This window comes from Luteimonas sp. gir (assembly GCF_037198055.1).
GTDB lineage: Bacteria > Pseudomonadota > Gammaproteobacteria > Xanthomonadales > Xanthomonadaceae > Luteimonas > Luteimonas citri_A.
This window is the reverse complement of the sequence record NZ_JBBAXQ010000008.1, coordinates 57,137-114,039: the sequence shown is the minus strand read 5'-3', so window position 1 is coordinate 114,039 and position 56,903 is coordinate 57,137. Positions and strand designations below refer to the sequence as shown.

General features: G+C 66.8%; 51 protein-coding genes and 2 tRNA genes (2 of these 53 running past the window's edge). 25 read left to right on the top strand and 28 right to left on the bottom strand.

The window, feature by feature from the left end; genetic code table 11:
* Positions 1-1,241, top strand: partial view of an EAL domain-containing protein gene (locus WAF18_RS11675; RefSeq protein WP_337245242.1) — the final stretch only. It extends 1,504 nt beyond the left edge of the window; the window shows 1,241 of its 2,745 coding nt (coding positions 1,505-2,745); its start codon lies beyond the left edge, outside the window; its stop codon occupies positions 1,239-1,241.
* Positions 1,242-1,753: 512 nt separating this feature from the next.
* Here WAF18_RS11675 and WAF18_RS11670 read toward each other — a convergent pair.
* From WAF18_RS11670 to WAF18_RS11650, 5 genes are all read right to left on the bottom strand, one after another.
* Positions 1,754-1,948, bottom strand: a complete 195-nt coding sequence (locus tag WAF18_RS11670) for a hypothetical protein (RefSeq protein ID WP_337245241.1) — start codon at positions 1,946-1,948, stop codon at positions 1,754-1,756.
* Positions 1,949-2,009: 61 nt separating this feature from the next.
* Positions 2,010-3,203, bottom strand: coding sequence for a methyl-accepting chemotaxis protein (locus tag WAF18_RS11665; protein WP_337245240.1), 1,194 nt, complete (start codon positions 3,201-3,203; stop codon positions 2,010-2,012).
* A 104-nt stretch (positions 3,204-3,307) separates the two neighbouring features.
* Positions 3,308-3,919, bottom strand: a complete 612-nt coding sequence (hflD, locus tag WAF18_RS11660) for a high frequency lysogenization protein HflD (protein WP_337245239.1) — start codon at positions 3,917-3,919, stop codon at positions 3,308-3,310.
* Entirely contained in the window at positions 3,916-5,079 is a 1,164-nt protein-coding gene (gene mnmA, locus WAF18_RS11655; protein WP_337245238.1) for a tRNA 2-thiouridine(34) synthase MnmA, read from the bottom strand. The genes hflD and mnmA overlap by 4 nt, the downstream gene beginning before the upstream one ends.
* Positions 5,076-5,546, bottom strand: coding sequence for an NUDIX hydrolase (locus WAF18_RS11650; protein ID WP_337245237.1), 471 nt, complete (start codon positions 5,544-5,546; stop codon positions 5,076-5,078). Before WAF18_RS11650 ends, mnmA begins: the two co-directional genes overlap by 4 nt.
* 198 nt (positions 5,547-5,744) lie before the next feature.
* On the opposite strand from WAF18_RS11650, the gene clpS reads away from it, so the two are divergent.
* Together clpS and clpA are read left to right on the top strand one after the other, a co-directional pair.
* Positions 5,745-6,065: an ATP-dependent Clp protease adapter ClpS gene (clpS, locus tag WAF18_RS11645; RefSeq protein WP_183426927.1), complete on the top strand. Its 321-nt coding sequence runs from the start codon at positions 5,745-5,747 to the stop codon at positions 6,063-6,065.
* A 90-nt stretch (positions 6,066-6,155) separates the two neighbouring features.
* Positions 6,156-8,435, top strand: coding sequence for an ATP-dependent Clp protease ATP-binding subunit ClpA (clpA, locus tag WAF18_RS11640; RefSeq protein ID WP_337245236.1), 2,280 nt, complete (start codon positions 6,156-6,158; stop codon positions 8,433-8,435).
* Positions 8,436-8,542: 107 nt separating this feature from the next.
* Here clpA and infA read toward each other — a convergent pair whose 3' ends face one another.
* The 5 genes from infA to trxB form a co-directional block, all read right to left on the bottom strand.
* Entirely contained in the window at positions 8,543-8,761 is a 219-nt protein-coding gene (infA, locus tag WAF18_RS11635; RefSeq protein ID WP_047138142.1) for a translation initiation factor IF-1, read from the bottom strand.
* Positions 8,762-9,120: 359 nt separating this feature from the next.
* On the bottom strand, positions 9,121-9,855 hold the full coding sequence (aat, locus tag WAF18_RS11630) for a leucyl/phenylalanyl-tRNA--protein transferase (RefSeq protein ID WP_337245284.1): 735 nt from the start codon (positions 9,853-9,855) through the stop codon (positions 9,121-9,123).
* On the bottom strand, positions 9,852-10,985 hold the full coding sequence (locus WAF18_RS11625) for a GNAT family N-acetyltransferase (protein ID WP_337245235.1): 1,134 nt from the start codon (positions 10,983-10,985) through the stop codon (positions 9,852-9,854). Before WAF18_RS11625 ends, aat begins: the two co-directional genes overlap by 4 nt.
* Complete coding sequence (locus tag WAF18_RS11620) at positions 10,982-12,235, bottom strand: DUF2254 domain-containing protein (protein WP_337245234.1); 1,254 nt, start codon at positions 12,233-12,235, stop codon at positions 10,982-10,984. Before WAF18_RS11620 ends, WAF18_RS11625 begins: the two co-directional genes overlap by 4 nt.
* A gap of 51 nt (positions 12,236-12,286) precedes the next feature.
* Positions 12,287-13,249 (bottom strand): thioredoxin-disulfide reductase, encoded by a 963-nt coding sequence (gene trxB, locus WAF18_RS11615; protein WP_183426931.1) that lies wholly within the window; start codon positions 13,247-13,249, stop codon positions 12,287-12,289.
* 254 nt (positions 13,250-13,503) lie between these two features.
* Here trxB and WAF18_RS11610 point away from each other — a divergent pair, with 254 nt between their 5' ends.
* From WAF18_RS11610 to WAF18_RS11585, 6 genes are all read left to right on the top strand, one after another.
* Positions 13,504-15,882, top strand: a complete 2,379-nt coding sequence (locus WAF18_RS11610; protein ID WP_337245233.1) for a DNA translocase FtsK — start codon at positions 13,504-13,506, stop codon at positions 15,880-15,882.
* A 110-nt stretch (positions 15,883-15,992) separates the two neighbouring features.
* Positions 15,993-16,637, top strand: coding sequence for an outer membrane lipoprotein chaperone LolA (gene lolA / locus WAF18_RS11605; RefSeq protein WP_337245232.1), 645 nt, complete (start codon positions 15,993-15,995; stop codon positions 16,635-16,637).
* 164 nt (positions 16,638-16,801) lie between these two features.
* A complete protein-coding gene (locus tag WAF18_RS11600; protein WP_337245283.1) occupies positions 16,802-18,097 on the top strand; it encodes a replication-associated recombination protein A in 1,296 nt (431 codons plus the stop codon).
* A 135-nt stretch (positions 18,098-18,232) separates the two neighbouring features.
* Positions 18,233-18,637: a DUF4124 domain-containing protein gene (locus tag WAF18_RS11595; RefSeq protein ID WP_337245231.1), complete on the top strand. Its 405-nt coding sequence runs from the start codon at positions 18,233-18,235 to the stop codon at positions 18,635-18,637.
* A 241-nt stretch (positions 18,638-18,878) separates the two neighbouring features.
* Entirely contained in the window at positions 18,879-19,790 is a 912-nt protein-coding gene (locus WAF18_RS11590; protein WP_337245230.1) for a GNAT family N-acetyltransferase, read from the top strand.
* 204 nt (positions 19,791-19,994) lie between these two features.
* Complete coding sequence (locus WAF18_RS11585) at positions 19,995-21,092, top strand: hypothetical protein (protein ID WP_337245229.1); 1,098 nt, start codon at positions 19,995-19,997, stop codon at positions 21,090-21,092.
* 66 nt (positions 21,093-21,158) lie between these two features.
* Here WAF18_RS11585 and WAF18_RS11580 read toward each other — a convergent pair whose 3' ends face one another.
* The 5 genes from WAF18_RS11580 to WAF18_RS11560 all read right to left on the bottom strand — a co-directional run bounded on the left by WAF18_RS11580 (position 21,159) and on the right by WAF18_RS11560 (position 25,628).
* Positions 21,159-21,461: a hypothetical protein gene (locus WAF18_RS11580; RefSeq protein ID WP_337245228.1), complete on the bottom strand. Its 303-nt coding sequence runs from the start codon at positions 21,459-21,461 to the stop codon at positions 21,159-21,161.
* Positions 21,458-21,826 (bottom strand): H-NS histone family protein, encoded by a 369-nt coding sequence (locus WAF18_RS11575; protein ID WP_337245282.1) that lies wholly within the window; start codon positions 21,824-21,826, stop codon positions 21,458-21,460. The genes WAF18_RS11580 and WAF18_RS11575 overlap by 4 nt, the downstream gene beginning before the upstream one ends.
* 303 nt (positions 21,827-22,129) lie before the next feature.
* Positions 22,130-23,293: an ATP-binding protein gene (locus WAF18_RS11570; protein ID WP_337245227.1), complete on the bottom strand. Its 1,164-nt coding sequence runs from the start codon at positions 23,291-23,293 to the stop codon at positions 22,130-22,132.
* Between the two features lie 12 nt (positions 23,294-23,305).
* Positions 23,306-24,052: a hypothetical protein gene (locus tag WAF18_RS11565; protein ID WP_337245226.1), complete on the bottom strand. Its 747-nt coding sequence runs from the start codon at positions 24,050-24,052 to the stop codon at positions 23,306-23,308.
* A gap of 109 nt (positions 24,053-24,161) precedes the next feature.
* Positions 24,162-25,628 (bottom strand): AAA family ATPase, encoded by a 1,467-nt coding sequence (locus tag WAF18_RS11560; RefSeq protein WP_337245225.1) that lies wholly within the window; start codon positions 25,626-25,628, stop codon positions 24,162-24,164.
* 451 nt (positions 25,629-26,079) lie between these two features.
* On the opposite strand from WAF18_RS11560, the gene WAF18_RS11555 reads away from it, so the two are divergent.
* Entirely contained in the window at positions 26,080-27,096 is a 1,017-nt protein-coding gene (locus tag WAF18_RS11555) for an IS30 family transposase (RefSeq protein WP_337245224.1), read from the top strand.
* 182 nt (positions 27,097-27,278) lie between these two features.
* On the opposite strand, the gene WAF18_RS11550 is transcribed toward WAF18_RS11555, so the two are convergent.
* The 5 genes from WAF18_RS11550 to WAF18_RS11530 form a co-directional block, all read right to left on the bottom strand.
* Positions 27,279-27,896 carry a copper resistance protein B gene (locus WAF18_RS11550; RefSeq protein WP_337245223.1) on the bottom strand — a complete coding sequence of 206 codons (618 nt, stop codon included), beginning with the start codon at positions 27,894-27,896 and terminating at the stop codon, positions 27,279-27,281.
* A 581-nt stretch (positions 27,897-28,477) separates the two neighbouring features.
* Positions 28,478-30,292 (bottom strand): copper resistance system multicopper oxidase, encoded by a 1,815-nt coding sequence (locus tag WAF18_RS11545; protein WP_337245222.1) that lies wholly within the window; start codon positions 30,290-30,292, stop codon positions 28,478-28,480.
* Positions 30,293-30,370: 78 nt separating this feature from the next.
* Entirely contained in the window at positions 30,371-30,754 is a 384-nt protein-coding gene (locus tag WAF18_RS11540; RefSeq protein WP_337245221.1) for a CopL family metal-binding regulatory protein, read from the bottom strand.
* Between the two features lie 9 nt (positions 30,755-30,763).
* Complete coding sequence (locus WAF18_RS11535) at positions 30,764-32,599, bottom strand: GGDEF and EAL domain-containing protein (RefSeq protein ID WP_337245220.1); 1,836 nt, start codon at positions 32,597-32,599, stop codon at positions 30,764-30,766.
* Positions 32,600-33,277: 678 nt separating this feature from the next.
* Positions 33,278-33,541: an ogr/Delta-like zinc finger family protein gene (locus WAF18_RS11530; protein ID WP_337245219.1), complete on the bottom strand. Its 264-nt coding sequence runs from the start codon at positions 33,539-33,541 to the stop codon at positions 33,278-33,280.
* A 330-nt stretch (positions 33,542-33,871) separates the two neighbouring features.
* Here WAF18_RS11530 and WAF18_RS11525 point away from each other — a divergent pair, with 330 nt between their 5' ends.
* From WAF18_RS11525 to WAF18_RS11505, 5 genes are all read left to right on the top strand, one after another.
* A complete protein-coding gene (locus WAF18_RS11525; RefSeq protein WP_337245218.1) occupies positions 33,872-34,300 on the top strand; it encodes a helix-turn-helix transcriptional regulator in 429 nt (142 codons plus the stop codon).
* A gap of 162 nt (positions 34,301-34,462) precedes the next feature.
* A complete protein-coding gene (locus tag WAF18_RS11520; protein ID WP_337245217.1) occupies positions 34,463-35,119 on the top strand; it encodes a hypothetical protein in 657 nt (218 codons plus the stop codon).
* Positions 35,120-35,152: 33 nt separating this feature from the next.
* Positions 35,153-35,593 (top strand): hypothetical protein, encoded by a 441-nt coding sequence (locus WAF18_RS11515; RefSeq protein ID WP_337245216.1) that lies wholly within the window; start codon positions 35,153-35,155, stop codon positions 35,591-35,593.
* Positions 35,593-36,273 carry a hypothetical protein gene (locus WAF18_RS11510; RefSeq protein WP_337245215.1) on the top strand — a complete coding sequence of 227 codons (681 nt, stop codon included), beginning with the start codon at positions 35,593-35,595 and terminating at the stop codon, positions 36,271-36,273. Before WAF18_RS11515 ends, WAF18_RS11510 begins: the two co-directional genes overlap by 1 nt.
* Positions 36,274-36,499: 226 nt before the next feature.
* Positions 36,500-37,030: a hypothetical protein gene (locus tag WAF18_RS11505; RefSeq protein ID WP_337245214.1), complete on the top strand. Its 531-nt coding sequence runs from the start codon at positions 36,500-36,502 to the stop codon at positions 37,028-37,030.
* Here WAF18_RS11505 and WAF18_RS11500 read toward each other — a convergent pair.
* Positions 37,004-37,243 carry a hypothetical protein gene (locus tag WAF18_RS11500; protein ID WP_337245213.1) on the bottom strand — a complete coding sequence of 80 codons (240 nt, stop codon included), beginning with the start codon at positions 37,241-37,243 and terminating at the stop codon, positions 37,004-37,006. The genes WAF18_RS11505 and WAF18_RS11500 overlap by 27 nt on opposite strands.
* A gap of 34 nt (positions 37,244-37,277) precedes the next feature.
* Here WAF18_RS11500 and WAF18_RS11495 point away from each other — a divergent pair, with 34 nt between their 5' ends.
* Positions 37,278-37,592, top strand: a complete 315-nt coding sequence (locus WAF18_RS11495; RefSeq protein ID WP_337245212.1) for a hypothetical protein — start codon at positions 37,278-37,280, stop codon at positions 37,590-37,592.
* Positions 37,593-38,072: 480 nt separating this feature from the next.
* Here WAF18_RS11495 and WAF18_RS11490 read toward each other — a convergent pair.
* From WAF18_RS11490 to WAF18_RS11475, 4 genes are all read right to left on the bottom strand, one after another.
* Positions 38,073-38,148, bottom strand: a tRNA-Glu gene (locus tag WAF18_RS11490).
* A 52-nt stretch (positions 38,149-38,200) separates the two neighbouring features.
* Positions 38,201-38,276: transfer RNA gene (locus tag WAF18_RS11485), tRNA-Ala, on the bottom strand.
* 99 nt (positions 38,277-38,375) lie between these two features.
* Positions 38,376-38,882: a DUF1249 domain-containing protein gene (locus tag WAF18_RS11480; RefSeq protein ID WP_337245211.1), complete on the bottom strand. Its 507-nt coding sequence runs from the start codon at positions 38,880-38,882 to the stop codon at positions 38,376-38,378.
* A 63-nt stretch (positions 38,883-38,945) separates the two neighbouring features.
* A complete protein-coding gene (locus tag WAF18_RS11475; RefSeq protein WP_183426966.1) occupies positions 38,946-39,767 on the bottom strand; it encodes a pyruvate, water dikinase regulatory protein in 822 nt (273 codons plus the stop codon).
* Between the two features lie 113 nt (positions 39,768-39,880).
* Here WAF18_RS11475 and ppsA point away from each other — a divergent pair, with 113 nt between their 5' ends.
* A complete protein-coding gene (gene ppsA / locus WAF18_RS11470; protein ID WP_337245210.1) occupies positions 39,881-42,259 on the top strand; it encodes a phosphoenolpyruvate synthase in 2,379 nt (792 codons plus the stop codon).
* A 641-nt stretch (positions 42,260-42,900) separates the two neighbouring features.
* Here ppsA and orn read toward each other — a convergent pair.
* From orn to WAF18_RS11455, 3 genes are all read right to left on the bottom strand, one after another.
* The gene (gene orn, locus WAF18_RS11465; protein ID WP_241946213.1) at positions 42,901-43,464 is read right to left on the bottom strand and encodes an oligoribonuclease; all 564 of its coding nucleotides are present in this window, start codon (positions 43,462-43,464) and stop codon (positions 42,901-42,903) included.
* Between the two features lie 64 nt (positions 43,465-43,528).
* Positions 43,529-44,035, bottom strand: a complete 507-nt coding sequence (gene tadA, locus WAF18_RS11460; protein WP_337245209.1) for a tRNA adenosine(34) deaminase TadA — start codon at positions 44,033-44,035, stop codon at positions 43,529-43,531.
* 76 nt (positions 44,036-44,111) lie between these two features.
* A complete protein-coding gene (locus WAF18_RS11455; RefSeq protein WP_337245208.1) occupies positions 44,112-44,747 on the bottom strand; it encodes an XRE family transcriptional regulator in 636 nt (211 codons plus the stop codon).
* Between the two features lie 400 nt (positions 44,748-45,147).
* Between WAF18_RS11455 and WAF18_RS11450 the strand changes: the two genes are divergently transcribed.
* The 8 genes from WAF18_RS11450 to bla form a co-directional block, all read left to right on the top strand.
* Entirely contained in the window at positions 45,148-47,028 is a 1,881-nt protein-coding gene (locus WAF18_RS11450) for a serine hydrolase domain-containing protein (RefSeq protein ID WP_337245207.1), read from the top strand.
* A 30-nt stretch (positions 47,029-47,058) separates the two neighbouring features.
* The gene (locus WAF18_RS11445) at positions 47,059-48,057 is read left to right on the top strand and encodes a dipeptide epimerase (RefSeq protein ID WP_337245206.1); all 999 of its coding nucleotides are present in this window, start codon (positions 47,059-47,061) and stop codon (positions 48,055-48,057) included.
* Positions 48,054-50,072: a serine hydrolase domain-containing protein gene (locus WAF18_RS11440; RefSeq protein ID WP_337245205.1), complete on the top strand. Its 2,019-nt coding sequence runs from the start codon at positions 48,054-48,056 to the stop codon at positions 50,070-50,072. The genes WAF18_RS11445 and WAF18_RS11440 overlap by 4 nt, the downstream gene beginning before the upstream one ends.
* Positions 50,073-50,084: 12 nt before the next feature.
* Positions 50,085-51,380 (top strand): peptide MFS transporter, encoded by a 1,296-nt coding sequence (locus WAF18_RS11435; RefSeq protein ID WP_337245204.1) that lies wholly within the window; start codon positions 50,085-50,087, stop codon positions 51,378-51,380.
* A 215-nt stretch (positions 51,381-51,595) separates the two neighbouring features.
* Entirely contained in the window at positions 51,596-52,774 is a 1,179-nt protein-coding gene (locus WAF18_RS11430; protein WP_337245203.1) for a membrane dipeptidase, read from the top strand.
* A 23-nt stretch (positions 52,775-52,797) separates the two neighbouring features.
* Positions 52,798-55,008 (top strand): TonB-dependent receptor, encoded by a 2,211-nt coding sequence (locus WAF18_RS11425; protein ID WP_337245202.1) that lies wholly within the window; start codon positions 52,798-52,800, stop codon positions 55,006-55,008.
* A 118-nt stretch (positions 55,009-55,126) separates the two neighbouring features.
* Positions 55,127-56,170 (top strand): DUF1611 domain-containing protein, encoded by a 1,044-nt coding sequence (locus WAF18_RS11420; RefSeq protein ID WP_337245201.1) that lies wholly within the window; start codon positions 55,127-55,129, stop codon positions 56,168-56,170.
* Positions 56,167-56,903: the 5' portion of a class A beta-lactamase gene (gene bla, locus WAF18_RS11415; RefSeq protein WP_337245200.1), read on the top strand. It continues 265 nt past the right edge of the window; the window shows 737 of its 1,002 coding nt (coding positions 1-737); the start codon lies at positions 56,167-56,169; the stop codon falls past the right edge of the window. The genes WAF18_RS11420 and bla overlap by 4 nt, the downstream gene beginning before the upstream one ends.

Below are 56,903 nucleotides of genomic sequence, written 5' to 3'. Positions count from 1 at the left end.
CGGCGCTGGTCGCCAACGCGGCCGCCTACCAGGCGCTGCTGCTGCTCGATGTCGCCGGCTTCGGCGGCATCAACGAGGCCCACGGCCATGCTGCGGGCGATGTCGTGCTCAAGGCCATCGCCACCCGGCTGCATATGCTGGTCGACGCCGGCGACCTGTTCGGGCGCGTGGGCGCCGACGAGTTCGTGGTGCTGCTGCAGCAGGGCGAGAGCCGGCACGATGTCGCCAGCAGTGCGCAGCGGATCGTCGCCGGGCTCTCGGATCCGGTGCCGGTCGGCGGCGAGATCCTGCGCTTCGGGATCAGTGCCGGCATCGCCGTGCGGCCTGCCGGGGTGGGGTTCGACGAGCTGCTGCGTGCCGCTGGCGTCGCACTGCACGGCGCGCGCCAGGGCGGACGCAACCGGGTCGAGTTCTACAGCCCCGATGCCTGGCGGCTTGCCCGACGGCGGCTGGATGTCGAACACGCGCTGCGCGGCGCGCTCGAGCACGAGGAATTCACGCTCGCCTACCAGCCACTGGTCGACATCTCCCGGCGCAGTGTCTCAGGCGTTGAAGCGCTGTTGCGCTGGCAGCACCCCGAGCTCGGGGTCTGTCCGCCGGACGAGTTCATTGGCATCGCAGAGGCGACCGGCGACATCGCCGCGATCGGCGATTGGGTGCTGCGCGAGGCCTGCCGCCAGGCGGCGGCGTGGGAAGCGGCCGGCATCGCGTTCGGCCGGATGTCGATCAACGTCTCGGCCGTGCAGTTGCGCGATACCGCGTTCGCCAGCCGGGTGCTGGCCGCCTGCGCCGAAGCCGGCTGGCCGCCGGCGCGGCTCGAGCTCGAGTTGACCGAATCGGCGCTGTTGCACGACACCGAGGCCTTGCGGGCGTGCTTCGACATGCTGGTCGGCGCCGGTGTGGCGCTGGCCATCGACGACTTCGGGACCGGGTTCTCGAGCCTGAGCTATCTGAGTCGTTTTCCGGTGGGGCGGCTCAAGATCGACCGCAGCTTCATTTCCGAGCTCGGCGGCTCGCGGCGTGCGGTCGAGGTTGCGCGCGCGATCATCCATCTGGGCAAGGCGCTGCGCATGCAGGTGCTGGCCGAGGGCGTGGAATCGATGGAGGACGAGCGGTTGCTGCTCGAATACGGCTGCGACGAAGTGCAGGGCTACCTGTACTCACGCCCGCTGCCGCCGCGCGAGATGGCACGCTGGTTGCTCGCGCATCACCAGGCCGTCGACGGCGCCACGGCCCGCTGACCACACGCGGGCTAAGGATCAAAACCGGGGTCAGAGTGCAATTTCGCGAGGCGTAATTGCACTCTGACCCCGGTTTGGAGGGGCGAAGCCCGCTCGCAGTCGTGCGTCCGAAGGGGCATGGCCCCTTCGACGCGCGGCGGGGCAGGGCGCTCTTCCCTCCGCGCGTGGCGCGGTCGGCTGCCCCTGCTGATCGAACGGTCGGAAATGCTGCGCCGCCCGTGCGCAGGAAAGGGCGCGGCCGCGGATGCCAGGCAGTTCCTCACGACCGAATCTCTCCCCCCCCCCCGGCGCGGAGGGGAGGTCGAGCCGCAAGTGTCGGCTGGGCGCGCGCGCCTGGCGCGGAAGGCGCCCCCACCCCAACCCTCCCCCGCTTTGCGGGGGAGGGTGCCAAGCGAGTCCGTCCTTATCGAACGACTGGAACTGCTGCGCCTCCTCCGCGTGCGGGGGAGGTCGACGCCGCAGGCGTCGGGTGGGGGCACGGGCCTTCCCCGGGGACCACCCACTCGCGTCCCTCAGAAGCCGGCGGCGAGGTCCCAGGCGATGCTCGCCTCGATCGGATCGGGCGGTGGCGTCTGGGACGGCGGCACGCGCGCAGCGTCGAGCAGCGCCTGCAGTTCCTCGTCGGCCGCGGCCTCGAGGCGCTGCAACAGGTCGGCCGGGATCCGGCTGACGGTGGCATCGGCTGGCGCGCTCGTGCGTGGCAGCACGCAGGCCCCGGTCGGAGCCGGGGCCTGCGGGGATGTGCTGCTGGCAGAGCGCGGGTCCAACTCAGAACAGCTCGACGGTTCCTGCGCCCATGCTTTCCTGCGCGACCGGCTTGTGCGGTGGCTTTTCCCAGGTCGAGCGCGACTCGCGCAGGCGCTGTCCGATCCGCTGCAGCGCCCGCATCATTTCGTCGTCGAGTGCGCCGCCATTGCGATGCAGGATCTCCTGCAGGTCGATCGCTTCGCGGTTGATCGCGCTCAACCGTTCGAGGTGGGCATGGACGCCGCCCAGGGCCTGGGTCGCGATGTCCTCGAACTGCAAGGCCCGCACGGCGTCGCCGACGCTCGAATCGATCGCGCGCCCGCACTCTGAGATCTCGCGCATGCCGTCGCCGAGCGAACGGTTGATCGCGGCCACCTGGGTCAGCATGCCCGCCGCCTCGGCGCGCGCGTCGCGCGAGCGGTCCAGGTCGCGCGAGGCCATGTTGGAGACCGTGTCGCGGACCTTGGCGATGGATTCCTTGGACGAATGCGCCAGTTTGCGGATCTGTTCGTTGAACGCGGTCGAGCGTTCGGACAGGTTGCGGACCTCGTCGGCAACCACCGCGAAACCGCGGCCGGCTTCGCCGGCGCGGGCGGCTTCGATCGCGGCGTTGAGCGCGAGCAGGTTGGTCTGGTCGGCGATCGACTTGACGTCCTCGAGCAGCGCGAAGATGCCGTCCAGGTGCCCGGCCATCTCGTCGATATGCGACACGGTGGTCACGCTCTGGCCGCTGACCTGCTCCAGGGCTTCGACCAACTGTTCCATACGCTGGCTGGCATGCTGGGCGAAGCGGGCGACATCGGCCCCACCCATACCGTCCTGGTCGCCGGTGTGGTCGAGCAGCCGCCCCATGGCCTGCGCCTGCTGGCGGGACTTGCGGTTCATCGCATCGAAACTACTGCCCAGCGCGCTGACCGCCTGGCGGATCAACTCGCGCGCCCGTTCGATCTCGACGCGCGAGCCTTCGATCTCCGCGCCGACGAACTGGCGCAGCTCGGTCAGCAGCTGGTCCTGCTCTTTGAGCACGCGCACCTGTTCGGGCGAACGCCGGGTTTCGCGGCGCAGCAGCCACAGGCCCACGGCCAGCCAGCTGGCGGTGAGGGTCAGCAGGATCGCCCATCGCGCAGGCGCCGCCCAACCGAGCGCGAACGCCAGCGGCAGGAGCAGGGTCAGCGACAACGGCGCGGCGAGGCGGATCAGGATGCGTGCGTACATGGCGCTCTCAGGGAGGTTCTCACGCTCCCGGTATCGGCACCCGGTGGCAGGCCTTTAGCCAACTGCCGACACCGCATGCGCATCGGCGCATGCGGAACTCGAGGTCAGGGCACGCGCCGTGCGATCGATTCGAGCATGCGACCGCGCGAGAACAGCAGATCCCACTGGGTGCCGCCGAGCTGGCGCCAGAGCACCGTCGCGCGCACCGCCGCCAGCAAGAGGGCGCGGATCTCGGCGACCACGCTGGCCTGGCCCAGGTAGTGCGGTGCACCCTGGACCATGACCCGCGGCCGCAACTGGCTGATCGTGTCGGCGTACAGCGCGCCCAGCGCGAGCAGCACGTCGGGATGGGCGGCGCCCAGCGACTCGGCCTGCGGCGCGATCCGGCGCAGGCCGGCGCTCACAGCGTCGATGACGTCGGACTCGGCCGAGAACCGCCGTTCGAGCCGCATCACCGACATCGCGAGCTTGGGCACGCCCTCGTCGTGGGGCTGGCGGCTGAGGATGTCGCGCAGCAGGCGCAGCCCGGGCTGCAGCCGCGGCACACCACCATAGACGTCGGCCACCGAGTCGGCATCGATGCGAAAGACGCTGTCGATGACGGTCTGCGCCGCGTCGCCGCGCGACTGGCCGGACTCGGCGGTGGTACGGACTTGCTGGAGGGCCTGGGCGAGCGCGGCGAGCGCGAGCACCCGATCGTCGAAAGAATCGCTCATCGGACAAGTCTAGCGTCTGTGGCGCGATCCGGCCCGCTGGCCGCGGCCTCGACGGCGCTCGTCGGGGCGTCGGTCGCCTCGATGACCGCGCCGCCCAGGCAGCACTCGCCGTCGTAGAGTACCAGCGACTGCCCGGGTGTGACCGCGCGTTGCGGCTGCGCGAAGTGCACCGCCAGCGTGCCGTCATCGCGCACCTCGACCTCACAGGGTTCGTCGGGCTGACGGTAACGGGTCTGCGCGCTGGCCACGAAACGGGCAGCCGGCGGCGCACCCGCGATCCAGTGCGCCTGCGCAGTCCAGGTCGTGCGCGACATCAGCCAGGGGCTGTCGCGCTGCTGGTCGACCACCAGCACGTTGTCGTGGACGCGCTTGTCAACGACGTACCAGGGCGCGGCGGCGAAGCCGCGCACGCCGCCCAGTTGCAGGCCCTCGCGCTGGCCGAGGGTGAAGAAGAACACCCCCGGATGCCGGCCGACCACCCGGCCATCGGGCGTCTGGATCTCGCCCTCGCGGGCGGGCACATAGCGCGCGAGAAAGCTGCGGAAGTCGCGTTCGCCGATGAAGCAGATGCCGGTCGAGTCCTTCTTCTCGGCCGTCGCCAGGCCATGGGCACGGGCGATCTCGCGGACCTGCGACTTGGGCAGGTCGCCGAGCGGGAACAGTGTCGCGGCCAACTGTGCCTGACCGAGCTGGTGCAGGAAGTAGGTCTGGTCCTTGCTGCGGTCATGGGCGCGCAGCAACTGCCAGCCGCTGCCGTCACGTCCCACGCGGGCGTAGTGCCCGGTCGCGATCCGGCTTGCGCCCAGCGCGTGCGCGGCATCGAGGAAATGCCGGAACTTGATCTCGCGGTTGCACAGCACGTCGGGATTGGGCGTGCGCCCGGCCGCGTACTCGGCAATGAAGTGGGCGAACACACCGTCCCAGTATTCGCGCGAAAAGTCGCGGAAATGGATCGGCAGACCAAGACGACCGGCCACGGCGACCGCATCGCGGCGATCGTCCTCGGCGCGACAACCGCCGCTGCCGTCCTGGGTGTCGTCGTCGGCCCAGTTCTGCATGAACAGACCGGCGACCGGCGTGCCGGCATCGCGCAGCAGCAGCGCGGCGACCGACGAATCGACCCCGCCCGACAGCCCGACGACGACGTCCGGCGCGCTCATCGCAGCTGGCGCAGCAGCGACAGCGGGTGGCGCTGTCCGGCCAGGCAATCGGCGACGACCTGCCAGACCAGCGGGCTGCGGTGGCGCGCGGCCTCGGCGCGCAGCGCCTCGGGCGTGAGCCACAGTGCCTGGACGATGCCGTCGTCGAGCGTGCGGTCCGGGTCGTGGGCCAGCGGCCTGGCGACCACGGCCACGCGGATGAAGTGGCGGCCGTCGGCCTCGCCCGGGCGCGGCGGGGATTTCCACTGGTACAGGCCGATCAGCGCGGTCGGCTCGACGGTCCAGCCCGACTCCTCGAGCGTCTCGCGTACCGCCGCATCGACCAGCGCCTCGTCGGGCTCGAGATGGCCCGCGGGCTGGTTGAGCACCAGCCGCCCGTCGACCCGCTCCTCCACGCACAGCACCCGGCCGGCATCGAACACGACGCTGGCCACGGTCACGTCGGGCTGCCAGAAGCGCCCGCTCACCACACCGCCCCGACGACGGGTCGCGTCGCGGCCGCACGCGGTCGGCAACGGGCCACGAGCTCGCCGGGCGCAACACGGACAGGGGCGGGGAACGGGCGGGGAGGGAAGCGAAGGCGCATGGGGATCGGGGCGGGGGACTGGCGGCATTGTCCCCCCGGCGCTCCCGACGCGTCCATCGCCGGCGCTTATAATTGCGCCATGAGCCGCAGACACCAGCACGAGCACGACCACGGCACCATCGTGGAGACCAGCAGGCCGGAAGTGGCGCCACCGCCGCTGTATTCGGTGCTGCTGCTCAACGACGACTACACGCCGATGGATTTCGTCGTCGAGATCCTGACCCGGTTCTTCGCCCTCGACATCGAGCGCGCCACCCAGGTCATGCTGCACGTCCATACCCGTGGCCGCGGGGTGTGCGGGGTCTACAGCCGCGAAGTCGCCGAGTCGAAGGTCGCGCAGGTGAACGAATACGCACGACTGAACCTTCATCCCTTGCTGTGCACGATGGAGAAGGCCTAATAAGAGCCGGCTGACAGGACCGGGGCAGGGATGGAAAAGCCGGGTCCGGGCCCCCACTCAGGGTTGCAGTGATTCCGGAGGCTCCGCCCCATGTTCAGCAAAGATCTCGAGTTCACGATCGGCCAGTGCTACAAGCGCGCCCGCGAGGCCCGCGACGAGTACATGACGGTCGAACACCTGCTGCTGTCCCTGCTCGAGAACCCGTCGGCAGAGTCGGTGCTCAAGGCCACCGGTGCCGACTTCGCCCGCCTGCGCGGCGATCTGGAACAGGCCATTCTGACCTCGGTGACCAAGCTCGCCGATGAGGACACCCGCGACACCCAGCCCACGCTGGGCTTCCAGCGGGTCCTCCAGCGCGCCGTCTACCATGTCCAGTCCTCGGGCAAGAAGGAGGTCACCGGCGCCAATGTGCTGGTGGCGATCTTCGGCGAGAAGGACTCGCACGCGGTCTATTACCTCAACCAGCAGGACGTGACCCGGCTGGATGTCGTCAATTATCTGTCGCACGGCATTGCCAAGACCGGCGGCGAGGAGCCCGAGAGCGCGCACGAGGACGGCGCCGCAGGCGCAGGCGGCGAGGGCGAGGCCAAGGGCGACGCGCTCGCTGAGTTTGCCAGCGACCTCAACGCCGCCGCGCGCGAGGGACGCATCGATCCGCTGGTGGGCCGGGCCGAGGAGGTCGAGCGCACGATCCAGGTGCTGTGCCGCCGTCGCAAGAACAACCCGCTCTACGTTGGCGAGGCCGGTGTCGGCAAGACCGCGATCGCCGAAGGTCTGGCCAAGCGCATCGTCGACGGCGAGGTGCCCGAGGTGCTGAGCGAGGCGACGATCTATTCGCTCGACCTCGGCGCGCTGGTCGCCGGCACCAAGTACCGCGGCGACTTCGAGAAGCGCCTGAAGGCCGTGCTGTCGGCGATCAAGAAGCATCCCGGCGCGATTCTGTTCATTGACGAGATCCACACCATCATTGGCGCGGGCTCTGCGTCGGGTGGCACGATGGACGCTTCGAACCTGATCAAGCCGGCGCTGTCGTCGGGCGATCTGCGCTGCATCGGCTCGACGACGTTCCAGGAATACCGCGGCATCTTCGAAAAGGACCGCGCGCTCGCCCGGCGCTTCCAGAAGATCGACATCGTCGAGCCGACGGTCGGCGAGGCCTACCAGATCCTGCTGGGGCTCAAGCCCAAGTACGAGGCGCACCACGACGTGACCTACGCCGACGACGCCTTGCAGGCGGCGGTCGACCTGTCGGTCAAGCACATCGCCGACCGGCTGCTGCCCGACAAGGCGATCGACGTGATCGACGAGGCCGGTGCGCGCCAGCGCCTGCTGCCCGAAGGCGTGCGCAAGGCGCTGATCGATGTCGAGGAGGTCGAGACGATCGTCGCCAAGATGGCGCGCATCCCGGCCAAGCAGGTCAGCGCGACCGACAAGGACGTGCTCGAGCACCTCGAGCGCAACTTGAAGATGGTGATCTTCGGCCAGGATCCGGCGATCGAGACTCTGACGTCTGCGATCAAACTCGCCCGTTCGGGCCTGGGCGATCCCGACAAGCCGATCGGCAACTTCCTGTTCGCCGGCCCCACCGGCGTCGGCAAGACCGAAGTCACGCGGCAGCTGGCGCTGCAGCTGGGCATCGAACTGGTGCGCTTCGACATGTCCGAGTACATGGAGGCGCATTCGATCAGCCGCCTGATCGGCGCGCCTCCGGGCTACGTCGGCTTCGACCAGGGTGGGCTGCTGACCGAGAAGATCGTCAAGACGCCGCACTGCGTGTTGTTGCTCGACGAGGTCGAGAAGGCGCATCCGGACATCTTCAACATCCTGTTGCAGGTCATGGACCGTGGCGTGCTGACCGACACCAACGGCCGCGAGGCGAATTTCCGCAATGTGATCGTGGTGATGACGACCAATGCCGGCGCCACCCAGGCCTCGCGCCGGTCGATCGGCTTCATGCGCCAGGACCACAGCAGCGATGCGATGGAAGTGATCCGCAAGAGCTTCTCGCCGGAGTTCCGCAACCGGCTCGATGCGATCGTGCAGTTCCAGTCGTTGGGCCTGGACCACATCCTGCGCGTGGTCGACAAGTTCATGATCGAACTCGAGAGCCAGCTGCACGAGAAGGACGTCACGCTCAGCGCCACGCCGGCCGCGCGCGACTGGCTGGCCCAGCACGGGTTCGATCCGCAGATGGGCGCGCGGCCGATGTCGCGGGTGATCCAGGACAAGATCAAGCGCCGCCTGGCCGACGAATTGCTGTTCGGCAAGCTGATGGGTGGTGGCCGCGTGGTGGTGGATGTCGAGGACGGCGAGCTGACGGTGCAGACCTTCGCCGAGCCCGAGCGCCTGCTCACCGCGACCGTGGAGTGAGTCGCGCGTCACCCCGGTTCGCCGGCGGTGCGCGCAACGCGAAAAGGCAGCCCTTGGCTGCCTTTTCGTCATTGAGCGACGCAACGCGTCGCTTGGGAGCGCATCGCTTACTTCATGCGGTAGGTGATGCGACCCTTGGTGAGGTCGTAGGGCGTCATCTCGACCTTGACCCGGTCGCCGGTCAGGATGCGGATGTAGTTCTTGCGCATGCGTCCGGAGATATGCGCAATGATTTCGTGGCCGTTCTCAAGCTTGACGCGGAACATGGTGTTCGGGAGCGTCTCGGAGACCGAGCCTTCGAATTCGATGACGTCGTCTTTCGCCATTCGTGTTGGGTACTCGTCGTTAGGGAGCCGCGCTGAAGCCGCGCCGGCAAAGTCGGGTATTGTGGCACGGCCGGCGCGCTGATGCAAAAAGCCGCGTTTCCGTTCGGAATCTTCTTGCTGCTTGATCGAAGCACTCGGCTTCGGACACTGCATCGCGCCGGCCGGGGACTGCTTACCGGCTCGGTCAGCCATCCTGGCTGACTCGCCGTCGCGGGCCATCCTTGGCCCGCTATCGCAGTCCCCGACCAGCACGACGCACGGAAGGCTGCAGGATCGTGACTTCTTTGTGCCAGCGCTTCGCTTTTCCGGGAAAGCTTCTGAAGGCCGCCGGGCCCGTTGGCGGCCGTGCCCTCGTCAAGTCAGGCGAACGTCGCGGCAGGCTGGACGCCGAACGCCTGCGTCCAGGCCCCGGCGACCGGTAGCGGCTGCTCGACCAAGGCGGCGATGGCCTCGGCGAATCGGGGTCTGGGCCATTGGGTGGCGCCCAGCGCCTCGAGGTGCGGATTGCCGACCTGGGCGTCGATCAGTGGCATCTGCCAGTGATGGAGCTGTCGGGCGAGGGCGCCGAGGGCGAGCTTGGAGCCGCCGGAAACCTCGCTGAACATGCTCTCGCCGAAGAACATCCGGCCGATCGCGACCCCGTAGATGCCGCCGACCAGCCGGTCGCCCGCAAAGACCTCGACGCTGTGGGCCAGGCCCACGCGATGCAGCGCGGCGTAGGCAGCCTGCATGGCGTCGGTGATCCAGGTCCCGTCCTGGCCGGGGCGCGGGGCGGACGCGCAGGCTGCGACGACGGCTTCGAACGCGGTGTCGGCCCGCACCTGCCAGTCGCAGCGGCGCAGCTGGCGCACGAAGCGCCGCGGCAGGGCGAACGTCGCGGTCTCGAACACCGTGCGCGGGTCGGGCGACCACCACAGGATCGGCTGGCCCTGGGAGTACCACGGAAAGATGCCCTGTCGGTAGGCATTGGCCAGCCGTGCCACCGACAGGTCGCCGCCGAACGCCAGCAGACCGTCCGGGCGGCGCAGGGCCGAGGCCACCGGGGGAAACGGCGCCAGCGGGTCGTCGTCCAGCTGTGGCAGGTGCAGGCTCAGCGCAGCGCGTCCGCGCGGAAGGGGCCAGTCGCACCCAGCGAGGCAGCGTAGCCGCGGATCGCCTCGGCTTCCTGCGCGCACCAATCGCGCAGCGCCTCGCGGAAGCGCGGGTCGGCGATCCAGTGGCGGCTGTGCACGACCGTCGGCAGGAAGCCGCGCGCGAGCTTGTGCTCACCCTGCGCGCCGGGCTCGAAGCGGGCCAGGCCCTCGCGCAGGCAGTAGGCGATGCCCTGGTAGTAACAGGTCTCGAAGTGCAGGCCGGGCAGGGCGATGCTCGCCCCCCAGTAGCGGCCGTACAGCGTGTCGCCGCCGCGCAGACACAGCGCGCCAGCGACCGGCACGCCGGCCAGGTCCGCGAACACCAGCACCAGTTGCCGCGGCATCGTGCGCGCCAGGTGGCGCAGGAAGCCCAGTGTCAGCGCCGGCGAGTTGCCGTACTCGGCGAAGGTCTGCAGGTAGAACCCGTGCATCGTCGCCAGGTCGTCATCACTGGCCTCATCGCCGTGCAGCACCCGGAAGGTGACGCCGGCGCGCGCGACCTTGGCGCGTTCCTGGCGAACGTTCTTGCGGTGCTTGTGGTCCATCGCGCCAAGATAATCGTCGAACGTCGCCCAATCGCCAGGATTGCGCCAGTGATACTGCACGTCGATCCGCGGCAGCCAGTCATCGTCGAAGATGCTGACCTCGGCATCGGTATGGAAGTTCACGTGCGCCGACGACAGTTGCGCGGCGTCGACCTGGTCGCGCATCGCGGCGAGCAGCGCGGCCTTCACCGCAGGGGTGCGCGCCAGCAACCGGGGCCCGGTCACCGGCGAGTAGGGCACCGCGCACAGCAGCTTGGGAAAGTAGTCCAGGCCGTGGCGGGCATAGGCGTGCGCCCAGGCGTGGTCGAAGACGAACTCACCATGGGAGTTGGCCTTCAGATAGGCCGGCGCCGCTGCGACGAGCCGGCCGCCGTCCCACAGGGTCAGGTGATGCGGGGTCCAGCCCCAGTCCTCGCGCAGGCAGCCTTCCGATTCCAGGCCCGCGAGGAAGGCATGCGAGACGAAGGGATTGCCGTCGTCCGACAGCGCGTCCCAGTCCTCTGCGGCGATCGCATCGAGGCCGTGAACGATGCGCAGCGTGCTCACGCGCCCCAGACCTTCGCCGCCGCGTCCCGTAGCGCCGCGCGGTCGCCCTCGAAAGCCATCGCATCGAGGGCGCGGGCGAGTGCCTGCGCCGCCTGCCGGCGTGCCGCGGTGGCGAACGCCGGGTTGCCGGTCGCCGCGATCGCCGCCAGGCCTTTCTGCAGGCGGATGCCGACTTCCAATAGGCCCGCGCCATCACGAGCCAGCAGCGGAAACACATCCTCGAAGACATCGTCGATCGCGATCGATGGCACGAACACGCGCGCATGGTGCAGGCCGTCGCCGGCCGTGTCAGCGGTGGCCCATTCGCAAAGCAGCCGGGTTGCCGTGCCGACGACGTCGATCGCGGTGCCGCTGTCGTTGGTCGCGGGCGACAGGGCCCGGCTGCCGATCTCGGTCAGCACCACCAGGCCATAGCGCGGATCTTGGTCGAAGTTGCGCTCATCGCCGATCGTGAACGCGTCGCGCAGGGCCTCAAGCGTCTCCTCGTCCGGCCGCGCGCCCTCGACGACCAGCAGCGGCCGGCCGGGCGCGGCGAATGCGCCAGAGCGCGACAGCACGTGTACCACACACGTCCGATCGGCCGCGATCTGCGCCAGCCGCGCCACGTCGACGTGCTCCACATAGCCGACCCGGTCGGCCTCCACCGGATGGCCGACATCAGGCGCGCCCATGCCGGGCGCACCACCCAGGTGAGGCGCGCGCAGATGCGCCTGGATCGCGCGGCGTGTCGCGGCCTCGACCAAGTTGATCGTCGCGCCCAGCCGTCCGAAACTCGATAACTGCTCGATCCAACGCAGCAGGGTCAGCGTGATCAGCACGATCACCAGCACTGTCGCTGCGAACAGCACCACGCGACCGCTGTCGCCGTAGAGGCCGGTGCTCAGCGCGATCAGGCCGACCACCGAGAACAGGAAGGCGCCGATGAATGTCGCCAGCGCACTCTGCGCCGCGCTGTCAGCGATCAGCAGGCGGGTCGCGCGCGGGGTCGCGCCAGTCGAGGCCGAGCTGTAGGCCGAGACCATCGTCGACAGCGAGAACGTGGTGACCGCGAGCATCGAGGCGGCGAGGATGCTGAGCAGGTTGCCGACCGAGTCGGCGCCGACCCGGCCGGCCAGCGACTCCGGAATCCAGGTCTTGACCAGCGCGCCGACCAGCGCGGTGACCACGCCGAGCGCGCAGTACACGCTCGCACGGACCCACATGCGCCGGCCGTGCCGGCGCGCGAACAGGCGCAGTTGTTCGAAGGTCATGGCAGGCGGCCGGCCGCGTCGGGCGCGGCCACCTGCACGACCCAGCCGCGATCAGCCCTGCTGGTCGAGGAAGCGTTCGGCATCGAGTGCGGCCATGCAGCCGAAGCCTGCCGAGGTGATCGCCTGACGATAGTGCTGGTCGGTGACGTCGCCGGCGGCGAACACGCCCGGCACATTAGTCGCTGTCGCGTTGCCGTCGATGCCCGACCGGATCTCGAGGTAGCCGTTATGCATCGCCAGCTGGCCCTCGAACAGGGTCGTGTTCGGCGTATGACCGATCGCGACGAAGAAGCCATGCACATCGAGATCGCGGGTCGCGCCGTCATGCACCGATTTCACCCGCAGCCCGGTCACGCCGGCGTCGTTGCCCAGCACTTCGTCAACGGTGTGGTGCCAGACCGGCTCGATCTTGCCGGCCTGGATCTTCGCAAACAGCTTGTCCTGCATGATCTTTTCGGCGCGCAGCGTGTCGCGGCGGTGCACCAGGTAGACCTTGCGGGCGATGTTGGACAGGTACAGCGCTTCCTCGACCGCGGTATTGCCGCCGCCAACCACGGCCACGTCCTGGTCCTTATAGAAGAAGCCGTCGCAGGTCGCGCAGGCCGACACGCCGCGGCCCTTGAAGGCCTCCTCCGACGGCAGCCCCAGGTACTTGGCGGTCGCGCCGGTCGCGATGATCAGCGCATCGCAGGTGTACTCGCCGCTGTCGCCCTTGAGCCGGAATGGACGCTGCGACAGGTCGGCGGTATGGATGTGGTCGAACACGACCTCGGTGTCGAAGCGCTCGGCATGCGCTTGCATGCGCGCCATCAGGTCCGGGCCGAGCAGGCCGTGGGCATCGCCCGGCCAATTGTCGACTTCGGTGGTGGTCATCAGCTGACCGCCCATCTGCATGCCGGTGACGACGACCGGCTTGAGGTTGGCGCGCGCCGCGTAGACAGCGGCGGTCCAGCCGGCGGGCCCGGAGCCCAGGATCAGCAGACGGATGTGGCGGGGGCCGTTCGAAGAGCTCATGTAAACTCGCGGTTGATCGCACTGCGGCGCGTGTGGCGCATAGCTTGGCGTCCCGCCCCCTGCAAGACAAGGCGCGCGGGAGGCCGCCGCGCGCAACGCTGCGTCCGTCGCCGCGTCGCACGACCGTGCTGGCCGGCGCTGGCCCCGGAGACGTGCAAGGTGCGTGCGGCCGCGGTCCCAAGGCGCGCTGCAGCCGGCCCGGTCTTGGCGTAATATCAACAACCTGTATCGAATTCCTCAGGTAATTACCCACGGTGGCAGCTCCGCTCTCAGATCGCGTCAAGCGCGCCCGCGGCGCCGAGAAGGCCACCGCGAAGGCGACGGCTGCCACTGCGCCCAATCCGCGGCGTCAGCGGCTGCTGCGCGACATCGCCCTGATCGTTACCGCGCCGCTGCTGTTGTACCTGCTGGCGTGCCTGGTCACCTATTCGCACACCGATCCGAGCTGGTCGACGCAGGGCGGGGTGGTGGCGACCGAGATCCACAACGTCGGCGGCCCGGTTGGCGCCTGGACGGCCGACATCCTGCTGCAGTTGTGCGGGTTGATGGCCTACCTGCTGCCGCCGATCCTCGGTGCCGTCGCCTGGATCGCGCTGTTCGGCATGGACGCAGGCAGCGAAGGCCGCGCCGACTTCGGCCCCGCACTGCGGCTGGTGGGCATCGTCGGCTTCCTGATCTCGGCCGCGGGCCTGCTGGCGCTGCGGTTCGACGTGCTGGCCGGCTATCCGGCCGGCGGCGGGGGCATCCTCGGGCGGCTGGTCGGACGCTCGCTGTCGGGCGCCTTCGGCCAGGTCGGCGGCAACCTGTTCCTGATCGCGCTGTTCCTGGTCTCGGTGACGCTGGCCACCGGCCTGTCATGGTTCGCGCTGATGGACCGCATCGGCGGCTGGATCCTGAAGCTGCCGCCGCTGCTGCGTCGGAGCAGCAAGCAGGCCACCGAATGGAAGGCCGCGCGCGAGCATCGCGAGGAGCGCACCGAGGCGCGCAAGATCGAGACCGAACTGCGCGCCAAGCGTGCGCCGGTCAAGATCGAAGCACCGGTGGTCCCGCCGGTGGTCGAGAAAAGCGAGCGCGCCAAGCGCGAGCAGCAGATCCCGATGTTCCACGGCGTCAATGCCGACGGCTCCGACGTGCCGCCGCTGTCGCTGCTCGATCCGCCCAAGCCCCAGCCGAGCGGTTACGACGAGGCGACGCTCGATACGCTGTCGCGGCAGATCGAGTTCAAACTCAAGGACTTCCGTATCGACGTCGAGGTCAAGGAGGCCCAGCCGGGCCCGGTGATCACGCGCTTCGAGATGGAGCCCGCGCCTGGCGTCAAGGTCAGCCAGATCAGTTCGCTCGACAAGGACATCGCCCGCGGCCTGTCGGTCAAGGCCGTGCGCGTGGTCGACGTGATCCCCGGCAAGTCGGTGATCGGCCTGGAGATCCCCAACGTGCGTCGGGAGATGATCTATCTCACCGAACTGCTCGACTCCAAGGAATACGACAAATCGGCCAGCCCGTTGACGCTGGCGCTGGGCAAGGGCATCAGTGGCAATCCGGTCGTTGCTGACCTGGCGCGCATGCCGCATCTGCTGGTCGCCGGTACCACCGGCTCGGGCAAGTCGGTCGCGGTCAACTCGATGGTGCTCAGCCTGCTGTTCAAGGCCTCGCCCAAAGACCTCAGGATGCTGATGATCGACCCGAAGATGCTCGAGCTGAGCGTCTACGAGGGCATCCCGCATCTGCTCGCACCGGTCGTCACCGACATGAAGGAGGCCGCCAACGGCCTGCGCTGGTGCGTGGCCGAGATGGAGCGCCGCTACAAGCTGATGAGCGCGGTGGGCGTGCGCAACCTCGCGGGCTTCAACAAGAAGGTCCGGGACGCGCAGGACGCCGGCCAGCCGCTGTCCGACCCGCTGTTCCGGCCCAACCCCGAGAGCGGGGAGGTCGCCGACCTGCTCGAACCGCTGCCCTACATCGTCATCTTCATCGACGAATTCGCCGACATGATGATGATCGTCGGCAAGAAGGTCGAAGAACTCATCGCGCGTCTGGCGCAGAAGGCCCGTGCCGCGGGCATCCACCTGATCCTGGCGACGCAGCGGCCGTCGGTGGACGTCATCACCGGTCTGATCAAAGCCAACATCCCGACCCGTATCGCCTTCCAGGTCAGCTCCAAGATCGACTCGCGCACGATCCTCGACCAGTCCGGCGCCGAGACCCTGCTCGGCAACGGTGACATGCTCTACCTGCCGCCGGGCACGGCGATGCCCGAGCGCGTGCACGGCGCGTTCGTCTCCGACGATGAGGTGCACCGTGTCGTCGAGCACCTCAAGCAGAGCGGCAAGGCCGAGTACATCGAAGGCGTGCTCGACGAGGTGCAGACGATGGGCGACGGCACCGTGGTCGGCGCGACCGGCCTGCCGGAGGCCAGCGGCGGTGGCGGCGACGAGAGCGACCCGCTGTATGACGAGGCGGTCAAGATCGTCACCGAGACCCGTCGCGCGTCGATCTCCGGCGTGCAGCGCCGGCTCAAGATCGGCTACAACCGCGCCGCGCGTCTGGTCGAGGCGATGGAGATGGCCGGCGTGGTCAGCCCGCCCGAACACAATGGCGACCGCAGCGTGCTCGCGCCCCCGCCACCGCGCTGACGGCTGAACGACCGGTGCCGGCACATGCGCCCAGCGCGCAGGCGTCGGCATCGCATTCAGGCAACGATTCGCACACTCACCGCCACGATTCGATCACCCGAGGTCCAAGGATGCGTCCGATCTTCCGTCATTCCCGCTGGCTCGTTGCTGCGTCCGTGCTGGTCGCAGCAGGGCTTGCCCAGGCCGCCGACGCGCGCGCCCAGCTCGACGCCTTCACCCGTGGCCTCAAGGGATTGGAGGGCCAGTTCACGCAGCAGGTCACCGATGGCAATGGTCGCGTCAAGGAAAGCGCAAGCGGCACCGTGGCGCTGTCGGCGCCGCGCCTGTTCCGCTGGGAGTACGTCAAGCCGTACCCGCAGCTCATCGTCGCCGACGGCAGGACCGTCTGGGTCTACGACCCCGACCTGCAGCAGGTCACGCGCCGTTCGCAAGGCAGCGAAGAGCAGGACAGCCCGCTGGCGGCGCTGATCGATCCGTCCCGGCTCGACCGTGACTTCGTCGTCGAAGCGGCGGGCGAGCGCGACGGCCTGTCGTGGCTGCAACTGCGGCCCAAGCAGGCCGAGGGCGCCGCGTTCGAGAATGCACGGTTGGGCTTCGGCAACGACGGCGGCCTGGCACGGATGGAGATTCTCGACAGCCTGGGCCAGCGCACGACCATCGGCTTCAGCGGCTGGAAGCGCAATCCCACGTTCGCGGCTTCGACCTTCCGCTACACGCCGCCGGCCGGCGTTGATGTGGTCGGCGGCGACGAGTAGCCGCTCGCCCTCATCGGCTGATCGATGCCGCCGTCGCACGGGTTGCGACGGCGGCTTGCTATCGTGACGGCCCGTTTTCTGTCCCGCGCCTCTGCCTCGTGTCCCGTTCCGCCAAGTCCGCCGCCTCGCTGACCGGCGACCTGCTGCAGGTCGACCGCAGCGCCATGCGCCCGCTCGCCGAGCGCATGCGCCCAGCGACCCTCGACGAGATGGTCGGCCAGCGTCGCCTGCTCGCCGAAGGCACCGCGCTGCGCACCGCGGTCGAGGCCGGCAAGGTGCACTCGATGGTGCTGTGGGGACCGCCGGGTTGCGGCAAGACCACGCTGGCCTTGCTGCTGGCGCGCTATGCCGACGCCGAGTTCAAGGCGATCTCGGCTGTGCTGTCGGGCCTGCCCGAAGTCCGCCAGGTACTGGCCGAAGCCGCGCATCGCTTCGACGGTGGCCGGCGCACGGTGCTGTTCGTCGACGAGGTGCACCGCTTCAACAAGACCCAGCAGGACGCGTTCCTGCCGCATATCGAGCGCGGCACCATCGTGTTCGTCGGCGCGACCACCGAGAACCCCTCGTTCGAGCTCAACTCCGCGCTGCTCTCGCGCTGCCGCGTGCACGTCATGGAGGCGGTCTCGCCCGATGACATCCAGGACGCCCTGCGCCGCGCGCTCGCCGACCCCGAGCGCGGCCTGGGCGACCGCACGCTGCACATCGCCGACGACCTGCTGCGGTTGATCGCGGTGGCCGCCGACGGCGACGTGCGCCGGGCGCTGACGCTGCTGGAGATCGCCGCCGAACTGGCGGGCGAGGGCGGGGAGGTCACCGCCGGCACGATCGAGCAGGTCCTGGCCGACCGCACCCGTCGCTTCGACAAGGGCGGCGAGCAGTTCTACGACCAGATCTCGGCGCTGCACAAATCGGTGCGCAGCTCCAATCCCGACGCCGCGCTGTACTGGCTGGCGCGCATGCTCGACGGCGGCTGCGATCCCGGCTACCTCGCCCGGCGGCTGACCCGGATGGCGGTCGAGGACATCGGCCTGGCCGACCCGCGGGCGCTGCAGATGGCGATCGATGCCTGGAACACCTTCGACCGGCTTGGCAGCCCCGAAGGCGACCTGGCGTTGGCGCAGGTGGCGATCTATCTGGCCAGCACCGCCAAGTCGAACGCCGCGTACATGGCCTTCAACCAGGCCAAGCGCGACGTGCGCGAGTACGGCACCCAGGAGGTGCCGATGCACATCCGCAACGCGCCGACCAAGCTGATGAAGGAACTCGGCTACGGCACCGGCTACCAGTACGACCACGATGCCGAAGGCGGCATCGCGCTCGACCAGACCGGCTTTCCGGATGCGATGGGCGAGCGGGTCTACTACCAGCCCATTGCGCGGGGCATGGAGATCAAGCTCAAGGACAAGCTCGATCAGCTGCGCGCTGCGCGCGAAGCGGCCCGCGCCGCGCGCGACGACTGACGCCGCGGCAAACCCCGATCTGGAACCGCGGGCCAGCCCGACACGGATTGGCCGGAGCTCCGAAGCGCACGACCTGTCGGCGCGGCATCGTATCGATCCAGGATCGCGCCCAGGACGGTGCCCATGCGAAGGACGATGTTCGCGCTGCTGCTGATGCTGTGCCTGCTGCCGGCGAGCGCACAGTCACTGCACAAGTGCCAAGATGCCGCCGGCGGCATTGTCTACCAATCGCAGCCCTGCGCAGGCGCGACGCTACGGACCTGGGAGATCGCCGAACTGCGGCCATCGCCCGTTGCGGCGCAGCCAGCCCGGGTGACGTCGAACCCGCCTTCGTCACGCCCACGAGCGGTACGTGCACGCAGCCTCCGCGCGCCACGCCGGTCCGCTGCCCCGCGAGACGACCGGCATGCGCGCTGCCTCGCCGCCCGCGCCCAACGCGACAAGACGCTGGCCCGCCTCGGCCTGCAGCGCCGCTACGAAGACCTGCGTCGGCTCAACGACGCGGTCTCGTCGGCGTGCAACCATCGCGGGATCCGGTAAGCCAGCAGGGCTGAAGCAGGGCTCGTTTGGGCAGGGCACCGGTTGTCAGGTTCATCGTCGAGCTGACCAAGCGCTGCGCATGCATCGCCACAGCTGATTCGATCAAGGGAAAGCTGTCACTACATGTGACCCCCTTTCTTGGGCACGTATGGGATCGGGCCTATAATTTCCAGCGTTGATGGAAAGAACCAGCACGGCGCGACCGTGACAGGCTTTCATTCTTGCGACCAAGGTGGCGAAGATGAAAAGGCCGTTTGTTTCGTTGCGTCCAGAGATCACGCGGACACACGCACTGCTTCTGATGGACTGGTTGGAAGATGAGCGCGTGACGCGCTACCTCAGCGACTCCCGCAGCGTGTCTCGATTCATCGCGCAGGCGGTCGACCGGACGCAGATGCCCATCCTGACACACCTGTTCAATCAGGGCGGCCGATTCTTCATGACCTACGACCGGAACGATGTCCCGGTCGGCTTCGTCCGCCTGGTGAAGACAGGCACCGAGTGCGAAATCGTCCTGGTCATCGGCGACCAGGACAACTGGGGGCGCGGACTGGGCGGCAGCACCATCCGGGAAGGCCTGAAGCTCGCCTTCCTCGATATGCGGGCCGATACCGTCATCGCCAAGATTCAGCCGGGCAACACGCGCTCGCTCAAGGGCTTTGAGCGCTGCGGCTTTGTGCGCAAAGCCGAAGTTCCGACGCTGAACTCCCTGTCCATGAGCTCTGCTCGATATCTCCAGTTGCTGCGCGAAGGCATCCTGGCAAAAGCGACCGACATCTACGTCACTGAGATCGACAAAGCCCGGCTCGAGAGCCTGATTGCGTTCGAGCAAGGGGCAGCCGTTGTCGAGCTTGAACACGAGATCGAGCGCGCGATCGTCGTGGAGCCGCAGCACGTCGCGCGCGATGTCGTGACCATGAACTCCAGGGTCGTGCTGCAGGTGGACCACGATCAGGCGCAAGTCGAGCTCGTCTATCCGCAAGATGCCGATGACCGCACCGGGAAACTGTCGATCCTCTCCGACGTCGGCGCCGCGATCCTGGGCTACCAAGAAGGCGATGCCTTCGACTGGAGAGTGGGCGATCGTACGCGCCATATCCGGATCGACAAGGTGATCTACCAACCCGAATCGTTCGGGAATTTTCATCTCTAGACGTCGGGGGTAGGGCGCTGGTGACCTGCCGCAATAAGCCGAGGCATTCGATGCAGTGGAGTCGCGTGAGCGACATGCCTGTTTGCATTGCTTAGCCTTGCCGCGTCCAGATTAATGCGGTGATCTGTTCTCTCGAAGCGCCGGATTTAACGCCCTGTAACGCTGTGGCCGTTACGTTGGCTACAAATCCAGGGAGGGGCAGTCATGGAACGACTTACTTGGGCAGCGCGGATCGTTGGCATCGCTGCAATCGGCGTTTTGCCGTCAGTCGCAACGCTTGGGAGTGAACCGACGCCAGTTGGCGCATCTGGGGATCAGAGCGCGCTGGATGACCAGGCCTTCGGCGCGCTGCTCAGGGAACTCGCGAAGGGCGAGCGATCTCGCCAAGCGGAGCTTCTCTCGCGAGTGGTCGATCTCCCTGCGTCGAGGCTCGTGGACACCGTGGCCTCCATTCCGCTTGCGCACTATGAAGTCGATGCGCGGCCCAACACGATTGGGCTTCGGGCGATCTCTTATAGGATCGTGTCGGATCAGTCGGGCGAGGATCGAAGGCTTCGCTCGGCCCTTTTCACATTTGACGCGCGGTCAGAGGACGAGCCGACATGTGCAAAGTTCACCACCGCACGCGCAGCGCTTGGCATGGATACCGGGCCTCTGCCACCGCCCGTTGTCTCGCTACATGCGCCACCGGGCACGGATAGCGGTCCTCATCCTACCACCGCATTTATAGCGCTTGGACATGTGGAAGCGCGCATCTTGACCCACACCGTCGCTCAGCCCTGCTTGGTGACTGTGTCCTTCCAGTTCATCGAGCCAGCGGAGGACGGCACACCTGGCGTCCGATCCTATGAAGCGCGCCATCGATACGGATTTCAGCAGTCCGCCCTCCGGGCATTCTTCGGCGAGAACTCAGGAAGCTACCTTTTTTCAAGGCCCGCACCGTTGATCGAGCAGATCGGCCTAACGCTGGGGATTCCAGACGACTTGGAGCGAATGTCGCAGCGATCCTTCACGCTTGGACGGGGCTACGCGCTCACGATTGGCTGCCGTCAGCACAGCTGCCCTGAAACGGGCGCCGTCATCTCGGACGGGAGCGGCAAGGTCGTGCGCGCCGCGCTCATCAGCAGCAAGTGCGACGCGTCAGGTTGTCAGTCGACTTCGACGCTGACGGTGTTCAAGAACCCGGCGCAAATGGGCGAGGAGGGCGATCAGGAAATGCTGGACAAGGCGATCCGGGATTGGGCGGAGGCGCGCGTGCCCGCGATTGAGGCCGAGACGGTTGAACTGCAGGCTGCGCGGTAGCTCAATTGCGTATCCGGTCCGGGACCTGCCTACATGCAAGCGACACTGCTTACTGAGGAATTTTTATCAGCCCTTGAGCTCAAACCATGCTACCAGCCCTGCCACGGTGAGCGCCTGACCGGCGAGGATGAGTGCGAGCTGATTGCGTCGGAACATCACCGCGGACAGTGCAGCGCTTGGAAGGGAAGTGATGCACACTCCAGTCGCGATCAAGAGCAGCCAATCCGGCTTTCTGAGCACATGAAGCTGCATGGATACAGAGCAAGCAAGAACGAGGACGAACGCTGCGCTGAACGCGATCCCGAAGCGCTTCCAATAAGGCCGGGATGGAGCTCTCGACACATCTGCTTCTGAGGTGATCGCACTCATGCTTGCTTGAAGACGGTGCGCTTTCCGATCGACTTCGTGTTCGCGGTTGGCTTTGCGAGGCCCTGGATCAGAAAGTCGCTCGCGCTCTGGCCGCGCCTGACCTTCTCGCGCAGCCAGCGGGGCTGACTGCCGCGCCCCGTCCAAGTGTTCCGGCGGTTGTCCGGATCGCGATACTTCGCCGCGACCTTTCCGCTCTTTCGCCGAGCCTTGGCGCGCTTTGGAGCAGGTGCGACTGCGCCCGTCCCGACGAGCTCACTGATCTCGTAGCCGGCATTGGCCGCGAATGCGATCAGCTCGGCGCGCACGATGTGGATGGGGCGGCGACGGGAAAGCGTGGCCTTGCGCTTTTCGGCGGCAGTGATCAGCGCGCCCAGCTCGCGAGGGCCAAAGGCGGAGAGGTCGAATTTCAGGTGCTGAGCGTCGGGCGGGGCAGAGAGGCTGTCAAGCGCTCTAGGCTATGACTCTGAGGATTAGAGGCGCGATCACGATTAGGAAGATTTATCGGGGGTAGGGAGGGACATCTCTCGACCCAAAGAGGTCGCTAGCTGCAGGGGCAAGAAGCACTACTCATGGCCTGAATTGGCTGGACTTCCCCCACTACAGCAGACAACCGTCAGCCTCGCGCCGACAATCCTGATGGCCGTGGCCGAGTCCAAGACGAAATGGCGTCAGCCGTCCTCATCTTCTGAAATCGCTTCGCGTCCGTCTTGGTCGTCATCCAGCAACTCTTGGAGCTCGTCGAAGCTCAGGTGCCTGGACTCTCCCCGCACCTCAAGCACACGTTCGATGACCTTCGGCGTGTCCAGCTCGTTGGCCAGAACCCGCACTTTCATGGTGTAGCTGCCGGGTCCTGCGGGCAAGAGGATCAGAGCCTCACCGATCCGGCGGATCTCGCCGGGACGGACGTTGCCTAGGTGGCAATTGAACACGGGCTGCATCCCTTCCTCGTCCACCTCTGTTGCCCCATCCCCTATGCTGAGAGGCCCGAGGTGCCATTCGTTCACCGGCAGGTCGGGAACCTCCGAGTCGGTCAGCATCCTGTAGCTCTGGCCACCGTCGGTGGTCCAGGTGACCTCTAGCTTGACGGCGCTCAAGGCGTAGTTGGAGCGATTGCCCAACTCCAGCCGGATGCGGATGAGACCGTTCTTGGCTTGGAAGTACTCCGCGCCCTCGCGCCAGTAGTTCCGGTTCTCCCGGTTGTAGTTCGGAGCGGCCAAGTAGGCGGGCGGTTGATAGCGCTTGTAGTCGGGTAATTCCTCGAACGTCAAGAATGTCCGCTCGAAGTGGTTGGCCAGCGGCTGGTTCTTCTCATCCAGCACGGCCAGGTCGAGCAGAGCCTCGCCCCTCGACTGATCGGCCACTCCCATCCGGTAGATCTCGCGAGGAGTGGCGATGCCGGTCGAACTCCCGCGGCGGACATAGACCGTATTGGCTTCTAGGTTGCCGAACTTCCTGGTGAGGTAGAACGGCCTGGGCTGCTTGGGGACGGTGATGACGGCGATGTGCTTGCCGTCGAACAGCTGCTCCTCGTACCTGAAGACCAGCTTGGTCTCCAGCTTCTCGTTCACGAACTGCTGGAGCCTGGAATCGTCGATGGCACCGCCGGTGGGAAGGTCGATCACTTCAGCCGGATGCGGAGGGTTCTCCTTGAAGCCCATCAGCAGGTAGGCGTTGCCGCTGCGCTGCGTGTTGGCCAGGGCCAGGATGTCCTTAAGCATCTCGGACTTCTGCTCCGCAGTGGCTTTGGCGAATGCATAGCGCTCGGCCTTGTAGTCCAGGTCAGGACCTTCTCCTCTGCTCCGCAACTCTTCCAGCAGCGCGTCGGCCAGCATCCTGCGGTCCTTTCAGTGCTCGTTGACGGTCTGGGGCGACGCCGCGGCGACGCTCGCATTTCTCACGCGCTCCAACGCGGCCGCAAGTGTTCGGCAAAACGCCTCTGCGCCCTTGGACAAGCTGTAGTCCGCGAACATCGCTGTGATCTCATCCGCAGTCGCCGCATCGATCCCGTAGCTCGACGTCAAGGCAACGATACCCTGAGTGGCGCCGATGTTTTCGAACTGGGCGCCATACTTGATGAGGAAATCCTCGAGATTGTTGCTTTGGGCGACAAGGGCATCGGCTTGCCGCTTGCGCGAGACCACCTCGGCCTTGTCCAGTTTGCACACGCGGATGGTGTTTCTTCCCTGCTTCGAAAGACCCTTGTAGAACCATTCCTGATCGATCGAAATGTGTTGCGTGTAATCGTGCAACTGTGGGTGGACCCAGCAGTACGCAACCGGCACGTACGGAAGCTTGCCCGGCGACTTGGCGCGATCGGAAAGGGGGTCGAAACTTCCCTTGAACGTGTTGCATTGCTTGCAGGTGACCGCCAGGTTCTGCGGAACGAACTTGAATCGCCTGTATCCGAAGGTGTGATAGCGATGCTCCGGAGCGTTGCTCCGGGCGAGCTTCCTGTTCAACTTGGAAGACGGCGCTTTCGGCAGGACGTGGTCCAGCTCACAATGACCCAGCCGCACGGACGTGATGGGCATCTGGCAATAGGCGCAGCGGAAGTTCTGCTTCTCGAGTAGCCATTCTCTCAGCGCATACATCCCGGGTAAGGTCGTCGACCACGGCTTCCCTCGGTTGGAACGGACACTGCGTTGAATCGAACGGTCGAGTTGACCGATGTTCACCCTGACATGGAGGTTTCTGCCCGGCCTACTCACGTCCGGCGCCTTGTTTGAAGTGCCTCAGGATCGCGGCGACGACGTTTCGCATCGCGTCGTGGGGCGGCAACTCCTCCAACGCGCGGCGCAGGTAGGCGATGGCCCACTCGGGGGCATCGGCCTTTTCCTGCGCCGGATTGCTGATCAGTTCGAGGAGCTGGTCGACCGCCTGGATGAACTCCGGCGCCCGGCTCGATTCCATGCCGAAGACGTCCTGATAGACATCGTCGGACGACCACGCGAACGGGCTTTCAAGCGGACGCGTGCGAACGGCCCCGGCTGTTGTCTCGCTTGGTTCAAGCCGGCGGATGCTCCCCCAGCTGTTCGAGAGCCCGGCCGCGATCAGCGCCGAGTGGGTCGCGATGACCGCATGGCATCCAACCCGGGTGGACAGCACCGTTTGCAGCGTGGGCAGGTACTCGCGCTGCCAGCCAGGATGCAGGCTGTTCTCCGGTTCGTCGACGAGCACCAGCGAGTCGTCCCTGAGCTCGAACACCAGATTGGAAAAGTTGAACAGCCAGTTCCACTGGCCGGAACTCAGATCGCTGTCGCGTTTGGCTTCGTTGGCCTTGTCCGCGAGATGCTGCTTGCCGAGCGGCAGCAAGCTGATGCCCTCGATCTCGATCAAGCCCAGATACAGCAGGTAGCGCCACTCGAGGATCGTGTCGTATCCGAAGAAGATCTTGTGGTCCCGCGGACGCAACCAAAACGCGATCTTGGTAGGGACCAGTGAGTTGAGCAGCGCGCGGACCCGTTCGACTTCGCGGGGCGTTTCAAGCAGGAACTCCGCGTAAGCGGTCGCGGCGGCCCGGTCCGGCGCGGAAATGCTGCGATCCTTCTGTAGTTGCCGGACGACCGCGGGCAGATCGGACAGGTAGCGCTCGAACCCCTGTTTGGACCGCCGAACCCAAGGGCCGAAATCAGGTCGGCCGATGGTCCTGTTGGGTACGAAACGAATGCCTGCGCACAGCTCCAAGCCGAGTTTCGAGAAAATCGGTTCAAGGTCAGCCGCTCGTTCGCCGAGAAACGCGGCATTCTCGACCAGGCTGTATCCGAGCTGCTTTTCATTGTTTCGTAGGCTGACGTTTCCGGTGCCCGCCCTTTGCCCGATGTAGACGTAGCGCCCGCCGTCGGTCGATACCAGCCTTGAAAGCTTTCCGAGTTCGCGGCTGCGCGGGAAGCGATCCCAGGGCGTGTTGGAGATGGCGATGACGTTCGACGGGCGCGTGCCCGCGAACTCCGGCGTGAACTCGATCGGCGAATGGCCATGACCGCGGTGTTTCGTCTTGCCCAAGCCCGCTTCCATCAGAACCCTGAGGGCCAGGCTCTTCTTGCTCCCGTTCTCGCCGACGAGGACCGTGATCCACGACTGGTCGGGATCCGATGGTGAATCTTCGCCACAAAAGACGAAGGGGGATTCGAAAACGCGGCCGGATGTGCTGATGCTTTTCAGGATCATGGGCATGTTCGGCGGTCAGCCCGCCCCGGCGACACCTTGCAAGTTGGTTGGAAAACGTCGCCGCCGATCAGGCGATCGGCGGAACTATGCCTCGAAGGCATGGGCCAAGGGCAGTTTAGCGGCGACATTGCGACAAGCGAAGCCTCGTCGGCGACGGGTTTCGGCAGGGCAATGGACGGGCCCGAAGCGGGCGTGTCGTGCCTCCTTGGCGGGGCAGGGTCTAGCCGAGCCGGGTCCGGGCCGCGGCGCTGACGAGCGTGACGGGCGGGTTGCGCGCGATCTATACGACTCTGGCGCAATTGGGAAAGAACCCCAGAAGGACGCGCACGCCGCGCTGGATGAGGCCGTGATAGCCGCTTACGGCTTTGCTGCCAAGGAGTGCGGTGCCCAACGTGGTGCTGGGCAGACTCAACTTCCAAGTGCAACACCCGGCGGAGTGTAGGGTGTCGCGATGGCAAAACAGTACAGCCACCTGAGCGCGGAAGAGCGCGCAGTGCTTCAGCTCGAGCGCAACCGCGGGACGAGCCTTCAGGAGATCGGTCGTCGGCTTGGACGCAGCGCGTCAACGCTAAGTCGGGAGGTGCGGCGCCATGGCGATGGAATCTACTCGGCCCATGACGCGGCTGGGAGCTATCGCGCACGTCGTTCGCGTTGCGTGCGTCGTCGCAAGCTGGTCGAGGAAGGCGAGTTGTTCCAGTTCGTGCATGACCATCTGGTGTTCGAGCGCTGGTCGCCGCAGCAGATCGCGGCCACACTGCGGGCCATGCAGCCAGACGACGCCAGTCAGCGGGTCAGCCACGAGACGATCTATGCGGCGATCTACGTGTATCCGCGTGGTGGATTGAAGAAGGCGTTGGTGGAGGCGTTGCGACAGGGCAAGCCGTCGCGCGGGCGCAGGCGGACGACCGCTGCGGGACGTTCATGGGTGCCGGAGCAGTTGCGGATCGTGCATCGGCCCGAGGACATCGAGCAGCGCCTGGTGCCCGGTCATTGGGAGGGCGACCTGATCAAGGGCGCCTTCAACCGCTCCTGCGTCGGTACGCTGGTCGAGCGCAAGACCCGTTTCGTCGTGTTATGCCGGATGGACGGCTGCACCGCCGAAGCGGCGCTCGAGGGCTTCACCCGGCAGATGCGCAAGCTGCCGGCATTCCTACGCGAGAGCCTCACCTACGATCGCGGCTCGGAACTGACGTGCTACGAGGCGCTGATGCAGCGGCTCAACATCGACGTCTGGTTCGCCGATCCGCATGCGCCCTGGCAGCGGGGTAGCAACGAGAACACCAACGGCCTGCTTCGACAGTTCCTCCCCAAGGGCGTGGACCTCTCGCAGGCGAGCCAGGAGTATCTCAATCACGTCGCTAAGCTGATGAACGGGCGACCGCGCAAGACGCTCGGCTGGGCAACACCAGCCCAGGTGATGGAGAGGGAAATCATCGACTTCAAATCACGTGTTGCACTTGATTCTTGAGACCGCCCTGTACCACGGATCCGCCGTGACGTTCCGGGCCAGGGCAAGTACTCCAAGGCATCTGAGGACAAGCCGTCTAGAGCGGTCGATAATTCGCACTATATTTCGCATAATGTACATTATGTAAAGCACGATGGTGGGATGTGAGGGGCCGTGCGACTGCGCGGCCCCGATTGTTGACCTCAGAACCAGGTCCTCACCCCGATCACCCAGCGCGTCTCCCGTCCGGTACCGCCATCGGCCTGCTCGAGCGCCCGGGTCTGGCCAAAGCTGCGCGCGTGCACGAGGCCGATGTACGGGGCGAAGCGCCGTGTGACTTCGTAGCGCAGGCGCAGGCCGGCTTCGATCTCGCCCAGGCCGCTGCCGATACGGCGCGCGGGATCGGCCTCGCTGGCAGCCGAGAGCTCAATCGCCGGCTGCAGGATCAGCCGGTTGGTCAACAGCATTTCGTACTCGATCTCCACCTCGGCGAGCACGCGGCCGCGATCGTCGACATGCGCCATCGCCGAGACTTCGAAGAAGTACGGCGCCAGGCCCTGCACGCCGACACTGGCGTAGGTCTCGGCGCGCCCCGGTGCGAAGACGTGATGGGCGCCGGCGACGACATCCCACCAGGGCGACACGCTGCGACCATAAAGCGCGTCCAGTGAGCCCGTGTGGGTCCGGCCGGACACGCGTTCGCCGCTGGACTTGAGCCACAAGCGGTTCAGATCGCCGCCGATCCAACTGTCCACTTCCCAGCCCAGGCCGTGGCCGTGGCCGTGGCCGTGGTCAGTATCGAAGCCTTCGAGGCGGTCCACGCGAACGAGGTGGCGAATCGCCGAATCGCCCATCGCATGAGGATGCAGCGACGGAAACGCTTCCGTGCGGTCGGCATCGGTGAGTGTAGGGATCGGCGTGCGCGGAGGCGCATCCGGAGCTAAGTCGCCAGGCGTAGGCGCATGCCCGACGTGGCTGTCCGTTCTAGCTGTTGGATGTCCGTTCGCCGCGCCCCTCCCCGAGTGGTCCATCTCCGAGTGGTTCTGCGCGGGAGGGTGTGTGCTCGCAGGCGTCGCCCCATGTGATTGCGCTGGATCATGGGCGGGTGCCCCTTGCGCCGTCTTATCGGAATGTCCGGCATGGTCCGCCCCGGCCCGCAGGCTGGCCGCCCCTGCGGGCACTCGATGCGCGCCCTGCCCCTCGTGCCCGTGTTCGGTGGGCGGGTGGTGGCGATGTGCGGACGCTCCATCCGACGCGGCGCTCGATGGTGGCCGATGCGCTTCGCCATGGCCGTGACCGTGACCGTGACCGTGCGCATGGTTCTGCGCCTGCGCGCCGCTCGCGACCAGCAGCGCGGCGGCGAGCAACGTGGGCATGCACTTGCGATGCCATGTAACGGTACTCATTCGACCACCTGCACTTCGCGGAACATGCCCGCTTCCATGTGGTACAGCAGGTGGCAGTGGAACGCCCAGCGCCCGAGTGCGTCGGCGCGGACGCGGAAGCTGCGACGCGTGCCGGGCGGCATGTCGACGGTGTGCTTGCGCAATTGGAAGCGGCCGTCGTCGTCCTCGAGGTCGCTCCACATGCCGTGCAGATGGATGGGATGGGTCATCATCGTGTCGTTGACCAGCACGATGCGCAGGCGTTCGCCGTAGTTGAGCCGCAAGGGGGCGGCGTCGCTGAACTTGATGCCGTCGAACGACCAGGCGAACTTCTCCATGTGGCCGGTCAGGTGCAGCTCGACGTCGCGCGATGGCGCGCGGCCATCGGGATCGTCGAACAGGCTGCGCATCGCCCCGTAGGTCAGGACCGTGCGGCCGTTGTCGCGCAGGCCGATGCCGGGGTCGTCGAGCTTCGGCGCCGGGGTCATGGTCTGCATGTCGACGAGCGGGTTGCCGTGCTCGCTGTCAGGATGCGCCTGCATCGGCGTGGTGCCATGTCCCATGTCGGCATGGTCCATCGCGGCGTGGTCGTGGCCGCCGCCGTGCATCGCCGCCGTATGTCCGCCCTGCCCCATGCCTGGCCCGGCCCCATGGTCCATGCCGTGCATGCCGCCGTGACCCATGTCGGCCATGGTCAGGATCGGGCGCGGGTCGACCACGGGAATCGGCGCGCGCATGCCTTCGCGCACGGCGAGCGTGCCGCTGACGAAGCCGGTCCGGCCCATGTCCTGGGCGAAGATCGTGTAGGCATCCTGGCCGGAGGGCTCGACGATCACGTCGAAGGTTTCGGCCACGGCAATGCGGAACTCGTCGACCGTCACCGGGTGCACGTACTGGCCATCGGCCGCGACGACGGTCATCTTCAGGCCCGGGATGCGGACGTCGAAGTAGGTCATCGCCGAGCCGTTGATGAAGCGCAGGCGGATCTTCTCGCCGCTGCGGAACAGCGCCGTCCAGTTGCCTGGCGACGTCGTGCCGTTCATCAGATAGGTATAGGTATGCGCGTTGACGTCGGAGATGTCGGTCGGCGTCATCCGCATCTGCCCCCAGGCGCGGCGATCGGCGAGCGTGGCGCGCCAGCCGTCGCGGCGCACGTCGCGGGCGAAGTCGCCAGCGGTGCGCTTGTACCAGTTGTCGTGTTCGGCCATCTGCTTGAGCCGCGCGAACAGCGCGTGCGGGTCGAGGTCGGTCCAGTCAGTCAGCAGCACGACGTAGTCGCGGTCAAAGGCGAACGGCTCAGGCTCGATCGGGTCGATGATCAGTGCGCCGTACATGCCGGCCTGTTCCTGGAAGCCGGAATGGCTGTGGTACCAGTAAGTGCCGCCCTGGCGCACGTCGAAGCGGTACTGGAACGTCTCGCCGCGATGGATACCGTCAAAGCTCATGCCCGGCACGCCGTCCATGTTCGCTGGCAGCAAGATGCCGTGCCAATGCACCGAGGTCATGTCGCCGAAGATCGAGCCGGCCGGTAGCGCATTGCGTACGCGCAGCGTGACCGTCGAGCCCTCGCGCCAGCGCAGGATCGGGGCGGGCAGGCTGCCGTTGACGGTCGCCGCCGGCCGGGGGCGGCCGGTGAAGTTGACCAGGGTCTCGCCGACCACCAGGTCGAAGTCAGTGCCAGCCAGAATCCGGCTGTGCGGGGATTGCAGTGCCCAGGACGGGCGCGGCCAACTGCCGAGGCCGGCGGCCAGGCCGCCGAGCGCCAGGCCCTGGACGAAACGGCGGCGCGCGGGGTCGAAGCCGCGGCGGCCAAAGGAAACGTCGGAAGTCATCGTCACTCCATCCGTAGGATGGCCCGGTTGCACGGGCCCTGCGCCCTGTCCCGCATCGGGACGGGCGAACGGTGTGGATCAGGCGATGGCGATGGGTGGGCGGATCGGCTGGACGGCGGCAGGATCGCCGCGTGCCTGGGCGACGTCCGCAGGGTGACGTGTCGGCGTTGGCACCAAGGTCAGCGGCCGCTGGCGCGGTATCAGCACGGCACTGCAGCTGTGCAGGCAGAGGCAGCCGCCCTCGTCGTCGCAGGCGTGCGGCGCGGGCGCCTTGCCCTCTTCCGACGGTCCGTGGTCGGTTGTGCCATGGCAAGGCTGCGCATCGGCGTCACTCGCATGAGCAGCGTCATGCATCGAGGCCGCACCGTTCATTGCAGGCGCGGCGAAGACCGCGCCCATCGATTCGATCAGGAGCAGTGCGAGCAGCAGGATGCGAACGGCAGTGGCGGAGACCCGGGGCATCGCAGTCGATTATAGCGAGCCGGCTTGACCGACGGTGGCGAGGTGCCCGGTCTCCGCGCCGGTCAGCGGCGACCCGGAGGCGGCGCTGTCGTGATGCCGGATGAGTGCGATCAACGCATCCGGCGCCAGCGGCCGGGAGACGTGATACCCCTGCGCTTCGTCGCACTGCCACTCGCACAGCATCGCCAGCTGGCCGGCCGTTTCCACGCCTTCGGCGACCGTGCGATAGCCCAGCTCGACTGACAGCTTGAGGACGGTCCTGATCAGCCGTGCACGACGTTCACTGGTTTCGATCCCGACCAGCAGGCCGCGATCGATCTTGATCGTCGTGGCCGGCAATTCGTTGAGATAGGAGAAGTTGCTGTAGCCGGCGCCGAAATCGTCGATCGCGACGTTGAACCCCTGCGCCTGCAGCGCGCCGAGCTGGGCGGCCACGCTCCCTTTGTCGCGCAGCCATTCGCCCTCAGTCACCTCCAGCTCCAGGCGCGCGGGTTCGACGCCAAGCTCGCGCGCCAGATCGGCGATGTATGCCGGCAACCGACCGTCGCGGAAATCCGCGCTGGACAGGTTGACCGAGATATCGAGCACCACGCCCTGCTCTTCCCAGGCCAGCAACTGGTGCAGGGCCTGGCGCAGCACCCAGCGCGTGACCAACGGCATCAGTGTCGTGCCTTCGATGACCGGGATGAACTCGTCCGGGGCGATGTCGCCGTACTCGGGATGCCGCCAGCGCAGCAGCGCCTCGACCGACCCCAGGCGCCCGGTCGACAGGCTCAGGCGCGGCTGATACACCAGCGAAAACTCGCGGGTGTCCAATGCACGCTCGACCTGGGTCGCGAGGCGGTAATGCCGCTGCAGCCGTGCGTCGCGGTCGCGGTCGTACTCGCACCAGGGCGCGCCGCTTTCCAGCGCGGCATGCATCGCGGTCACCGCCCGGCGCAGCACGTCGGCCGAATCGTGGGTCGAGAATCCCGCAACCCCGGCATGGAACACCGTCTGCAGGGTCAGCCCGCTGCTGACCACCGGTGCGCTGAGTCGCTCGCGCAGGTCGGTGAGGATCGCCGCGACCTCGTCGCGCGAGCGGCCCGCCAGTACGAAGGCGAATCGGGTCACGCCGACGTGGTAGACCCGGGCGGTCTCACCCAGGGCATCGGTCAGGCGAAAGCCCAGCTGTCGCACGATCGATTCGACCGGCGCCACGCCCAGTGCCTGGGTCAGCCGATGGGCGCTCGTCACATCGAGCACGTCGATGATGCACAGATGCGACGGCACCGGGACTGCGGGGGGCGACTGCCGCAGGGCCTCGTGCAGATCCCACGCCAACTGCTGGCGGTTCGCCAGGCCGGTGACCGGGTCGCGCCGCCCCATCGATCGCAGTAGCGAGATCTGCCCGACGACCAGGTTCGCGAACGAGCGCAGTTGCTCGCGCTCCGCCTCGTCCAGCCGCCGTGGGGCGTAGTCGATCAGGCAGATCGTGCCGACCTTGTAGCCGTCGCCGAGCACCAGCGGCGCACCGGCGTAGAAGCGCATGCGCGGCGCCTCCATGACCAGCGGGTTGCGCGAGAACAGCGGATCTGCGGTGAGGTCGGGCACCTCGTAGATGTCGTCCTGCTCGATCGCATGCGTGCAGACCGAAATCTCGCGGCTGGTGCCGCGCAGCTCGGTGCCCACACAGGACAGGAAATGCTGGTCCACCTCATCGACCAGGGAGATGAGGACCGTCTTCACCCGGAACGCGAACGCGGCCAGGGCCACGATCCTGTCCAATTCAGGATGCCCTGCCAGCGACAGCAGATCCAGGCTTCGGATCAGCGCGATCCGGTCGGCCTCGTGCAGCTTTCTCACGTCCGTCCTCCCCCTAGGCGCCTTGCGAAACGCTACTCCTGTGGCGTCGACAAGTCATGACGGCAGTGTGCCGCGCGCGACGGCAAAAAAAAACGGGCGACTTCTTGTCGAAGTCGCCCGTTCGCAGCGCGTTGAGTGGCGTCCCCACGGGGCCGGTGCGTACCCCCGGATCATGATGACCTACCGCTCTCGGTTTCGCATTCCAGCAGCGAGGAGGTCGCGCCGGGCTGCGTAGGGCTGGCCGGAGGCGATCCCTGCCGCCGGTCGGCTCCCCGGTCCTTGAACTCGCGGCGATCAGCGGTGCAAGCGCTGCCGCCGCGGCGTGAAGGTCGGGCGTCCCCACAGCTTGCACCCTAATCGCAGGGGTTCGCGCCATCCGGGAGCCATTCCCCTCGCCTCGCCCACTGGCGACGCATTTCCTGCTGCAGGGCGATAGCAGAGTCGCGCCCCCGGCGATTCTCGATAGTCGCCATTAACTCGGAGACCTTAGCGTCCGTCGAGAAGCCCTAAGGCAGCCAGTGCCGCGCCTCGCACTCGCGGCAGTGTTGCTTGTGTGCTGTGCGCAGCGAAATGTCGTGCGTCTCGCTGATGCGCAGCGCACAACGATCGATCATCTGCGTGCGATCGCGGTCGAGGTGTTCGCCGGCGTGCCGGTCAAGCCAGCGGCGTGCGACATCGTCAAAGCTCGATCGCGAACTGCAGTTGTGAAATGAGCTGGCAGCGTTGCACGAAGCGCGACAATGCCAGGTTGACCTCGGGATTGGGCATGGCCGACGGCGACAGCGTGTGGATCGCCTCGAGGCCGCACACCAAGACATGGCCGCACTGCACATTCCGGCACTGATAGACAACCTCGCGGTAGATGGCCGTCTGCTTTGGGCTGGTGCGCGCGGTTACGGTGTGCTCGCAGTGCGGACACTGCATGCCTGGACCTCGTGACATCAGGATTTCCCCTTGCGGCGACGCTTTCAGACTGCCAGGCCTTGCTTGAGACCGAGTGCGACCGCGCACCGGTGTGCCTCATCCCGGCTACCCTTCTTCTTTCCGGACAGGACCTGGTGCGCGGCGTGGTAGTCGAGGCGGTGTTCACGCGCGAGTCAGTGTGTGGCGCCGGTGCGGTCAAAGTCCGCACGGATCTCGTCGGGCGTTCTGACCGTCACGATCAGCGACGTCTTTTCTTTACTCTGCGACATTTGAGATAGTTCAAAATGTTCAATTCGGAACAGCGATTAGGGAGCTATTGCTCCCTATTCAAAAGGATCGGGGGATCGAATGTTCTCTGCAGCCCGGCTCAAGGAAGAGAGGAGCCGCCTCGGCTTCACGCAGCAGCAACTCGCTGACACAGCGGGCATCTCGAAGAAGTCGCAAACCAATTACGAGCTCGGGCACCGAGAGCCCGATGCGAGTTATCTCGCCTCAATCGGGGAGGCTGGCGCCGACGTGCTCTACATCCTCACCGGCAAGCCCGCGCTGGGCGGCTCACCAGCCGAGATCGAACTGGTGGCGCGCTTCCGCGCTGCGTCACCGCAGCTGCAGTCAGCCGCGCTGGCTGTGCTGGGCGTGGCCAGCGCCGGTACCGGCGCTCCGCAAGTTAGCGGCGACGCCCACGGCCAGGTGAGCCTAGGCAACGACGACAGTCCGGCCAGACCTTCCATGTCGGCGGCTCAAAAAAGGTATCGAAGTGACGCGCTGCGGCGATGACAGCCTTTCCGTGGGCCAGTTTGTTGCCGGCAACGTCATCGCGGGCTCCATTAATTTCGTCGCGCCGTGCCGGGTGGCATGCCGACTGCACTGCGCATAGTTTCGGGCATGAAGCCCACGCTCGACGTCGGAGCCTGCAGACGTATCACAGGGGAAATCGTAATGAACACCGCAACCATCAGTGCGCTGCGTCCGGCGCCGGTCACGGCCACGTGGATCTGTCTTGCGATCGCATGGGGGCTCTTCCTGCTGCCGGTGCCCGGCCTCGGCCTCTTCGTCGGTTGGCCGCTCAACTTGGTCGCCTTTATCCTCGCCGTCGTGGTGATGACGCGCGGCCGCACCGCAGGCGGCCTGATCCCGCTGCTTGCATCGATCGTCATCTCGCCGATCATCTACTTCATCGGCCTCGCCATCTTCGGTGCTGCCATCGGCGGTTCCGGCTACGACGACTATAAAGCGCGTGCCGAAGCGGCGCAGACGCGCGCTGTCGAGCCCGTGCAGGTGCTCGAAGCCCCCGTGGCTACGGTGGATGCGCAGGCGCTGTATGCGGCCTACAACGCGAACGAGGTGTCGGCAGACAACGAGTTCAAGGGTAAGCGGCTCGCGGTCACTGGCATTGTGTCCGGCATCAACAAGGACTTCATGGACAAGGTCTACGTGGAGATCGAGACCGGCCAGATGTTCCAGTCAATCCACGCGCGCGGCCTATCGCCCGACGTGGCCGCGGCTCTGCAGAAGGGCCAGGGTATCGAGGTGGAGTGCACCGGCGCCGGCCTGATGGTGGGCTCGCCGATTCTCGACAACTGCGAGCTGCGCTGAAAATCTCCCGGCTCCTCGATTGGATACCGCCGCATGCACCACTTCGATGATTCTTCCGCCGAGGGCCAGCAGAACTACGGCCCTGTCACCCAAAAGGACGTGACCTTCAATATCTGCGCTGCGCCGGTTCCGGTTCGCGCGATGACGCTCGAGCAGATCGCGACGAAGTTGAAGACCAGCGAGCAGATTCAGAAGCGATACGCGATTCGGGCGTGGGCACCAGGTGCGGGCATGGCGCTGGTCGCGCTGGCGATGTTGTGGATTGGGGCACCGTCGATCACGACGGCGCCGGAGTCCTCGGGTACTCCGCTAGCATCGCTCATCGTGCTCTTGCTGAGTGTCGGCACCCCGTGGCTGATGTTCCGCCTCAACTTCAAGGCATGGCGGGACGAGCGCACCCGGCGACGCCACAGGTACGGTAGCGAAGCCCAGTGCACATTCGAAGCGATCAGCAGCATTCGCCGGGAGGATTAATGAAGCTTCCTGCCGTCGCCGAGAGCTTAAATAGCATCGATTGGCCTCTGACGCTGTCGACGATTGGGTCAGCCGCCGCGTCGGCTGTGATGCCGATTGCGACACTTGTGCTCGCCATCTTCACAGTCATGCTCGCGCGGGAAACCCGCCGCATGGCACGTGCGACCGAACGTACCGAGGTTACGGTCACGATCGAGCCGAACCAGTGGGGAATGATGTATTTCGACATATGGGTGGCGAATACGGGAAACCGTGCAGCCTATGAGGTGAGCGTCGAGTTCGACCCGCCCTTGGTGGGCTACGAGCGCGCCGACTCGTCACCACCACCGCTTCAGCGTATCAGTGTGATGCGACCTGGGCAGACGTTGCGAAGCTTCCTCGGCAACGTCCAGAAGATCGAGGATCAACGGACCAAGGCGACGGTTACTTGGCGCGTTGGCAGCGCGACCGGCGAGGTGCAACGCACGCAGTACGCGATCGACTTCGACTTCATCCGCAACCACAGCATGCTAGGCGAGAACAATCCGATCGTGCAGATCGCGAAGGAGGTGAAGCACATCCGCGAGGATTGGAAGTCGATTGCGCGCGGCCAGAGGCGAATCCAGGCCGATCAGTTCACGGCTGCGGATAGAAAGGAGGCGCAGCGCCTCAGCGAAGAAAAGTATCGAGCGATAAAATAAAACTGAACCAATCCAAATCTTTAACAGATCGAGAGGAAAAAGCCGATGAATGATAAGAACAGAGAGCGCAACCCGAGTCCGCCCTCCAAGCCAACGCCCTCGCAAGAGAGTCACAGAGATCAGGTGATCAAGCGCGAAAAGGTCCACGGCAATGTGATTCGTGACACGTTGCCGCCCCCCCCTCCGCCGAAGTCGAAGTAATCCAGCTGGAGTGCTAGGGTCCCCTATGGACATCGGTAAAGAATGTTGGAACCTGCTCTGGGCGGTGGAAAGGTCGGCGCGATATCACGCGCGCCGGCAGAACTTCTTCGACCGCTGGCACAAGGTCACGGCTGCGGCTGGCGTGATCTTCGGATCCACCGCGGCCGTGAATTTGCTCAGCCATGGAGACAAAGCACTCACCTTGACTGCGGCACTGGTGATCACTGTGCTGTCGACCGTTGACCTGGTCGTCGGCACCGCTGCCATGGCACGTATGCATAGCGATCTGAAGCGCCGATACCTGCTGCTGGAAGGCGATATCAGCTGCGCCGATACGCCCGGCAAGGAAGACATCACGCGATGGCGTCAGGAGCGTTTGCGGATCGAGGCGGACGAGCCGCCCGTCTATGTGGCTCTGGATCTGCTGTGTGAGAATGAGATGGCACGAGCCAAAGGACGCCCGCAGCGAGCCGCATTGGGGTTCTGGGACATTGTCACCAGTCATTGGCTGCGCCACGAGAACATCATTCTACGATTGGCGGATGAGAAGCCCTAGATCATTACGAGTCGACAGGCTAACCGAGCAGATCGGCAGGCGGTTGTCTCCATCTCCAGCGCAGTAGTGAATCCGCCGTTGCCGTCGATCGAATGCGTCGCCGACGATTAGCCAGTCTGCGCCGTCGATCTCCGGCTTGAAACCGTGAACCGTGACGCTGCGCTCCGGGAACAGATCGGTGCCGCTGAGCGCAAGGGAGTAGGTCAGTTTCATCTCGCCGCGGCGCAGGCGCTGCCATTCCGCGTCGGTGTGTTCGCGCGCGATCGGCTCGCTGGGGGGACTACCGAACGCACTTACGTATGCCGACTACACTGCCTGGGGTGCCGCCGAGCGCGCGGGCGGCGCCTACGGCGGTGGCTCGAAGCGGCGCTCGCGCAGCGAGTGGCTGATGCAACGCGACGCGCACCCTGCCCTGATCAGTGAAGACGACGCCGAGCTGATCCTCGCCGCTTTGGAGGTGGCACACGCCGTCAGTCCCATGTCCGGCGCAAACTGGCAGCGCGATCGCGCATCCAACGCGCTGCTCGGCGACCTGTTGTTCTCGCCGGACGGCACGAAGTAGTCGGCGGAGAAGGACCGCTATCGCTGTGTTGGGAAAGCCGGGCGCTCCGTCGCGCACGATGCGATCGAAGGACCGATCGTCGACCAGGTGCTCGGCGATCTTCGATAGGCAGGGTTCGCTGCGGCGCTGCGCCGCGCGACGGTCGCGTCATTGGCCAGCGACATCGACACGAGCGCGCTCGATCGTCTGCGCCGCAAGGTCGCAGCAAGACGCTCGACCTTGCAACACGACTCTCCAATCCGTACCGGTCTTGCGCAAGGTCGAGGAGTTGGAGAGCGAGCGCGCGATCGCGTGCGGAACTGCTCCGGGTAGAAGCGGATGCGGATAGCGCCGCAGCAGTCACGGAGATTTCGATCGAGGACGTGCAATGTGGCCTCACCGGTATTATCGAGGGCACAGGCGAACGTGTCGAGCTGGATCCGGTCACGCTAGAGGCGCGTATGCACTACCAGCTTGCCGCCCCCTTTTCGGGAGTTAAAGTGGCGTCCCCACGGGGATTCGAACCCCGGTGTCCACCGTGAAAGGGTGGTGTCCTAGGCCTCTAGACGATGGGGACGCAGAAGACTGCATCGTGTCGAGAACCGGCCTTGTGGTTGTCGACGAAATTGTGGTGGAGCCAGGCGGGATCGAACCGCCGACCTCCTGCATGCCATGCAGGCGCTCTCCCAGCTGAGCTATGGCCCCACAGTGGGAAGCGCGAAATTGTAGGGATGCCGTGCGGCAACGTCAACAAGTTTTCGCTTCCACTTCGTTCGCAACTTGCGGCCTTCCGGGAGGGGGCCTTCAGCCGAGGAGTTCGGCTTCGTTGCGAGCGAGGCGCGCATCATCCAGATTCGGACGCAAAGTTGCAACCCCATGTCCCTGCTCGACCAGATATTGGAGCCACTTGCCCAGAAACGTATTCATGCGCAAGCGGTGGTCGACCACTTCGGCCGGCGGCGGAAACATGCCGATGACGTCCTGCCAGCGCCGGCCGACGTAGCAATGTGTTGCCTCGACCTGGCCGGCATCGCGATACAGGCGCAGGTGCGCGGACGGGTCCGGTTCGCCGGTCAGCGGATCGAGCATGGTGTAGCTCAGCCGCAGTTCGGTGGTGTAGCGATGCTGCGCGATCACGTCGAGCTGGACCGTCGGCGTGCCCGGCGCCTGCGACAGGTAGGTGCCGGGCGGCAGATCGCCAGGATGGAACAGCCGGGTGAGCCGGACGTGGTTCTCGGCGTACAGCGCCATCAGCCAGCCGAAGCGGCCCAGTGCGGGCATCCGGACGCGCTTGGAATCGACATTGGGCATGACGCGATCCTACACGCCGCGGAGTGAACCGCCCGGCAGCCCCCGGCGCACGCCCACGTCGCGTCAGTACATCACCCGCTCGATGCCCAGCGTCGACATGACCTTGCTGGAAATCTCCTCGATCGAGGTGTTGGTCGTGCTCAGCACCGGAATGCGCTCGGCGCGGAACAGCGATTCGGCCGCACTGACCTCGTGCCGGCAGGTCTCGAGCTTGGCGTAGCGCGAGTTCGGGCGCCGCTCCTGGCGGATCTGGGCCAGACGCACCGGATCGATCGTCAGGCCGAACAGCTTGGCCCGGTGCGCGCGCAGCCGCGGCGGCAGCCGGTCGTGCTCGAGGTCCTCGTCGGTGAGCGGATAGTTCGCCGCGCGCACGCCGTGGTGCAGCGCCAGGTAGATGCAGGTCGGCGTCTTGCCTGCGCGCGACACCGCCACCAGGATCACGTCGGCCTCGTCGTAGTTGACCGACATGCCGTCATCGTGCGCGAGCGCGAAGTTCATCGCGTTGATGCGGCGGTGGTAGGTGTCGAAATCGACCATGCCGTGCGCGCGGCCGACGCGCGATTCGCGCGCCTCGACCAGCTCGCGTTCCAACGGTTCGATGAACGGCGCGAAGACATCGAGCACCAGCGCCCCGCTCTCCTCCAGGATCGTCGCCAGAGCGGGGTCGACACAGGAGCTGACGACGATCGGGCGTGCGCCCATGGCCTCACCGCGGGCGCGGATCAGCGTCGCGACCTCATGCGCGCGCTCGGGGTTGTCGACGAACGGGATCCGGTTGGTGCTGAACTGTGTGCCGCTGAACTGGGTCAGCAGGCTGTGGCCGATGGTCTCGGCGGTGATACCGGTGCCATCTGAGACATAGAACACAGGACGAGGGGTCGGCATGACGGGACCGTCGCAACGGCGAGCGCCGCGGCGCCCGGGAAGGCTAAAATAACTGTTCTGCGCCGGACCCGCCGGTCCGGCCGTCCACGATCACGCGACACGGAGCCTTCCTCTTGAGCGCCAACATCCTGTGGCTGCACGACCTTCGCCTTACCGACCTGGCCCAGGTCGGCGGCAAGAACTCCTCCCTCGGTGAGATGATCGGCAATCTGGCCAAGCTGGGCGTCTCGGTGCCCGGAGGCTTCGCCACCACGGCCGACGCGTTCAAGGCCTTCATCGCCCACAACGATCTGCATCAGCGCATCTTCGACCGGCTCGCGCCGCTCGATGTCGAGGACGTCGGCGCCCTGACCGCCGCCGGTCGCGAGATCCGCGGCTGGGTGGCCGAGGCGCCGCTGCAGCCTGAGCTCGACGCCGACATCCGCAAGGCCTACGCGGCGCTGTGCGCCGAGAATGGCGGCGGCGACATCGCGGTCGCGGTGCGTTCCTCGGCGACCGCCGAAGACCTGCCCGACGCCTCGTTCGCAGGGCAGCAGGAGACCTTCCTCAACGTCACCGGCGTCGAGGACGTGCTGCACAAGGTCAAGGAGGTCTTCGCCAGCCTCTACAACGACCGTGCGATCGCCTACCGCGTCCATCACGGCTTCAAGCACGAGGACGTGTTCCTGTCGGCCGGCGTGCAGCTCATGGTGCGCTCGGACATCGGCGCTTCGGGCGTGCTGTTCACGCTCGACACCGAGTCGGGCTTCCGCGACGTGGTGTTCGTGACCTCGAGCTTCGGCCTGGGCGAGATGGTCGTCCAGGGCGCGGTCAACCCCGACGAGTTCTACGTCTACAAGCCCACACTCAGGGCCGGCAAGCCGGCGATCCTGCGCCGCTCGATCGGTGCCAAGCAGCTGCGGATGGTCTATTCCGACGTGCCCGGCGAGCGCGTACGCACCGAGGACACCCCCGTCGAGCTGCGCAACACGTTCTCGCTCACCGACGAGGACGTGCAGGAGCTCGCGCGCCAGGCGTTGATCATCGAAGAGCACTACGAGCGCCCGATGGACATCGAATGGGCGAAGGACGGCGTCAGCGGCAAGCTGTTCATCGTCCAGGCGCGCCCGGAGACGGTGAAGTCGCGCGCCAAGAACACCCAGATCGAGCGCTTCTCGCTGGAGCAGCGTGGCGAGGTGGTCTGCGAAGGCCGTGCGATCGGCCAGAAGATCGGCGCGGGCGTGGCGCGCGTGGTCCGCCGGCTCGAGGACATGGATCGGGTGCAGCCGGGCGATGTGCTCGTGGCCGACATGACCGATCCGGACTGGGAGCCGGTGATGAAGCGCGCCTCGGCGATCGTCACCAATCGCGGCGGCCGCACCTGCCATGCGGCGATCATCGCCCGTGAGCTCGGTGTGCCGGCCGTGGTGGGCACCGGCAACGCGCTGGAGACGATCGAGGACGGTCAGGAGGTCACGGTCAGCTGCGCGGAGGGCGACACCGGCTACATCTACGCCGGCACACTGCCTTTCGACCGCATCACGACCGATCTGACCTCGATGCCCGAGGCGCCGCTGAAGATCATGATGAACGTCGCCAACCCCGAGCGCGCGTTCGATTTCGGCCAGTTGCCCAATGCCGGCATCGGCTTGGCGCGTCTGGAAATGATCATTGCCGCGCACATCGGCGTGCATCCCAACGCCCTGCTGCAGTACGACCGGCAGGATGCGGAGACCAAGAAGAAGATCGATGCCAAGACCGTCGGCTACCGCAGCCCGGTCGACTTCTACGTCGATCGCCTGGCCGAAGGCATCGCGACGCTGACCGCCTCGGTCGCGCCCAATCCGGTGATCGTGCGCCTGTCGGACTTCAAGTCCAACGAGTACGCCAACCTGATCGGCGGCAGCAATTTCGAGCCGCACGAAGAGAACCCGATGATCGGCTTCCGCGGCGCCAGCCGCTATGTCGATGATTCGTTCGCCGAGGCGTTCGCGCTCGAGTGCCGCGCGGTGCTCAAGGTCCGCAACACCATGGGCCTGGAGAACCTGTGGGTGATGATCCCGTTCGTGCGCACGCTCGACGAGGGCCGCAAGGTCGTCGAGGTGCTCGAGAAGAACGGTCTGAAGCAGGGCGAGAACGGCCTGAAGATCATCATGATGTGCGAGGTGCCGTCCAACGCACTGCTGGCCGACGAGTTCCTCGACATCTTCGACGGGTTCTCGATCGGCTCCAACGATCTCACCCAGCTCACGCTGGGCTTGGACCGCGATTCGTCGATCGTCGCGCACCTGTTCGACGAGCGCGATCCGGCCGTCAAGAAGTTGCTGTCGATGGCGATCAAGACGGCGCGGGCGAAGGGCAAGTACGTCGGCATCTGCGGTCAGGGGCCGTCGGACCATCCGGACCTGGCGCAGTGGCTGATGGAAGAAGGCATCGAGTCGGTGTCGCTCAACCCCGACACCGTGGTCGATACCTGGCTGAAGCTGGCCAAGTCCAAGGCACGCGCGGGCTGACCGCCTTGCCCCACGAAAAGCCCGGGCTGTTCCCGGGCTTTTTTGTGGCTCTTTGCGAGGTCAGGGACATCTTGCTTTTCCACTGCCTCCTCTCCGGAACGCGCGTCGCACCGGCCGGGGATTGCTCCCCGGCTCGGTCAGCCATCCATGGCTGACTCGCCGCCGCGGGCCATCCATGGCCCGCTATCGCAACCCCCGACCAGCACGACGCACTGAGCCTGCCAGTGCGCGATTTCTCCCAGCATGCGACGTTGCGTTTACTCGAGGCCGGAGCGCACACGTCTGCAGCAGCGGACTGCCGGCCGGTGGCCGCGCCAAGCGCGCCATGGGTGAGCCCGTTCTGCTTGCGCGGCATGCCGCGCGAGCGGGCGAACGCCCGGCGTGCTACGCCGGGCCGGACCGATCCGCAAAGCGGAGCGGGCGCGCGCCCGAGTCAGGACAGGGTGAGCATGGATGGCGTGCGCGGCACTGCCGCGCATCCATGCGAACGCCACGCGTGCTTCGCGTGGCCGGACCGCGAAGCGGCCTGCCGAGGGAAGAGCGGCTACCGGGCGGCAGGCCGATGTCTATCCGAAGTGGCCCCCGCAACGGCTCGCGCAGCGAGCACTAGAGCCGTGCACCTTTCTACCGCAGGCAAGGAATCAAGGCTGCGCCAGCGCCGCCATGTGGCGCCGGTAGTGCCGGAGCTCGTCGATCGAATCGTGCACATCGCTCAGCGCCGTATGCGCCGAATGCTTGGTGAAGCCCGACAGGATCTGTGGCGCCCAGCGGCGCGCCAACTCCTTGAGCGTGCTCACGTCCAAGTTGCGGTAGTGGAAGAACTTCTCCAGCGCCGGCATCTGCCGGTGCAGGAAGCGCCGGTCCTGACAGATCGAGTTGCCGCACATCGGCGAACGCCCCGGCTCGACCCACTGCTGCAGGAACGCCAGCGTGCGTGCCTGCGCCTCGGCCAGGCCGACCCCCTGCTCCAGCGAGCGGGCCCACAGCCCCGAACGCGTGTGCTGGTTGCGGTTCCAATCGTCCATCGCCTCGAGCACATCGAGCGGCTGCACGATCGCCAGTTCCGGACCTTCGGCCAGCACGTTGAGATCGCCATCGGTGATCACGGTGGCGATCTCGAGGATCTGGTCGTGGTCGGTATCCAGACCGGTCATCTCCAGATCGATCCAGATCAGCCGGGTATCGCTGTGCCTGTCGGCATTCATGGGCAGGTCGCCATCGCTGTCGTGGCGCGCATGATATCGCAGCGGTCCACGCGCCTCGCCTGCGTCAGCGTAGCGGGCGGCCGCGCTTGCGACGGAAGTAGTTTGTCAGCATCGGTCCGGCGACCTCGGCCAGCACCCCGCCAGTCACCTCGACCCGGTGGTTGTGCCGCGGATCGCCCAGCACGTCGAACACGCTGCCCGCCGCGCCGGTCTTGGGGTCGAACGCCCCGAACACCACGCGCGCGATCCGCGCATGGATCATCGCCATCGCACACATCGCGCAAGGCTCGAGCGTGACCACCAGCGTACAGCCGACCAGCCGGTGGTTGCCCAAGGCCTGACCCGCACGCCGCATCGCCACGATTTCTGCGTGCGCGCTGGGATCGTACTCGGCGATGTTGCGGTTCCACCCCTCGCCGATCACCTCGCCCCCCGGCGAGACGATCAGCGCCCCGACCGGGATCTCGTCGTCCTCGACCATCGCCCGTTCGGCAAGCCTCAGCGCCCGGCGCATCCACGCCGCGTCCGCATCGGCGGCATCGATCACAGAGGGCGCGTGGGGTTCCGGCATCCCAGCATTATCGCCTGCGGCCGGCGGCACGTCCCAGGCCCTGCGTGCGCCCGCGCAAGGCGGGGCCCGGCCGAGCTCAGACGCTGCCTTCCTGCTCGTGCATGGTGATCAGCGATTCCATCAGGTCTTCGTCCGCGCTCGAGCACACGCCAAGCAGCAGGGCCTCCTCGCAGCCGGTGTCGACGATGTAGGCATGTCCCATCTGGCTGTCGATGTAGATGCCCTCGCCCTCGCTGAGCACCACCGGGTCGTAGAACTCGCTGTGCACCTGGACCCGCCCCTCGAGCACATGGATGTACTCCTCGCCGGGGTGACGCACCAGATCGCCGAACTCGGCCGTCGTCTTGGCGCGGACCCGGGTGACGATCGGGATCATGCGTTTGCGCCGCAACTCGGTGCACAGATAGAAATAGTCGTAGTTATCGGTCTTGACCCGCAACGCCTTGTCGAGGGTGCCGATGCTGCGGCGGGCGGTCACCGCCTGCGGCGCGGCGCCCGGCTCGGGTTCGGCGAACAGCTCCGACACACGCATGTTCAGGCGCTGCGCCAGGTGCTGGAGCTTGTCGTAGGTCAGGGTCAGTCGGTCGTGCTCGATCTTCGACAGGGTGGACAGCGGGATGGCGGTGTGTTCGCTCATCTCCCTGAGCGTCCAGCCCCTGCGCGTGCGCAAGCCGCGCAGCAGGGTTCCGAGCGTGGGGCTCTTCGGACTCATCGACAGGCCTTGTCCTTTGCAATGAAGGTGAGCGCACGATACTACGCGCGGATGAACACCATCCTGATCAGGATGTTTTTTTTGGGTGATGGCGCGGCGGCGCACCTTGTTCGGGCCCATCGCGCCATGGCCGTGCGGCCGCACGCGCCACGACATAGCGCGCTTGCGCTGCCCGCTCCACAGACCGGCACCACGCAATGTTTGACATTTCTCCGATCAGGAATAATGTAGCCTGATTGAGATATCTTTGGCGGTGCCGGGCTCCCCTGCATCGCTTCCGGATTTCCGTCGAGGGGGTCGTCGCATGCGTCTTTGGACGTGGCTTGTCGTGTTGTGCTGTGCTGCCGCTGCAAGCCTCCCAATCTCCGGCCGGCAATCGGGCGCCGACGCGACCGCGCCCGTGGCGGCCGAAACCCACGCCTTGACCGAGGACGATGCCGGCACCTGGCTGGACGGCTTCCTGCCGTACGCGATCGAGCGTGGCGACATCGCCGGCGCGGTCGTCACGGTGGTCAAGGACGGCCGGATTCTGGTGCGCCGCGGCTACGGGTTCGCCGACGTCGAGCAGCGGATTCCGGTCGATCCGGACAGCACCCTGTTCCGGGTGGCGTCGGTCTCCAAGCTGTTCACCTGGACGGCGGTGATGCAACTGGTCGAGGCCGGACAGCTCGATCTGGACGCGGACATCAACCGCTATCTGGACTTCCAGGTGCCGGGGCGCGGCGCGCCGATCACGATGCGGCACCTGATGACGCATACGGCCGGGTTCGAGGCCAACATCAAGAACATGTGGACCAGCGAGGCCGTTGCGCAGGCCCACGGCCTCGCGCTCGGTCCCTACCTCGCCCATTGGGTCCCCAAGCGGATCTTCGCGCCCGGCACCACGCCCGCCTACTCGAACTACGGCACGAGCCTGGCCGGTTACATCGTCGAGCGCGTCTCCGGCCTGCCCTTTCCCGAGTACGTCGAGCGCAGGATCTATGCGCCGCTGCAGATGGATCACGCCAGCTTCCGGCAGCCGCTGCCGCCGGCGCTGCGCGCCCACGCGTCGCAGGCATACGCACGCGGCTCGGGCGAGGCGCGCGCGTTCGAGGTCACCCCGTCCGTTCCGGCCGGCGGCATGTCGGCAAGCGGCTCGGATATGGCGCGCTTCATGATCGCCCATCTTTCGGCCGCCAGTGGCCACGACACACCGATCCTCCGCGCGTCAACCAGCGCGCAGATGCTGACCCCGCAGACACGCTTCGCGCCGCCGCTGCACACGATGGCGCTGGGGTTCTATGAGATCGATGTCAACGGACAACGCGTGGTCTCGCACGCCGGCGACACCTTCTCCTTCCACTCGCAGTTGTTCCTGTTCCGCGACCAGAACGTGGGCCTGTTCGTCGCCCTCAACAGCGCGGGCGTTGGCGGCGTCACCGGGCCGCTTCGCCGTGAACTGCTGGAGCGTTTCGCCGACCGCTACTTCCCCGTCACCGCACCCGCGCCGCCGGCACCTGCGGTCGATGCCGCCTTGGCCGCCCAACAGGCGCGTCGACTGGCGGCGCCCGCCTATCGCGAGTCCCGACGCACCGAGACCGGCCTGGGGCGGATCACCTTCCTGTCGCAGGCGCGCCTGCAGGCACTCGACGACGGCAGCCTGCGCTTCGAACGCATGAAGCAGCCCAACGGGCAGCCGACGCTGTTCAAGCCGGTCGGCCCCTGGCTGTGGCAGGCGACGCACAACGAAGTGCGTCTGGCTGCGATCTTGAAGGATGGCCAGCCGGTCGGCTTCGCCGTCGATTCGGCGGCGCCGTTCAATGCCTTCCTGCAGATCGAAGGCTACCGCTCGGCGGTCTGGCTCAAGCCGCTGCTGATCGCTGCGGTGGTCGTGCTGGTGTTGACCGTGCTGGCCTGGCCGATCGCAGCGATCGTCCGACGTCGCAATGGTCGTCGCCTGGACTGGTCGCCGGCCGCGTTGCGCGCCTATCGCCTGAGCCGCGTGGCCTGCGTCTGGATGTTGCTGATGCCGGTCGCCGGCCTGGCTGTGATGACCTGGGGCTCGGCGGATTTCGCACGCTTCGACGACCGCCTCGATCCGATCGTGATCCTGCTGGGTATCGGCACCCTCATCGCCATCGTCGGCGGCATCGCCGCAACGGCCTGGCACCTGCTGCAGACCCTGCGCAGCCGACGCGGCGTGTTCGCCATCCTGCGGGCCGCCCTGCTGCTGGCATCGGCCTGCGTGCTTGCCTATGTCCTGGTCCTGATGGGCCTGGCCGATTTCGCTCTTGATTACTGATCCGTCGCGCCGCGACGGCTGGAGACCCGTGTGAAATTGACTCTGCAGATCGACAAGCTGCGCATGCTCGCCCCGTTCCGGATCAGCGGCTATGTCTTCGAGCACGCGCCGGTGCTGCGCGTTGAACTGGAACACCAGGGCCACCGCGGCCGCGGCGAGGCCAGCGGCGTGTACTACTTCGACGATACGCCGGAGGGGATGCTCGAGACCCTCGAGGGCATGCGTGGCGTGATCGAGGCCGGCATCGACCGTGCCTCGCTTCAGCACCTGCTGCCGCGCGGCGGCGCGCGCAATGCGCTCGATTGCGCGCTCTGGGATCTGGAGGCTGCGCGGGCCGGCAAGCCCGCGTGGGCGCTGGCGGGGCTGTCCCAGGTCCGGCCGCTGCTGACCACCTGGACCCTCGGCGCCGACGATCCGGGGACGATGCAGTCGATCGCCGTGGCGCGCTACGCGCCGGCCAAGGCGCTCAAGCTCAAGCTCAGCGGCGAGCTCGATGTGGACATCGAACGCGTCCGCGCAGTGCGCAAGGTGCGCCCGGACGTGTGGATCGGCGTGGACGCCAACCAGGGCTATACCATCGATGTGCTCGATGCGCTGATCCCGGTGCTGATGGACAACGGCGTCAGCCTGCTCGAGCAGCCGCTGCGGCGCGGCCGCGAACGCGATCTCGACGGCTTCGCCCGGCCGTTGCCATTCGCCGCCGACGAGAGCGTGCAGGACACGTCCGAGATCGAGGCGCTGGCCGATGTGTTCGACGTGATCAATATCAAGCTCGACAAGTCCGGCGGGCTGACCGAGGGCCTGGCCATGGTCGACAAGGCGCGCACGCTGGGCATGCAGGTCATGGTCGGCAACATGATGGGCAGCAGCTGGGCCATGGCGCCGGCCTTCATCGTGGGCCAGCACTGCGATGTGGTCGATCTCGATGGGCCGCTGGTGCTGCGCGACGACCGGGTGCCGGGCGTGCATTACGACGATGGGCTGATTCACTGCGACGACAGCATCTGGGGAACGGGAGTGCCGGCATGAAGACGTATCCAATCACTGGGCGCCGCTGGCGGGCGTTCGCGTCCGGCCTGCTGCTCGCATCGGCCGGCCTGCTGGCGCCGCTGCACGCGCAGGTCCCCTCGCCTGCGCCGCAGGAGGCGCCGGTACCAGGCTCGGTGCCGGTCGTAGCCGATGCGGGCGCCGCGCCTGCCGGCACCCTCGATGCCGCGCGCGTGGACACGTTCCTCGACGGACTGGTGCCCTATCTGATGGCGCAGGGCGATCTCGCCGGCGCAGTGGTGACCGTCGTCGAGAACGGCCGCATCGTGACCGAGCGCGGCTTCGGCTTTTCCGATGTCGCCAAGCGTGCGCCGGTCGACCCCGAGACCACCCTGTTCCGCCCAGGGTCGATCTCCAAGCTGTTCGTGTGGACGGCCGTCATGCAACTGGTCGAGCAGGGCAAGCTCGACCTCGACACCGACATCAACACGTACCTGGACTTCGCGGTGCCGGCCAAGGGCCAGCCGATCACCTTGCGCCAGGTGATGACCCACACCTCCGGCCTGGAAGAGCGCCTGCGCTACCTGATCGTGCTGGGCCCCGACCATCCGGCCACCGGCGAGCAGTACCTCAAGGAATGGGTGCCCGACCAGATCTTCGCACCGGGGACCAAGCCGGCGTACTCGAACTACGCGACCGGGGTTGCCGCCTACATCGTCGAACGTGTCAGTGGCCAGTCCTTCGACGACTACGCCCAGGCGCACATTCTCGGCCCGCTGGGCATGCAGTACGCCAGCTTCCATCAGACACTCCCCGAGACGCTGCTGCCGCATGTCGCAGCCGGTTACCGCCTGGGTTCGGGCGGGTCCAATCCTGCCGAAAAGGTCACCACGCCCGGCGTCGGCGGCCTGTATGCGTCGGGCGGATCGATGGCGCGCTTCATGCTCGCGATGCTCAATCAGGGCGAGCTCGACGGTCAGCGCATCCTGCGCCCGGAAACGGTGGCGCAGATGTTCGCACCGCAGCCGGCGATCCTGCCTCATCTGCCGCGCATGGCCCTGGGCTGGATGACCTCCGACACCGGCGGTTACGACACGCGTTCGCACGGCGGCACCACGCTGTTCTTCTACTCGTGGCTGTACCTGATCCCCGAGCGCAACATCGGCCTGTTCGTCTCCACCAACAGCGCCGGTCGCGATGGTGCCGGCTCGGCCCTGCGCGCGCAGGTCTGGGAGCGCATGGTCGAAGAGTTCCTGCCGCAACGCCCGATCCAGGCCGCCGGCCCGGGCGTCGATGCCGACACCGCACGCGACCACGCCGCAACGCTGGCGGGTGTGCGCTGGCAGAGCACCCGCCGCTCCGACAGCACCTATCTGCGCATGCTGTCGCTGTTCTCGCCGGTCCGTGTGCATCCGCAGGATGACGGCACGATCACGGTCGATGGCCAGAAGGGGCTCAACGGCCAGCTGCTGCGCTGGCGCGAGGTCTCGCCCTGGCTGTGGCAGGAGGAGCACGGCCGCGGCCTGCTGGAGGTCAAGATCGAGGATGGACGTCCGGTCTACTTCTCCGCCGGACCGTTCGCCTCGGTGTTCGGGTTCGAGCCCATCCCCGGCTGGCGCTCGCCCGCCTGGCTGTTCCCCGCCCTGCTGGTGTCGCTGTTGGTACTGACGCTATCGGCGATCGTGCGGATCTCGGGCGTGTTCGTCCGCCGCTACCACGGCGTCGCGGCGCCGGTGGAAGGCCGCGGCCTGCGCTGGCTGCAGACGCTCTCGGTGACGATACTGCTCGTCGGCGTGGTGGCCTGGGTGCTGTACGCGCAGGCGCTGGGAGCCCCCGGTGCAATCGCCGACTTCAACAACGCCCCGCTGCTGGCGATGCAGGCGTTGTCCTGGCTGGCCGTGCTCGGCGCGCTGGTCCTGGTCTGGGTGGCAGTCCGCAAGCCGGCGAGCTGGCCGCGCCTGCGGCGCGCCGGGGCCTGGATCGTCGCCGGCGCCGGCCTGGTCGTGGCGTTCGTGGCCTGGACCCACGGGCTGCTGACCACTGGCGTGCAGTTGTAGCCGACCGCCGGCATGAGCGCCGACCGCACGCAGGCCTGGTTCGGGCAACCACCAGGCCTGACCATCCTGTTCCTGACCGAGATGTGGGAGAAGTTCTCCTACTTCGGGATGCGGGCGCTGCTGGTCTACTACATGACCAAGCAGTTGCTGTTCTCCCAGGAGCAGGCCTCGCTGGTCTACGGGCTGTACACCGCGCTGGCGTATCTGACGCCGGTGTTCGGTGGCCTGGTGGCCGACCGCTGGCTGGGCAAGCGCCGCGCGGTGATCGTGGGCGGCGCGGTCATGGCGTTCGGCCACTTCCTGATGGCGTTCGATGCCCTGCTGTATCCGGCGCTGTTGGCGATCGTGCTCGGCAATGGTCTGTTCCTGCCAACCCTGCCCGGCCAGGTCGGCGACCTGTATCGGCGCGAGGATCCGCGTCGCGGCTCGGCGTTCAATGTCTACTACGTCGGCATCAACCTCGGGGCGTTTCTCGCCCCGCTGGTCTGCGGCACGCTCGGCGAGCTCTACGGCTGGCACGTGGGCTTCGCCGCTGCCGGCATCGGCATGCTGTTTGGCCTTGCGATCTACATCGGCGGGCGCCGGCACCTGCCGCCCGATCCGCCGCGCACCGTCGGTACGACGCTGCCGCTGTCGGCACTGTGGCAGCCGGCCTATCGCCCGGTGCTGCAGTTGATGGCGATGGTCGCTGGGCTGGTGGTGGTGTTCCGGCTGGCCTACGAGCAGATCGGCAACACAATCGCGATCTGGCTCGACACCGGCATCGACCGGGTGGTCACGGCGGGCTTCACCATTCCGATGACCTGGTTCTTCTCGCTCAACCCGTTGCTGGTGTTCCTGATCACGCCATGGCTGGTCCGGGCCTGGACCCGCCAGGCGCGGATGGGCCGCGAGCCGCCGGCGTTGCGCAAGATGGCGATCGGCGCGGCCGTGGTCGGCGGCGCCTTCGCGCTCGTCGCGGTGCTCGGCGGCACACCGGCCGCGCAGGTCGGTTGGCTGTGGGCCGCGCTGTTCTTCCTGGTGTTCACCTTCGGCGAACTGTTCATCCTGCCGGTCGGGTTGGGTCTGTTCGCGCGCCTGGCCCCTGTCGGCTTCGGCGCGACCATCATCGCCGCATGGTTCCTGGCCTCGTTCGGCGGCAACCTGCTGGCGGGTGCGGCCGGCACGCTGTGGTCGCGAACATCCGTGCATGGATTCTTCGCCGCGATGGCAGGCGTCTGTGTCGTCGTCGCCCTGCTGCTGTGGCGACTGGAGCCGTGCGCACGTCCGCTGCTCGCCAAATCGGCGGTCGATCCCCAGATGCACTGAGTCTGGCCATCTGCGCAACGTCGATCCCGTCGTGACAACACTCCATTGACGGTAGTCGGGGGAATCCACCTCAAGGCGGCAGCGCGGATGCCGCCACTCGCCGGCAGCTTACGCTGCAGTGCAGCGCAAATTCAGGACAATGCGTCCTGATATTCCTTGACAATTCTCCGATCAGGATAAATATTCCCGTAACGGGATTATCGGAAAGGAACATCATGTCCACCGCACCGCGGACCCCTGCCCTGACCCGCCGGCGCCTGCTCGGCGGCGTGGCCGCCCTGGCCGCAGGTGCGATCGCGTTCCCCGCCATCGCGCGCGGCCGCCATGCCGTGGTGCCCGGTGCCACGACCGCCTACTCCACGCGTGCGATCGACCTGGTCCGCGAGTCGCTGGTCATCGACATGCTCGGCGTGATCAAGCTCGACTTCCGCCCCGAGTACCCGGCCATCCGGATCAGCGAGCAGGACGCGGCCGACATGCGCGCCAGCGGCATCACCGCGCTCCATCACGCGGTCGGTCTCGGCGGGCCCAACGCGTTCCAGGACACGCTCCAGTACATGGCCGCATGGAATGGCTTCGTCGGTCGCAACAGCCACGTGTTCACTCTGGTCGGCGAGGCGGAAGACCTCGACCGGGCCAAGGCCGACGGCAAGGTCGCGGTGATGATCGGTGTGCAGAACGCCGAGCACTTCCGCACGCCGGACGATGTCGCCCTGTTCTATCGCTTGGGGATGCGCTGTGCCCAGCTCACCTACAACGCCCAGAACCTGCTCGGCTCGGGCGCGACCGACCGGGTCGACGGCGGCGTCAGCGATTTCGGCGTGCAGATCATCGAGGCGATGAACGCGTCGGGCATGCTGATCGACGTCTCCCACTGCGGCGACCGCACCACGCTCGACACGATCGAGCTGTCGCCGCGCCCGGTCGCGATCACGCATTCCAACTGCCGCGCACTCAACGATCACCCGCGGGTCAAGACCGACGAGGCGATCCGCAAGCTCGCGGCCAAGGGCGGGGTCATGGGGATCACCGGCGTGCGCATGTTCGTGCGCGACCGCGAGCCCACGACGATCGAGCACATGGTCGACCACATCGACCATGTCGTGAAGCTGGCGGGCATCGACCATGTCGGTATCGGCTCGGATGCCGACCTGCACGGCTACGACGACATGCCCGGCGACCAGGGCGCTGCGTTGCGCGCCGGTTACAAGGCCAGCTACGCATTCCGCGAGCGAATCGATACCGACGGTTTCGATCATCCTCGCAAGACCTACGACCTCGTCGAGGTCCTGATCCGTCGCGGCTACAGCGACGGACACATTCGCCAGATCCTCGGCGGCAATTTCCGGCGTCTTCTCGGCCAGACCTGGAAGCCGATCGTTCTTCCCACCTGATCACGCCCATTGCGGAGCCCGGCATGCGCACGATGAAACCTTCGATCCTCGCCACCACGCTGGCCATGTGTTGCGCCGGCCAGGTCCCCCAGGTGTTCGCGCAGGACGCGGAAAACGACACCGTCCGCCAGGCGCCCGACGCGGTGGAGCTCGACCGCGTGGTCGCCACCGCGCAGAAGCGTAGCGAGAACGTCATGGAGGTGGCCTCGGGCGTCAGCGTGATCAGCGAGGAGCGCCTCGAGGCATTCGGCGCGACCCGGCTCACCGACTTTGCTGCCTATGTGCCCGGCTTCCAGGTCGACAGCGGCGGCGCCCCAGGCCAGACCACGATGGCCCTGCGCGGCGTGGCCCCGCTCGGCGGCGGCTCGATCATCGGCACCTACATCGACGACACGCCGATCGGCCCCAGTACCAACAAGCAGCGTGCGACGACCTATGCGCTGGACCTGCTGCCCTACGACATCCAGAGCGTGGAAGTGCTGCGTGGCCCGCAAGGCACGCTGTACGGCGCCGGCGCGATGGGCGGGCTGTTCAAGTACATCACCAAGGCAGCCGACCCGGACGTGATCGAGTTCCGCGCCGGCATGGACGTCAACAGCACCCACGAGGCGGGCGATCTGGGCATCGGCCTGCGCGCGGCGATGAATGCGCCGATCGTCGAAGGACGCGTCGGCCTGCGTGCGAGCTTCTCCAGGCAGGTGACGCCCGGCTACGTCGACCAGCCCGACCTCAGCGGCGACGACGCCAAGGACAGCAATGGCTACACCCAGCTCGCCTCGCGCGTGGCGCTGACTTGGCGTCTCACCGACAACGTGAATCTGCGCCTGCAGACGCTGCATCAGTTGGTCGACGCGGACAACACCGGCCAGGTCGGCCTGAGCCCGACGACGCTCGAGCCGTTGCGCGGCGAGCTCGACGGCATCCTGTTCCGGCCCACGCCCTACCGCATGGAGACCAACTACCACTCCGCAATCCTGGACTGGGACCTGGGCAACCTGGACTTCGTGTCGGCGACCAGTTTCTCCGAGACTCGGATGGACGAGACCCAGGACGCCACGCTCGTCTACGGCGTTGCCTGGCCGCTGCTGACCGGCGGCGCGGTGCCGGCCGGTCAGGCGCAATTCGACGTGTTCCTGGGCAACCGCAAGTGGACCCAGGAATTCCGGCTCAGTTCCAAGGCGGACGACCGCTTCGAATGGCTGGTCGGCACCTTCCTCACTGGCGAGAAGCACGGCAACCGTCAGAGCGTCAGCCCCTACGACATCGACGGCAATCCGCTGCCGTTCGAGGCCGCGTCGGGCACCCTGCCCGGCCGCTACGATGAGCAGGCGCTGTTCGCCGATGCGACCTACAAGTTCAGCCCGCGCTTCGACGTGTCGGCCGGCGTGCGTTATGCGCGCAACGAACAGGACTTCGAGCAGCACACCACCGGTGCGCTCTATGGCGGCACGCTCGACCTGGTCGATTCGATCGACGAGAACGTGTTCACCTGGAAACTCGCCAGCCGCTGGCATCTCGACGACCGGTCGATGCTATACGCGCGTTATGCCACCGGCTACCGGCCGGGCGGCCCGAACGTTTCGGTGACCGGCTCGGTACCGATGACGCGCTCCGACACGCTGGGCAACTTCGAGCTGGGCTACAAGTCGCACTTCTGGGACCGACGCGCGATGATCGATGTCGCCGTGTTCCGCATCGACTGGGACGACATCCAGTTGCGCGAAACCGTCAACGGCATCTCGCGGATGGGCAACGCCGGCAGCGCGAAAAGCCAGGGCCTGGAGCTTGCGACGCTCGTCCGCGCGACCGACCGGATCACCGTTGGGTTGAACGCCGCCTACACCGACTCCGAACTGGGCGACGTGCCGCCGGACAGCGGTCTGACATCCGGCAGTCGCATGCCGCTGACGCCGCGCCTGAGCTGGTCGAGCACCGTGGACTACAACTTCGAGGCCGGGCCGCAATGGCACGGACGGATTGGCGGAGGTTTCCGCTTCACCGGCAACCGAGTCGGCATCGGCGGCTACGAGATCGAAAGCTACCGCGCCGTCGACCTCCATGCCGAGCTGACCAATCTGCGTTGGACCGCGCGTCTGTACGCCCGCAACCTGACCGACGAGCGCGCCTACGTGTCCACCGGGCTCGTGCGCGACGTATTCAATCGCGACGTTGCAGTGGTCGGCGTGCCGTTGCAACCACGCACGGTCGGCGTGTCGATCGACTACCGCTTCTGAGGTCCGCTGCACGCACGGCGCCGCCGCTGCGTGCCTTGCCCCTCCCCCCTGCAATCTGCGGGCGCGTCCTCGCGCCTGCTCTCCCCTGCTGTCCACGCCCCACTGGAGCTTGACCCTGATGACACCTTCTTCGAACGGCGCGGCGCACGCGATCATCGCGCTGCCGCAGCCGTACCTGCTGTTTCTCGGCGACGTGACCGAGCCTGGCTTCGCCAAGACCGCGATCGGTCTGCGCGACTGGGCGCCGGAGCACTGCATCGGCGAGTGGGCCCTGCCCGCGGCGACCGTCAGTACCGGCCTGCCGTCGATGACGCCTGCGCAGGCCTATGCCGCCGGTGCACGCTCGCTGGTGATCGGCGTCGCCAATCAGGGCGGCACGATCCTGCCGGGCTGGATCCCGTCGCTGCTCGAGGCCATGGAACAGGGCCTGGACCTGGTCAGCGGCATGCACCAGGTGCTCGCCAACATTCCAGAACTGGCCGAAGCCGCTGCCCGGCTCGATCGCCGCCTGATCAGCGTCCGGGTACCGCCGCCGGGCATTCCGGTGGCCAATGGCCGCAAGCGCAGCGGCAAGCGCGTGCTGACCGTCGGCACCGACTGCGCTCTGGGCAAGAAGTACACCGCGCTGGGACTGGTCAAAGGCCTGCGCGCGCGTGGCGTCGACGCCGATTTCCGCGCCACCGGGCAGACCGGCATCCTGATCGCCGGCGGCGGCCTGCCGATGGATGCGATGGTCGCGGACTTTTCGGCCGGTGCCGCCGAGCAGCTCAGTCCCGACGCCGCGCATGACCATTGGGACGTGATCGAAGGACAGGGTTCGTTGTTCCATCCTGCCTATGCCGGCGTGACCCTGGGCCTGCTGCATGGCAGCCAGCCGGATGTGTTCGTCGTCTGTCACCAACCCGGGCGCGCCCACGTGCTCGGGTACCCCGACTATCCCCTGCCCTCGATCGAGGACGTGATCGACCTGACGGTGCGCCTGGGCAGCCGCACCAACCCGGCGATTCGCTGTGCGGGGGTCAGTTTGAACACACATGGCATGAGTACGGAGGCCGCGTTGGCGGCCTGCGCCGAAGTGTCCTCGCGTCTCGGTCTGCCTGCGGGCGATCCGATGCGCGCTGAGACCGGTTTTGAACACGTCGTAGAGGCTTGCATCGCATGAAGAGTCTGAAAAACACCCTGGTCCTCGGTCTGGCCGTCGCCCTGGGCACCGCCTCCCTGTCGGCATCGGCCGACAGCCGCGTGGTCGAACACGAGATCGCGCGTCTGGCCTCGTCCATCGATGGCACCGTCGGCGTCTCGGCCTGGCGACTGGACGGCAGAAGCACTCCGGTGCACCTCAACGCCGATCAGCGCTACCCGATGGCGAGCACGTTCAAGATCGCGGTCGCCGCGGCGATCCTGTCCAAGGTCGATGCCGGTGAGCTCCAACTGGACACGATGGTCGCCGTGGCCCCGGAGAAGTACGTCGATTCGCTGGTGATCGCCGAGCACTTCATCCATCCCGGCGTCAGCCTGTCGATCCATAACCTGATCGAAGTGATGATGACCAACAGCGACAACACCGCGACCGACGTGTTGGTCGAGCAGGCCGGCGGGCCTGCGGCGGTGACCGCCTGGCTGCGCAGTCAGGGCATCGAAGACCAGCGTCTGGATCGCGACACCCGCACCCTGCTCAAGGAATTCTTCGGCGTCGACACCAGCGGCTTGAGCAAGGCCGAGGTCGTGGAGCTGGTCAAGGCCAACCCCGAACTGGCCACCCGCGGTGCGGGGGCGTACGCGCCCTACGACAATGACCCGCGCGACACCTCCACGCCGCCGGCGATGGCCACGCTGCTGCAGCGCATCTTCACCGGCCAGGCCCTGAGCGAAGCGAGCACCCGCGTGCTGACCAG

Bases quoted from the DNA above. Each gene is read 5' to 3' on its own strand.
- WAF18_RS11665 (WP_337245240.1), bottom strand. From the start codon at position 3,203: ATGTACGCACGCATCCTGATCCGCCTCGCCGCGCCGTTGTCGCTGACC.
- hflD (WP_337245239.1), bottom strand. From the start codon at position 3,919: ATGAGCGATTCTTTCGACGATCGGGTGCTCGCGCTCGCCGCGCTCGCC.
- mnmA (WP_337245238.1), bottom strand. From the start codon at position 5,079: ATGAGCGCGCCGGACGTCGTCGTCGGGCTGTCGGGCGGGGTCGATTCG.
- clpS (WP_183426927.1), top strand. From the start codon at position 5,745: ATGAGCCGCAGACACCAGCACGAGCACGACCACGGCACCATCGTGGAG.
- clpA (WP_337245236.1), top strand. From the start codon at position 6,156: ATGTTCAGCAAAGATCTCGAGTTCACGATCGGCCAGTGCTACAAGCGC.
- infA (WP_047138142.1), bottom strand. From the start codon at position 8,761: ATGGCGAAAGACGACGTCATCGAATTCGAAGGCTCGGTCTCCGAGACG.
- WAF18_RS11620 (WP_337245234.1), bottom strand. From the start codon at position 12,235: ATGACCTTCGAACAACTGCGCCTGTTCGCGCGCCGGCACGGCCGGCGC.
- trxB (WP_183426931.1), bottom strand. From the start codon at position 13,249: ATGAGCTCTTCGAACGGCCCCCGCCACATCCGTCTGCTGATCCTGGGC.
- lolA (WP_337245232.1), top strand. From the start codon at position 15,993: ATGCGTCCGATCTTCCGTCATTCCCGCTGGCTCGTTGCTGCGTCCGTG.
- WAF18_RS11600 (WP_337245283.1), top strand. From the start codon at position 16,802: ATGCGCCCGCTCGCCGAGCGCATGCGCCCAGCGACCCTCGACGAGATG.
- WAF18_RS11595 (WP_337245231.1), top strand. From the start codon at position 18,233: ATGTTCGCGCTGCTGCTGATGCTGTGCCTGCTGCCGGCGAGCGCACAG.
- WAF18_RS11590 (WP_337245230.1), top strand. From the start codon at position 18,879: ATGAAAAGGCCGTTTGTTTCGTTGCGTCCAGAGATCACGCGGACACAC.
- WAF18_RS11585 (WP_337245229.1), top strand. From the start codon at position 19,995: ATGGAACGACTTACTTGGGCAGCGCGGATCGTTGGCATCGCTGCAATC.
- WAF18_RS11580 (WP_337245228.1), bottom strand. From the start codon at position 21,461: ATGAGTGCGATCACCTCAGAAGCAGATGTGTCGAGAGCTCCATCCCGG.
- WAF18_RS11570 (WP_337245227.1), bottom strand. From the start codon at position 23,293: ATGCTGGCCGACGCGCTGCTGGAAGAGTTGCGGAGCAGAGGAGAAGGT.
- WAF18_RS11565 (WP_337245226.1), bottom strand. From the start codon at position 24,052: ATGTATGCGCTGAGAGAATGGCTACTCGAGAAGCAGAACTTCCGCTGC.
- WAF18_RS11560 (WP_337245225.1), bottom strand. From the start codon at position 25,628: ATGATCCTGAAAAGCATCAGCACATCCGGCCGCGTTTTCGAATCCCCC.
- WAF18_RS11555 (WP_337245224.1), top strand. From the start codon at position 26,080: ATGGCAAAACAGTACAGCCACCTGAGCGCGGAAGAGCGCGCAGTGCTT.
- WAF18_RS11545 (WP_337245222.1), bottom strand. From the start codon at position 30,292: ATGACTTCCGACGTTTCCTTTGGCCGCCGCGGCTTCGACCCCGCGCGC.
- WAF18_RS11540 (WP_337245221.1), bottom strand. From the start codon at position 30,754: ATGCCCCGGGTCTCCGCCACTGCCGTTCGCATCCTGCTGCTCGCACTG.
- WAF18_RS11530 (WP_337245219.1), bottom strand. From the start codon at position 33,541: ATGTCACGAGGTCCAGGCATGCAGTGTCCGCACTGCGAGCACACCGTA.
- WAF18_RS11525 (WP_337245218.1), top strand. From the start codon at position 33,872: ATGTTCTCTGCAGCCCGGCTCAAGGAAGAGAGGAGCCGCCTCGGCTTC.
- WAF18_RS11520 (WP_337245217.1), top strand. From the start codon at position 34,463: ATGAACACCGCAACCATCAGTGCGCTGCGTCCGGCGCCGGTCACGGCC.
- WAF18_RS11515 (WP_337245216.1), top strand. From the start codon at position 35,153: ATGCACCACTTCGATGATTCTTCCGCCGAGGGCCAGCAGAACTACGGC.
- WAF18_RS11510 (WP_337245215.1), top strand. From the start codon at position 35,593: ATGAAGCTTCCTGCCGTCGCCGAGAGCTTAAATAGCATCGATTGGCCT.
- WAF18_RS11505 (WP_337245214.1), top strand. From the start codon at position 36,500: ATGGACATCGGTAAAGAATGTTGGAACCTGCTCTGGGCGGTGGAAAGG.
- WAF18_RS11500 (WP_337245213.1), bottom strand. From the start codon at position 37,243: ATGAAACTGACCTACTCCCTTGCGCTCAGCGGCACCGATCTGTTCCCG.
- WAF18_RS11480 (WP_337245211.1), bottom strand. From the start codon at position 38,882: ATGCCCAATGTCGATTCCAAGCGCGTCCGGATGCCCGCACTGGGCCGC.
- WAF18_RS11475 (WP_183426966.1), bottom strand. From the start codon at position 39,767: ATGCCGACCCCTCGTCCTGTGTTCTATGTCTCAGATGGCACCGGTATC.
- orn (WP_241946213.1), bottom strand. From the start codon at position 43,464: ATGAATGCCGACAGGCACAGCGATACCCGGCTGATCTGGATCGATCTG.
- tadA (WP_337245209.1), bottom strand. From the start codon at position 44,035: ATGCCGGAACCCCACGCGCCCTCTGTGATCGATGCCGCCGATGCGGAC.
- WAF18_RS11455 (WP_337245208.1), bottom strand. From the start codon at position 44,747: ATGAGTCCGAAGAGCCCCACGCTCGGAACCCTGCTGCGCGGCTTGCGC.
- WAF18_RS11440 (WP_337245205.1), top strand. From the start codon at position 48,054: ATGAAGACGTATCCAATCACTGGGCGCCGCTGGCGGGCGTTCGCGTCC.
- WAF18_RS11435 (WP_337245204.1), top strand. From the start codon at position 50,085: ATGAGCGCCGACCGCACGCAGGCCTGGTTCGGGCAACCACCAGGCCTG.
- WAF18_RS11430 (WP_337245203.1), top strand. From the start codon at position 51,596: ATGTCCACCGCACCGCGGACCCCTGCCCTGACCCGCCGGCGCCTGCTC.
- WAF18_RS11425 (WP_337245202.1), top strand. From the start codon at position 52,798: ATGCGCACGATGAAACCTTCGATCCTCGCCACCACGCTGGCCATGTGT.
- WAF18_RS11420 (WP_337245201.1), top strand. From the start codon at position 55,127: ATGACACCTTCTTCGAACGGCGCGGCGCACGCGATCATCGCGCTGCCG.